Annotated in this window: 50 protein-coding genes; 19 read left to right on the top strand and 31 right to left on the bottom strand. The window is 65.1% G+C overall.

All coding sequences use genetic code 11. From position 1 onward, the window contains the following. Positions 1-433 precede the first annotated feature (433 nt). Positions 434-640, top strand: a complete 207-nt coding sequence (locus FM104_RS13295) for a hypothetical protein (RefSeq protein ID WP_029153942.1) — start codon at positions 434-436, stop codon at positions 638-640. Between the two features lie 101 nt (positions 641-741). Here the strand turns inward: FM104_RS13295 and FM104_RS13290 are convergent, their stop codons facing one another. The 3 genes from FM104_RS13290 to FM104_RS13280 form a co-directional block, all read right to left on the bottom strand. Then, entirely contained in the window at positions 742-1,062 is a 321-nt protein-coding gene (locus tag FM104_RS13290; protein ID WP_087132714.1) for a metal-sensitive transcriptional regulator, read from the bottom strand. Positions 1,063-1,083: 21 nt separating this feature from the next. Continuing rightward, positions 1,084-3,294 (bottom strand): heavy metal translocating P-type ATPase, encoded by a 2,211-nt coding sequence (locus FM104_RS13285; RefSeq protein ID WP_083428777.1) that lies wholly within the window; start codon positions 3,292-3,294, stop codon positions 1,084-1,086. A 71-nt stretch (positions 3,295-3,365) separates the two neighbouring features. Then, the gene (locus tag FM104_RS13280) at positions 3,366-3,626 is read right to left on the bottom strand and encodes a YHS domain-containing protein (RefSeq protein WP_029153945.1); all 261 of its coding nucleotides are present in this window, start codon (positions 3,624-3,626) and stop codon (positions 3,366-3,368) included. 169 nt (positions 3,627-3,795) lie between these two features. On the opposite strand from FM104_RS13280, the gene FM104_RS13275 reads away from it, so the two are divergent. The 5 genes from FM104_RS13275 (at position 3,796) to FM104_RS13250 (ending at position 7,673) form a co-directional block, all read left to right on the top strand. Further along, positions 3,796-4,239, top strand: coding sequence for a DUF6153 family protein (locus FM104_RS13275; protein ID WP_087132713.1), 444 nt, complete (start codon positions 3,796-3,798; stop codon positions 4,237-4,239). Positions 4,240-4,330: 91 nt separating this feature from the next. After that, a complete protein-coding gene (locus FM104_RS13270; RefSeq protein ID WP_036275909.1) occupies positions 4,331-4,939 on the top strand; it encodes a DUF305 domain-containing protein in 609 nt (202 codons plus the stop codon). Positions 4,940-5,083: 144 nt separating this feature from the next. Further along, positions 5,084-5,923 carry a F510_1955 family glycosylhydrolase gene (locus FM104_RS13265; protein ID WP_029153981.1) on the top strand — a complete coding sequence of 280 codons (840 nt, stop codon included), beginning with the start codon at positions 5,084-5,086 and terminating at the stop codon, positions 5,921-5,923. Positions 5,924-6,519: 596 nt separating this feature from the next. Beyond that, on the top strand, positions 6,520-6,921 hold the full coding sequence (locus FM104_RS13255) for a four-helix bundle copper-binding protein (protein ID WP_029153979.1): 402 nt from the start codon (positions 6,520-6,522) through the stop codon (positions 6,919-6,921). Between the two features lie 155 nt (positions 6,922-7,076). Further along, positions 7,077-7,673 (top strand): DUF305 domain-containing protein, encoded by a 597-nt coding sequence (locus FM104_RS13250; protein ID WP_029153978.1) that lies wholly within the window; start codon positions 7,077-7,079, stop codon positions 7,671-7,673. Positions 7,674-7,938: 265 nt separating this feature from the next. Here the strand turns inward: FM104_RS13250 and FM104_RS13245 are convergent, their stop codons facing one another. Continuing rightward, a complete protein-coding gene (locus FM104_RS13245) occupies positions 7,939-9,456 on the bottom strand; it encodes a SulP family inorganic anion transporter (RefSeq protein ID WP_087132711.1) in 1,518 nt (505 codons plus the stop codon). A 192-nt stretch (positions 9,457-9,648) separates the two neighbouring features. Here FM104_RS13245 and FM104_RS13240 point away from each other — a divergent pair, with 192 nt between their 5' ends. Next, positions 9,649-10,002 carry a MerR family transcriptional regulator gene (locus FM104_RS13240; protein WP_179206805.1) on the top strand — a complete coding sequence of 118 codons (354 nt, stop codon included), beginning with the start codon at positions 9,649-9,651 and terminating at the stop codon, positions 10,000-10,002. 450 nt (positions 10,003-10,452) lie between these two features. Here the strand turns inward: FM104_RS13240 and FM104_RS13235 are convergent, their stop codons facing one another. Next, a complete protein-coding gene (locus FM104_RS13235) occupies positions 10,453-11,259 on the bottom strand; it encodes an isoprenyl transferase (RefSeq protein WP_087132710.1) in 807 nt (268 codons plus the stop codon). Then, complete coding sequence (recO, locus tag FM104_RS13230; protein WP_087132709.1) at positions 11,256-12,053, bottom strand: DNA repair protein RecO; 798 nt, start codon at positions 12,051-12,053, stop codon at positions 11,256-11,258. The genes FM104_RS13235 and recO overlap by 4 nt, the downstream gene beginning before the upstream one ends. Before the next feature lie 72 nt (positions 12,054-12,125). Here recO and FM104_RS13225 point away from each other — a divergent pair, with 72 nt between their 5' ends. Further along, positions 12,126-12,812 carry a trimeric intracellular cation channel family protein gene (locus FM104_RS13225; protein WP_087132708.1) on the top strand — a complete coding sequence of 229 codons (687 nt, stop codon included), beginning with the start codon at positions 12,126-12,128 and terminating at the stop codon, positions 12,810-12,812. Here the strand turns inward: FM104_RS13225 and leuA are convergent. The 12 genes from leuA to lepA all read right to left on the bottom strand — a co-directional run bounded on the left by leuA (position 12,802) and on the right by lepA (position 25,804). After that, positions 12,802-14,556: a 2-isopropylmalate synthase gene (leuA, locus tag FM104_RS13220; RefSeq protein ID WP_087132707.1), complete on the bottom strand. Its 1,755-nt coding sequence runs from the start codon at positions 14,554-14,556 to the stop codon at positions 12,802-12,804. The two genes, FM104_RS13225 and leuA, sit on opposite strands and share 11 nt — an antisense overlap. Before the next feature lie 185 nt (positions 14,557-14,741). Further along, positions 14,742-15,695 (bottom strand): GTPase Era, encoded by a 954-nt coding sequence (gene era, locus FM104_RS13215; RefSeq protein ID WP_087132706.1) that lies wholly within the window; start codon positions 15,693-15,695, stop codon positions 14,742-14,744. Next, positions 15,688-16,980 carry a hemolysin family protein gene (locus FM104_RS13210; protein WP_087132705.1) on the bottom strand — a complete coding sequence of 431 codons (1,293 nt, stop codon included), beginning with the start codon at positions 16,978-16,980 and terminating at the stop codon, positions 15,688-15,690. The genes era and FM104_RS13210 overlap by 8 nt, the downstream gene beginning before the upstream one ends. Then, on the bottom strand, positions 16,977-17,435 hold the full coding sequence (ybeY, locus tag FM104_RS13205) for an rRNA maturation RNase YbeY (RefSeq protein ID WP_087132704.1): 459 nt from the start codon (positions 17,433-17,435) through the stop codon (positions 16,977-16,979). The genes FM104_RS13210 and ybeY overlap by 4 nt, the downstream gene beginning before the upstream one ends. A 76-nt stretch (positions 17,436-17,511) precedes the next feature. Continuing rightward, complete coding sequence (locus FM104_RS13200) at positions 17,512-18,537, bottom strand: PhoH family protein (protein WP_087132726.1); 1,026 nt, start codon at positions 18,535-18,537, stop codon at positions 17,512-17,514. Between the two features lie 67 nt (positions 18,538-18,604). Next, positions 18,605-18,952, bottom strand: a complete 348-nt coding sequence (locus FM104_RS13195; RefSeq protein WP_087132703.1) for an HIT domain-containing protein — start codon at positions 18,950-18,952, stop codon at positions 18,605-18,607. Between the two features lie 42 nt (positions 18,953-18,994). Continuing rightward, positions 18,995-19,723 (bottom strand): 16S rRNA (uracil(1498)-N(3))-methyltransferase, encoded by a 729-nt coding sequence (locus FM104_RS13190; RefSeq protein WP_087132702.1) that lies wholly within the window; start codon positions 19,721-19,723, stop codon positions 18,995-18,997. A gap of 33 nt (positions 19,724-19,756) precedes the next feature. Further along, positions 19,757-20,869 (bottom strand): molecular chaperone DnaJ, encoded by a 1,113-nt coding sequence (gene dnaJ / locus FM104_RS13185; protein WP_087132725.1) that lies wholly within the window; start codon positions 20,867-20,869, stop codon positions 19,757-19,759. A 43-nt stretch (positions 20,870-20,912) separates the two neighbouring features. Further along, positions 20,913-21,956 carry a heat-inducible transcriptional repressor HrcA gene (gene hrcA / locus FM104_RS13180; protein ID WP_087132701.1) on the bottom strand — a complete coding sequence of 348 codons (1,044 nt, stop codon included), beginning with the start codon at positions 21,954-21,956 and terminating at the stop codon, positions 20,913-20,915. 45 nt (positions 21,957-22,001) lie between these two features. Beyond that, positions 22,002-23,240: a radical SAM family heme chaperone HemW gene (hemW, locus tag FM104_RS13175; RefSeq protein WP_087132700.1), complete on the bottom strand. Its 1,239-nt coding sequence runs from the start codon at positions 23,238-23,240 to the stop codon at positions 22,002-22,004. Further along, positions 23,240-23,890, bottom strand: a complete 651-nt coding sequence (locus FM104_RS13170) for a DUF1990 family protein (RefSeq protein ID WP_087132699.1) — start codon at positions 23,888-23,890, stop codon at positions 23,240-23,242. Before FM104_RS13170 ends, hemW begins: the two co-directional genes overlap by 1 nt. A gap of 63 nt (positions 23,891-23,953) precedes the next feature. After that, the gene (gene lepA / locus FM104_RS13165; RefSeq protein ID WP_087132698.1) at positions 23,954-25,804 is read right to left on the bottom strand and encodes a translation elongation factor 4; all 1,851 of its coding nucleotides are present in this window, start codon (positions 25,802-25,804) and stop codon (positions 23,954-23,956) included. A 259-nt stretch (positions 25,805-26,063) separates the two neighbouring features. On the opposite strand from lepA, the gene FM104_RS13160 reads away from it, so the two are divergent. From FM104_RS13160 to FM104_RS13140, 5 genes are all read left to right on the top strand, one after another. After that, complete coding sequence (locus FM104_RS13160) at positions 26,064-27,047, top strand: ABC transporter permease (RefSeq protein WP_087132697.1); 984 nt, start codon at positions 26,064-26,066, stop codon at positions 27,045-27,047. A 2-nt stretch (positions 27,048-27,049) separates the two neighbouring features. Beyond that, complete coding sequence (locus FM104_RS13155) at positions 27,050-27,982, top strand: ABC transporter permease (protein ID WP_179206803.1); 933 nt, start codon at positions 27,050-27,052, stop codon at positions 27,980-27,982. Further along, positions 27,979-29,907: an ABC transporter ATP-binding protein gene (locus tag FM104_RS13150; RefSeq protein ID WP_087132696.1), complete on the top strand. Its 1,929-nt coding sequence runs from the start codon at positions 27,979-27,981 to the stop codon at positions 29,905-29,907. The genes FM104_RS13155 and FM104_RS13150 overlap by 4 nt, the downstream gene beginning before the upstream one ends. Before the next feature lie 157 nt (positions 29,908-30,064). Continuing rightward, a complete protein-coding gene (locus FM104_RS13145; RefSeq protein WP_087132695.1) occupies positions 30,065-31,777 on the top strand; it encodes an ABC transporter family substrate-binding protein in 1,713 nt (570 codons plus the stop codon). Between the two features lie 92 nt (positions 31,778-31,869). Beyond that, positions 31,870-32,592 carry an alpha/beta fold hydrolase gene (locus FM104_RS13140; RefSeq protein WP_087132694.1) on the top strand — a complete coding sequence of 241 codons (723 nt, stop codon included), beginning with the start codon at positions 31,870-31,872 and terminating at the stop codon, positions 32,590-32,592. On the opposite strand, the gene FM104_RS13135 is transcribed toward FM104_RS13140, so the two are convergent. Further along, positions 32,543-33,814, bottom strand: a complete 1,272-nt coding sequence (locus FM104_RS13135) for an MFS transporter (RefSeq protein ID WP_087132693.1) — start codon at positions 33,812-33,814, stop codon at positions 32,543-32,545. The genes FM104_RS13140 and FM104_RS13135 overlap by 50 nt on opposite strands. A gap of 235 nt (positions 33,815-34,049) precedes the next feature. Between FM104_RS13135 and rpsT the strand changes: the two genes are divergently transcribed. After that, positions 34,050-34,310 carry a 30S ribosomal protein S20 gene (gene rpsT / locus FM104_RS13130; protein WP_087132692.1) on the top strand — a complete coding sequence of 87 codons (261 nt, stop codon included), beginning with the start codon at positions 34,050-34,052 and terminating at the stop codon, positions 34,308-34,310. Positions 34,311-34,546: 236 nt separating this feature from the next. On the opposite strand, the gene holA is transcribed toward rpsT, so the two are convergent. Next, entirely contained in the window at positions 34,547-35,605 is a 1,059-nt protein-coding gene (gene holA / locus FM104_RS13125; protein ID WP_087132691.1) for a DNA polymerase III subunit delta, read from the bottom strand. A 28-nt stretch (positions 35,606-35,633) separates the two neighbouring features. Further along, the gene (locus tag FM104_RS13120; protein WP_256971660.1) at positions 35,634-37,244 is read right to left on the bottom strand and encodes a ComEC/Rec2 family competence protein; all 1,611 of its coding nucleotides are present in this window, start codon (positions 37,242-37,244) and stop codon (positions 35,634-35,636) included. A 52-nt stretch (positions 37,245-37,296) separates the two neighbouring features. Here FM104_RS13120 and FM104_RS16325 point away from each other — a divergent pair, with 52 nt between their 5' ends. Both FM104_RS16325 and FM104_RS13100 read left to right on the top strand, forming a co-directional pair. Next, entirely contained in the window at positions 37,297-38,805 is a 1,509-nt protein-coding gene (locus FM104_RS16325) for a recombinase family protein (RefSeq protein WP_143738415.1), read from the top strand. A gap of 50 nt (positions 38,806-38,855) precedes the next feature. Then, positions 38,856-39,485, top strand: a complete 630-nt coding sequence (locus tag FM104_RS13100; protein ID WP_087132687.1) for a hypothetical protein — start codon at positions 38,856-38,858, stop codon at positions 39,483-39,485. Here the strand turns inward: FM104_RS13100 and FM104_RS13095 are convergent. Beyond that, positions 39,450-41,183: a hypothetical protein gene (locus FM104_RS13095; RefSeq protein ID WP_087132686.1), complete on the bottom strand. Its 1,734-nt coding sequence runs from the start codon at positions 41,181-41,183 to the stop codon at positions 39,450-39,452. The two genes, FM104_RS13100 and FM104_RS13095, sit on opposite strands and share 36 nt — an antisense overlap. 329 nt (positions 41,184-41,512) lie before the next feature. Between FM104_RS13095 and FM104_RS13090 the strand changes: the two genes are divergently transcribed. Together FM104_RS13090 and FM104_RS13085 are read left to right on the top strand one after the other, a co-directional pair. After that, complete coding sequence (locus tag FM104_RS13090; protein WP_256971659.1) at positions 41,513-41,944, top strand: LexA family protein; 432 nt, start codon at positions 41,513-41,515, stop codon at positions 41,942-41,944. A 6-nt stretch (positions 41,945-41,950) separates the two neighbouring features. Then, entirely contained in the window at positions 41,951-43,225 is a 1,275-nt protein-coding gene (locus FM104_RS13085; protein WP_087132685.1) for a Y-family DNA polymerase, read from the top strand. 106 nt (positions 43,226-43,331) lie between these two features. Here FM104_RS13085 and FM104_RS13080 read toward each other — a convergent pair whose 3' ends face one another. Further along, positions 43,332-45,164 (bottom strand): DUF262 domain-containing protein, encoded by a 1,833-nt coding sequence (locus FM104_RS13080; protein WP_256971658.1) that lies wholly within the window; start codon positions 45,162-45,164, stop codon positions 43,332-43,334. Between the two features lie 128 nt (positions 45,165-45,292). Here FM104_RS13080 and FM104_RS13075 point away from each other — a divergent pair, with 128 nt between their 5' ends. Continuing rightward, entirely contained in the window at positions 45,293-45,622 is a 330-nt protein-coding gene (locus FM104_RS13075; RefSeq protein ID WP_087132683.1) for a hypothetical protein, read from the top strand. Positions 45,623-45,850: 228 nt separating this feature from the next. Here FM104_RS13075 and FM104_RS13070 read toward each other — a convergent pair whose 3' ends face one another. The 8 genes from FM104_RS13070 to FM104_RS13035 form a co-directional block, all read right to left on the bottom strand. After that, complete coding sequence (locus tag FM104_RS13070) at positions 45,851-46,102, bottom strand: helix-turn-helix domain-containing protein (RefSeq protein ID WP_087132682.1); 252 nt, start codon at positions 46,100-46,102, stop codon at positions 45,851-45,853. Positions 46,103-46,148: 46 nt separating this feature from the next. Continuing rightward, entirely contained in the window at positions 46,149-47,111 is a 963-nt protein-coding gene (locus FM104_RS13065; RefSeq protein ID WP_143738413.1) for a restriction endonuclease, read from the bottom strand. A 384-nt stretch (positions 47,112-47,495) separates the two neighbouring features. Next, entirely contained in the window at positions 47,496-47,864 is a 369-nt protein-coding gene (locus tag FM104_RS13060) for a hypothetical protein (RefSeq protein ID WP_087132680.1), read from the bottom strand. Beyond that, positions 47,861-48,151 carry a hypothetical protein gene (locus FM104_RS13055; protein WP_087132679.1) on the bottom strand — a complete coding sequence of 97 codons (291 nt, stop codon included), beginning with the start codon at positions 48,149-48,151 and terminating at the stop codon, positions 47,861-47,863. The genes FM104_RS13060 and FM104_RS13055 overlap by 4 nt, the downstream gene beginning before the upstream one ends. A 34-nt stretch (positions 48,152-48,185) precedes the next feature. Beyond that, positions 48,186-49,313, bottom strand: coding sequence for an alpha/beta hydrolase family protein (locus tag FM104_RS13050; RefSeq protein ID WP_179206801.1), 1,128 nt, complete (start codon positions 49,311-49,313; stop codon positions 48,186-48,188). An 11-nt stretch (positions 49,314-49,324) separates the two neighbouring features. Then, positions 49,325-50,263, bottom strand: a complete 939-nt coding sequence (locus FM104_RS13045) for a hypothetical protein (protein ID WP_143738411.1) — start codon at positions 50,261-50,263, stop codon at positions 49,325-49,327. Beyond that, positions 50,260-50,778, bottom strand: coding sequence for a hypothetical protein (locus FM104_RS13040; RefSeq protein WP_087132676.1), 519 nt, complete (start codon positions 50,776-50,778; stop codon positions 50,260-50,262). Before FM104_RS13040 ends, FM104_RS13045 begins: the two co-directional genes overlap by 4 nt. Then, positions 50,771-51,403: a helix-turn-helix domain-containing protein gene (locus tag FM104_RS13035; protein ID WP_087132675.1), complete on the bottom strand. Its 633-nt coding sequence runs from the start codon at positions 51,401-51,403 to the stop codon at positions 50,771-50,773. Before FM104_RS13035 ends, FM104_RS13040 begins: the two co-directional genes overlap by 8 nt. Between the last annotated feature and the right edge of the window lie 711 nt (positions 51,404-52,114).

Raw genomic sequence — 52,114 nt, 5'->3', positions numbered from 1 at the left:
TTTGTGCACACCAGTACAGATCGGGCGTTGTCCACAGTCCCCAGCACAATGCCCGAAATACTAGGGACAGCCGTGCCGACGACTTCGGACACTGACAACAGGCTGCGGCGCCTGTTGAGACGCTCCGCAACCGTAGGGTTATGAGACACGACAGCGCACACGCCTCGACCAACGCTTCGTCAGACGTGAGCCACGGTGAGAGCATGCCGTAAACGATCGTTTTCGGCTATCTAGCTCACGAATCCGGGATTCGGCTTCCAGAAACGTGCGCCGTAACGATCTTTCGGCAGGCGTATTCGGCGAGAGCCGGGGGGATTCGACCCTCGGCGTTAGCGGCCTGTCGCCTCATCGAGGGCGTCGGTCAAGTCGCTGAGCTGGGTGAGCTCGAGTAGTGGTTTCGCGGTGCCTGGACGCATGCGAGCACTCGAATGCCGTGGTCATCATCCCGGTCGACAGTGACGCGGACGAGCCCGTATGGATTGGTGGTGCCAACGTCGACGAGACGACGGCGGATGTCGTCACGTGGCTCAGTGACGACACGAACCCTGCACGTCGGCCGGCGCTCGTCGACATCCGGCAGTTCTCGCCGACCCGACTAAACCGACACGAGCTGGAAGAAGAGGTCGAGCGGGGGCGGTGACGCGTCGCATGCAGGCCGACACAGCTGGCGCGAGTACATGCGCACGAGGAATCGAACTGCTTGCGCTTCACCGGTCCGGGCACTTTCGAATCTGCCGCGAGTCAGCGAACGAGGCGGGCGATCGCCTGAGACGCTTCCCGGACCTTCTCTTCGGCGATGTCGCTGCCGGCGCGAGCTGCATCTGCCACACAGTGGCGCAGGTGGTCTTCGAGGAGCCCGACGGCAACGCTCTGCAGGGCGCTGGTCAGTGCGGAGATCTGAGTGAGGATGTCAATGCAGTACTTCTCGTCCTCGACCATGCGGTGGATGCCGCGTGATTGTCCTTCGATGCGCTTGAGGCGAGCAAGGTAGCGGGCTTTGTCCGTGATGTACCCGTGCCCTGTGTGGTTGCAGGACGTTGTAGGGACGGTGGTATCAGCCATCTGGATCTCCGGCGGTTGTGGTCAGCGGTTCAGGATGACGCGGGTCGTGGTGTCGGGGCGGAGGTCGAGTCGGCGCAGCAGTTGTGCGTTGAGGGCGACGACGATGGTGGATAGTGACATGAGGATCGCTCCGACCGACATCGGGAGCACGAATCCGATGGGGGCGAGGACGCCGGCGGCGAGAGGGACGGAGATGATGTTGTATCCGGCAGCCCACCAGAGATTCTGCTTCATCTTCCGGTACGAAGCCCGTGACAGTTCGATCACGGAGAGTACCGAGCGGGGGTCGTCGCTTGCGAGGATGACACCAGCAGAGGCGATCGCGACATCTGTGCCCGCACCGATCGCCAGCCCAACGTCGGCCTGCGCGAGGGCAGGGGCGTCGTTGACGCCGTCGCCGACCATTGCGACCTTACGGCCCTCGTTCTGGAGTTGTTGGACCTTGGCGGCCTTGTCCTCCGGGCGTACTCCGGCGAAGACGCGGTCGATGCCGAGGTCTTGGGCGACGGCCTGCGCCACGGCTTCCGCGTCGCCGGTAATCATCACCACTTGCACGTCGAGTGCGTGGAGGGCGTCGACGGCTTCCCGGGATTCCGAGCGCACCTCGTCGGCGAGTTTCAACGCGCCGACGACGCGGCCGTCCTGGATGACGTGCAGGATGATCGCGCCATCCGTCCGCCACTGATCGGCGACCGGGAGCTCGTCGGCGTTCTCCTCGGTGAGCAGGTGCGGTCCACCGACTCGGATGATCTTCCCGTCGACGGTCGCTGTGACGCCCACAGCGGGCGAGGAAGTGAAGTCGCCGTTGCGCGGGATGGTGAGCTGCTTGTCGGCGGCTGCGCGCACGATGGCCTTCGCGAGCGGGTGCTCACTATCAGTTTCTGCGGCGGCGGCCAGTGCGAGGATCTGGTCGGGGTCGGTGCCGTCGACGACGGAAATCTCGGAGACGACGGGCTCGCCCTTGGTGAGGGTGCCGGTCTTGTCGAACAGGACCGTGTCGATGGTGCGCATGCTTTCGAGCGCGAGCCGGTCTTTGACGAGAACGCCGCCCCGGGCGGCGCGTTCGGTGGCGATTGAGACGACCAGCGGGATGGCCAGGCCCAGCGCGTGCGGGCAGGCGATGACGAGGACGGTGATGGTGCGGATGACAGCCGCGTCAGGCAAGCCGACCAACGTCCAGACGATCGCGGTGATCGCCGCAGCACCCAGGGCGAACCAGAACAGCCATCCGGCGGCGGTGTCCGCGAGCCGCTGTGCGCGGGACGAGGAGCTTTGCGCTTGGGTGACGAGACGTTGGATGCCGGCGAGGGTCGTGTCGTCGCCGGTCGCGGTGATCTCGACGCGAAGCCCGGAATCGGTGGCAACGGTGCCGGCTGTGACGTGGTCGCCGCTGCCGCGTTCCACGGTGCGGGACTCGCCCGTGACCATGGACTCGTCCATCGAGGCCCGTCCGTCGACGATGCGCCCGTCGGCGGGGACGCTGCCACCCGGCCGTACGATGACGACGTCGCCGACGACGAGATCGGTCGGTGAGACCGTGACGACCTGGTCATTCTCGACGCGCTCTGCCTCATCGGGGAGAAGAGCGGCGAGTGAGTCCAGGGCGGAAGTCGTCTGGGCGAGGGAGCGCATCTCGATCCAGTGCCCGAGAAGCATGATGACGATGAGGAGGGCGAGCTCCCACCAGAAGTCGAGTTCGTGATGGAGCACGCCGAGCGTCGCGCCCCAGGAGGCGGCGAACGCGACGGTGATCGCGAGGCCAATGAGCAGCATCATGCCGGGCTTGCGAGCGCGGAGCTCGCTGACTGCACCGACGAGGAACGGCTTTCCACCCCACGCGTACATGACAGTGCCCAGCACCGGGGATACCCAGGACAGACCCGGAATATCGGGGAGGGTGTAGCCGAGGATCATCGAGAACATGCCCGACAACGCGACCGTGGGGACGGCGAGGACGAGCATGATCCAGAACAGGCGACGGAACTGCCCGACGTGGTCGCCATGGCCTGCATGACCGCCGTGTCCAGCGTGGGTGTTGTGACCGGAGGGCGCGTTGTCGCTTCCGTGGTCTCTATGACTGTGCGCGGCCGCGTCTGACTGCGGTGCATGCGCCATTGCTTGATGTCCCGCGTGCGCATCGTGGTCAGTTTCGGTCGTCACTGCGGGGGTCGACGCCGCGTGGTCGTGGTGGGCGTGGGTGTGCTCCGCGCCGTCGTTACGCGAGTGGCTCATGGGCCTATCCTCCTCGGAATTGAGAACCGTGGGGCTGACTTGTCTGGCGTGCCCCGCACCGTGAAACGGTGTCAGGCAGCAGCGGTGGCGTACTTAGCCGGGTCGGCGTCGAACGCGGGCCCGCATCCAGCGCAGCAGAAGTAGTACCGGGTGCCGTCGTAATCGCGGTACAGGCCAGCAGCTTCTGCATCCGCCTTGATGACGGTGCTGCCTACCATCACAGGACATTCGGCGAGATCTTCCGCGGGCGGGGTGAGGAGATCCTTGCGTCCTTCGGCGTCGACGGAACCGTGGCTGTTGCGGCTGCAGCAGGATCCAGTGGAGTCTGACATGTTTTGTTCCTCTTTCTCTCAAACACCGGAGTGCGGCGTCGGTATGCCTAACGATATACCCCCTGGGGGTATTCCGCACTAGGATATACATGGCGGCGCTGAAGGATCAGGGCGGGCGGCCGCATAGATCGTGGTGTTAGCATCCTGCACGGAATGGAGGAGGCCGAGTATGCACGTCGCAGTTCGTGGCGCACGTCCGCAGTTGTCGTTGCGCGCGTTGTTGATGCTCGGCGGGGCCACGCTGATGGTTATCGTCGGCTTGCTGGCGATGCACACCTTCACCTCCGAACCTGCGGGACACGGATCCGTCGGACTCACCCACTCCGCAGCCGGGGAGGAGCACGCCACCGTAGCGGCGTCAACCGTCGCGAGCGAGTCCACCGCGTGTGAGGGTGCGTGTCATGTGAACACCGGACATGGGCAGGGTCACAACGAGATGCTGATTGCGTGCGTGCTGGCGTTGCTTGCCGGTCTGCTTCTCCTCCTCCCTCCGATATTGATTCAGCGTCACCGGCTGCCCCCTCACCGTGCTGTAAGCCTGGTGAGGGGGGAAGCGATCGGGATCCTTCCCCGGGCACCCTCGCTGACGTTCCTTTCGATAAGTCGCACCTGAGTAATCGCCGCCGACCCTGATGGGTCGGATTCCTGGCGCCGTCTGGCGCCATCATTTGCGAACCCTCACACGACGTATCGAAGGAACAACCATGAATAAGAAGATTCCCGTTGCTGTCAGTACGGGTGTACTGACCCTTGCACTGGTTCTCACCGGCTGCGCTGACAACAGCACGGCACCGTCCAGCGAATCCACCTCCCCGTCTCAGTCGTCGTCGACTTCGGCAGCGAACGAGGCTGACGAGATGTTCGTCACGATGATGATCCCTCATCACGAGCAGGCGATCGAGATGGCCGACATGCTGCTAGCTAAAGACGGTGCCGACGCACGCGTGGTGGAACTTGCCGAGCAGATCAAGGCGGCGCAGGGCCCCGAGATCGACAAGATGCTCGGATGGCTCGAAGACTGGGGTGTGGAGTACGACCCCGACTCCATGGGAGGCATGGATCACGGTTCGATGGGCGGTGACGACAGCATGATGTCCGAAGAGGACATGACCATGTTGGAGAGCGCGGATGCTGTCGAGGCGAACAGCCTGTTCCTGGAGCAGATGATCGTGCACCACGAAGGTGCCGTCGACATGGCGCAGACGGCGCTTGATGATGCGCAGAACCCGGACGTCCTCGAGCTCGCGCAACAGGTGATCGACGACCAGACGGCGGAGATCGCCACGATGCAGGAACTCCTCGGCCAGCTGTAGGAATCCTCCGGGCGGGCCGGTATCCGATCGTCCCGCCCGGACCTGTCATCCGTGCTGCCCCATTGCGGCAGCAGTCAGACGTCGGCGTGCTCTTGTTGCGCGTCGTGAAGCCAGGCCCGCTTGAGGCCACTAACGGAAACCATCATGAAACGCTCACTCCTTCTCGCAACCGTCACTGTGACCGTCCTGGCGGCTGTCGCCACCGGATGCACCGCGACACCGCTCGGCAACCCGGACTCAGCTCCCCGCATCGACCACATCCACGGCATCGCCCAAGATCCCCGGGGCGATGATCTGCTGGTGGCCACGCACAACGGAATCTTCACTCTCACACCAGATGGGGATATCTCCGGCCCGATCGGCGGTCACGCCTTCGACGCCATGGGATTCACGGTCTCGGGAGACGCGCTGTTCGCCTCCGGGCATCCCGGCGAAAAGACCCCGGCCGAACTCGGATCGCCCAACCTCGGCATCATCCGCAGCGACGACTACGGGAACACTTGGTCGCCTATTGCTCTCAACGGAACCACCGACTTCCACATCCTCACCGCGGCCCCGGACGGCACCCTCTACGGCGTCCCCTCTAGCCAAGTGAACCTGCTCACCAGCACAGACGAGGGAAACAACTGGACGGAGCGTGCGTCCCTCGGCGCCGCTGATCTCGCGGTCACCGAATCCGGTTTGTACGCTGCAGCCGAAGAAGGCGTTCTCTTCAGCAGCGACGGCGGTAACACATTCACTCCAGTCGACGGAACACCTGTGCTCTACGCGCTGGAGGCTCGCACCGATGGCACTCTTCTCGGCGCAGGCACCGATGGCGTCCTGTGGACAGAGGATGAAAATGGAACCTGGCATCAGCTCGAATCCCTCCAAGGCGCCGTTCAAGCCCTCACGGTCATCGACGACCGCGTCATCCTCGTCGATGACCGGGGCATCGTTGAAGTCTCACCGGACAGCACCACTGTGCTGAGTCCCGCCCAATAACGCGGGCGCAAAGACCTGTGCCCAAGGATTCCTCGTGAAAGCGCCCAAGAACCCCTTTCGGAACCTCGTGTTGTTCGTCATCGTGGCGACGGTCGCCGTTGCTCTCCTCGCCGCTGCTAGTTTTCTCGCCATTGGAGCGATCTTCTGATGACCCCCACCGGCTCCAGATCCCCCTTCGACTCGATGCACCATCTGACGGCCGTGCACTCGTCCTCACCCGGCGCGCCTTCGCCTCGCAGTCCCGCGGAGCGGACGCATCGAAGGCTCGTGCGTCTTGGATATATGCTCTTGATCTGCGGTCCAGCCCTCGCGCTCGCGCATCTGATCAGTGATGCCCAATCGACCGACGTCGCTTGGTGGACGTACACGATCGCCAGCTTTGACATCGCCGTAATCATGGTCATTGTCGCCCTGGCTCTGATCCTTCGAGCTCCACCCAGTCACGCTGCAGAAACGGAATAATCGTCACCGCACAGTAATCGCTGCGACGATGATCTGCCGCCGAACTACCATGCCCTCCCGGGGTATTCAACGGGGTCCCCGGGAGCGAGGTGCGGTCGTAGTTTAAAGACTCCACAATGACGAGAGGAGCCACTATGACTGTCGCGGCGGAAATGCTCCGCACCTACCCGAAGGACCTTGGCCAGGCTGACCGGAAGGTGCTGGTGGAGTGTATCGAGGCGTGCGTTGAGTGCGCGCAATCATGCACCGCATGCGCCGACGCGTGCCTGAGCGAGGAAATGGTTGCCGAGCTGACGAAGTGCATCCGCACGAACGTGGACTGCGCCGACCTCTGCGAAACCACCGGACGCATCCTGTCCAGGCACACCGGGTACGACGCCAACCTCACCCGCGCAACCCTCGAAGCGTGCCGCACGGCATGCGCGAGCTGCGCCGACGAGTGCGAGAAGCACACGATGCACGAACACTGCACGGTGTGTGCTGCGGCCTGCCGGCGATGCGAAGATGCCTGCGCCGCGCTCCTCGCAACCCTCTGAATAGCCACCTCGACGGCGTCGTGCAGTTCTTCGCTACCCGCATCAATCCAGTGATGCCCGTTGACCAGGCCGAAGCAGACTAGCGAGCGCTCTTACCCCACACGTCGTCATCAATCGCGCTACCGCGCAACGAACCGAGACGACAGGTGAGGAATATGTCGAAGGACGCGCACGAAACAAATGGACGACAAGCAGGGGCGAAAAAGCACGGATCGCTGACGATGTACTTGCGATTCGCGGCGATGATTCTCACCGGCATGGTCGTGATGTATTGGACGATGTTCGCTGGAGTGTGGGAATGGGGGCACATACGCTTCAGCGAAAGCCGCGTCTTCATGGCGCTCACTATGGGCGGCGCCATGGGGCTGGTCATGCTGGCCTGGATGCTCAACATGTACAAGCACAGGAAAGCGAACATTGCGGTCATCATCGTCAGCGTTCTCCTCCTCGGAGGAGGCATCGCCCTCGACCGCAGCCAGATCACCGTCGACGACACCGCGTACATGCGCGCAATGATTCCGCATCACTCGCTCGCGATCACCCGATCCGAGCGAGCACAGCTGCAGGATGTCCGCGTCTGCGAACTTGCGGTTGAAATCAGCGAAGCGCAGCGCCGGGAGATCCTCGAAATGGACTGGCTCATCGCCGACATCGAAAGCAACGGCCTCGCGCTGACGGCCGAGGACGCGCAAGACCGACCCGTTCCAGACTTCGAACGGGCAGCCGACCGCCAGTGCTCGGACGACGGATGACGATTGGTAGCGATAATCGATCGATCATGGCTTGTGCTCCGAGAGCCTGCCGGAAACGATCGTTTCTGGCGTGGTTTCGTATTCTGCTCTGCGAGGGGTGCCGCAAACGTGCACCGGAAGCCGGTTCCGACAGACAGTTTCGGCGCGCTGGAGGACCAAGTCTCGCTCGATGCCGAGCTTGAGGTCCGAGGATCAGTGGCTCTTCAGTGGATAACGGAGAAGGAGCGGCCTTGAGGCCGCCCCTTCTCTCTGCGTGAATCGGGACTCAGTGCCCGGCGCCGAGGTTGCCGGTGAGGCGGCCGTGGAAGGCTGCTGCGGTGTCGTTGAGTCCTTCGATGGTGACGTTGGTTCCGTGGTTCTCGTACTTGGTGACGATGGCGTCGAGGGCCGCGACGGTGGAGGCATCCCAGACGTGTGAACGGCTCATGTCGATGATCACGGTGTTGGGGTCGTCGGCGTACTCGAACTGGGTGGTGAGGTCGTTGCTGGAGGCGAAGAAGAGTTCTCCGTCGACGGCGTAATGCGCTGTGGCGCCGTTGTCGCTGAGGGTGCGGGTGACACTGACGAAGTGGGCGACGCGGCGGGCGAACATGATCATCGCGGCGATGACTCCGAGGATGACTCCGACGGCGAGGTTGTGGGTCCAGACTGTGGCGATGACGGTGATGAGCATGACGGCGGTCTCGCTCTTCGGCATGCGCTTGAGCGTGCTCAGGCGGATGCTGTGCCAGTCGAAGGTCGCGATCGAGACGAGGATCATCACGGCGACGAGCGCTGCCATGGGGATGATCGCCACCACGTCACCGAGCGCGAGCACGAGGACCAGCAGGAAGACGCCGGCGAGGAACGTCGAGATCCGGGTGCGTGCACCGGAGGCTTTGACGTTGATCATCGTCTGGCCGATCATCGCGCAGCCACCCATGCCGCCGAACGCGCCGGAGAGGACGTTCGCAGCTCCCTGACCGAGGGCTTCGCGGGTCTTGCGGGAGTGGGTGTCGGTGATGTCGTCGACGAGCTTCGCGGTCATGAGCGACTCGAGCAGGCCGACCACTGCCATCGCCAGCGCGTAGGGAGCGATGATCTGCAGCGTCTCGAAGGTAAGCGGCACATTCGGAATGAACAGCGCTGGCAAGCTCTCGGGGAGTTCTCCCTGATCGCCGACGTTCGGCACGTTCCAGGCGAAGACCACGACTGCCGCGGTGAGCAGCACGATCGCGACGAGTGGTGCCGGGATCACCTTCGTGATCCGCGGTATCAGATACATCACCAGCAGGCCGACCGCGACGAGCGGGTAGACCAACCAGGGAACGCCGATGAGCTGAGGGAACTGCGAAGTGAAGATCAAGATCGCCAGGGCGTTCACGAATCCGACCATCACCGACCGCGGGATGAAGCGCATCAGCTTGGCGACACCGAGCAACGCGAGGACGATCTGGATGAGTCCGCCGAGCAGGACCGTGGCTATGAAGTAGTCCATGCCGTACTCACGAGCGACGGGCGCGATGACGAGCGCGATCGCTCCGGTGGCCGCGGTGATCATGGCGGGGCGACCACCGAGGAAGGCGATCGCGACGGCCATGATGAAGGATGAGAACAGACCGACACGGGGGTCGACGCCCGCGATGATCGAGAACGCGATCGCCTCAGGAATCAGGGCAAGTGCGACGACGAGGCCGGCGAGGACTTCCCGGGTGAGTAGGCGCGGGCTGCGCAGCGCCTGCATGACCGTGGGTTCGATGCGGTAACGCGACGCGGAGTCGCGGGTGGGGGTGACGGCAGTCATGTGCCCTCCGGGTGTTGGGCTCTCTCGTGAGAGCGCGGGAAACGAGTGGGAGCGCAGCGGTGCGCAGGCATCGGTCAGGCCGACACGGGAAGATAAGGGGAGCGGGCGTGAGAGCCGCGCCGATCTAGACTCTAACGTAACGTGAGTGTTGTGGGGAAATCAGTGGAAGACGAACACGTGACCGTCGAGACGATGCGGATCGGTGAGGTAGCCGAGCGAACGGCGCTCTCATTCCGCTCGCTTCGACACTGGGACGACGTGGGGCTCGTGCAGCCGTCCGCACGCACCGAGGGCGGGTTCCGGCTGTACACGGAGAAGGACGTCGAACGCATCCTCATCATCCGCAGGATGAAGCCGTTGGGTTACACCCTGGACGAGATGCGCGCACTCCTCGACGTTGTCGACGCCCTCACCGTCGACCCGAGCGATGTCGCGCTGCGCGCCCGGATCGACGACATTCGCGACGGCGCCGACCAGCGCCGTCAGAAGCTCACGGAGCAGCTCGCCATGGCCGACGAGTTCGTGCACCTTCTCGGCCAGCTCTAAAGAGACGGATAGGCGGGGTTCGAGACCTCGGGCCCACAGTCGATCGGCCTGCCGAAAACGATCGATTCCGGCGTTCACGCCGATGATGACGATCAAGCGCGCGACACGCCGAAGCGTGAGCCGCCGAAACCCCCCGCCGAAACCTAAGCGCGCCGAAACGCGTGTGGTACGTATTCGGCGGAGCGTCGGATAACTGCTCTCCACGTTGACTACGTCGGTCACGATCACGCCGGAAGGCCCGGAACGAACGACTCTGCCCGGCGCTTTGTGGACTTCGTCAGTTGGTCCGTGATTTCAGCTGGTCGGGGTGTCTCAAAACCTCGCTGTTGCATAACCAATGGATTATGAGACGAGTAGGGCTACGAGACACTCTCCGCCCTTGACCTTTTGGGAACTCGAGATCTGGACCGCGCCAGAATCGATCATTTCCGGTTGAAAAGGACGCGAAGGTCAGCGCGCTGCTTCCCCCGGAGCATCCACGGCGCCGCCGAAGCGGCGGTCGCGCGCGTGGTAGATCTCGATCGCGCGCCACAGCTCTTCGCGAGAGAAGTCGGGCCACAGCGTGTCCAGGAACACCATCTCGGCGTAGGCCGACTGCCAGAGCAGGAAGTTTGACGTGCGCTGCTCCCCCGAACTGCGCACGAACAGGTCGACGTCGGGCATGTCGGGCACATACAGGCGCTTGCGGATCTGCTTCTCGGTGATCGCGCTCGGCTTCATCCGCCCCGCCTTGACGTCTTCGGCGATGGCGCGCACGGCATCCACGAGCTCGACGCGCCCACCGTAGTTGACGCACATCGTCAGCGTCAGCACATCGTTGCCCTGCGTCAGCTCCTCGGCGAACTGCAGCTCTTTGATGACAGAGCCCCAGAGCCGCGGCTTGCGACCCGCCCACCGCACCCGCACGCCCCACTCATTGAGCTGGTCACGTCGGCGGTGCAGCACGTCGCGGTTGTACCCCATCAAGAACCGCACCTCTTCCGGGGAGCGCGCCCAGTTCTCCGTCGAGAATGCATACACCGACAGGTGCTTGACACCCGCCTGGATCGCTCCGGCGACCACGTCGAGCAGAACCTCTTCGCCCGCCTTGTGCCCCTCGATGCGGCTCAGGCCGCGACGATTCGCCCACCGGCCGTTGCCATCCATCACGACAGCGATGTGGTTCGGCACCGCCGGTAACTGCGGGGGGTGCACACCCGTCCAGTCCAAAGGTCGGAATGGCACCGCGTCCTTGTGCGTATACGGCTTAGGGGTCACCGTGCTCCTTCTCGCCTGGGGTCAGCAGATCGCTGGGCATCAGCAGATCGCTGCGGGTCAGAAAATCGTGACGGACTCACGACGTGCTCGAGCGAGCGGATGCCGCGTTCCAGGTGCCACTGCGCATATGCAGCGACAGTGCCGGATGCTGCCGCGGTGTCACCGTGCGGCGCCGCATCCACGGCATCCCAGTCGCCGCGCATGAGCGAACCCAGCAGCGCGAGTGCGGAGAGCGAGATGCGCGGGCTTCCCGCGGGAGCGCACGAGTCGCATACCGAGCCGCCGAGCTGCGCGCCGAAGTGCCGGTGCGGGCCCGGCGCCGCGCAGCGTGCGCAGTCATCGAGGGCCGGCGCCCAGCCGGAGAGCGCCATCACCCGCAGCAGGTAGGAATCGAGGATGCTGCGCGCAGCGTGCTCACCCCGCGAGAGCGAGCGCAGACCGCCGATGAGCAGCAGGTACTGGTTGGACGTGGCCTCGGACTCGTTCAGTCGATCGGCGGTCTCGACCATGGCGCTTGCCGCGGTGAACCGCTCGTAGTCGACGGCGATATCAGCGCCGTACGACCCCAGCGATTCCGCCTGCTGCACGATATCGAGCGTTCTCCCGCGGTACAGCTGCAGGTCGGCGACCATGAACGGCTCCAGTCGCGCACCGAACTTCGACGATGTGCGGCGCACGCCCTTGGCGACCGCCCGGATCTTGCCGTTGCGGCGCGACAGCATGGTGACGATGCGATCGGCTTCACCCAGCTTGTGAGTGCGCAGAATCACCGCTTCGTCTCGATAGGTGGCCACTTATCGATTATCCCCCGGCCCTGCGACATCCGAGCGCATGCGGCGACGGCTCCGACACGGAAGAATGACAGAGTGACCGAACCGCTCTTCATCATCCCGCTGTGGGCCGACCTGCTCGGCGTCGGACTCGGCGGCATCCAAGGCGCGATGTTCGCCTCCGGATTCCAGGGCCAGCGTCGACTCGACCTGCTCGGTGTCGCCATCATCGGCATCATGATCGGCATGGGCGGCGGCCTCATCCGCGACCTCCTGATCGGTCAGCCCCCAGCCACGCTGCAGAGCAACTGGTATCTGGTCACCGCGGTCGGCGCGGCGCTGCTCGGGATGCTGCTGGCCGGGCTGTTCAACCGCATCAACATCTTCATCGTCTCGCTCGACGCCCTGGTGATCGGCATGTTCGGCGCATTCGGCGTGAGCAAGGCGATCGCCTTCGGGATCCCCCCTGTGCCCGCTGTGTTCGTCGGCGTGTGCGCGGCGGTCGGCGGCGGTGTCCTTCGCGATATGCTGGTCGGCCTGCCCATCGCGATCATGCACGTGGGATCGCTCTATGCGGTCGCTGCCGGGGTGGGATGCACGCTGGTCGTCGTGGCTCACGCGTTCCAGCTGAACATCACCCTGGCGGCCATCATTGGAATCGTCGTGACGGCGGTCATCAGGGTGCTCGCCGTGGTCTTCGACGTGTCCCTCCCCGAGCAGCGCCGCATCTACCGCAGAAAAGTCGCGGTGGAAACGGGTGCCATCTCGATCGTCAAGCCGTGACGAGCTCGGCCGCCTTCGTGCGGATCGAGCGGTTCACGCACGAGACGATCGCCTTGAGCGATGCCGTCGAGATGTCACCGTCGATGCCCACGCCCCACAGCCGCTGATCGCCGACCTGCAGCTCGACGTAGGCTGCCGCCTGCGCGTCACCCCCGGTCGACAGCGTGTGCTCGACGTAGTCGTACAGCGAGATCTCGAAGCCGCGCTGGTGCAACACGTCGATGAAGGCCGCGATCGGTCCGTTGCCGCGGCCGGATGCTGTCGTGCGCTCCTCGTCGTCGCGCAGCACGGCGTCGAGACTGACGTCGCCAGACATGTCACTGCGGATCTCCGTGGCCAGCAGCTCGAAACGACCCCACTTGTGGTCAGTGTCATCGGCCGGCAGGTACTCGTCGTTGAAGATCTCCCAGATCTGATCGCTGGTGACCTCGCCGCCCTCGGCATCCGTCTTGGTCTGCACGACGCCCGAGAACTCGATCTGCAGCTTGCGGGGCAGATCCAGCGCGTGATCGGCCTTCAGCAGATACGCGACGCCGCCCTTGCCCGACTGCGAGTTCACACGGATGACCGCTTCGTACGAGCGGCCCAGGTCCTTCGGATCGACCGGCAGATAGGGCACGCCCCACTCGACCTCATCGATCGTGACGCCCTCTGCCTCGGCCTTGGCCGCCATCGACTCGAAGCCCTTCTTGATGGCATCCTGATGCGATCCGCTGAACGCGGTGAACACGAGGTCGCCAGCCCACGGGCTGCGCTCCGGAACCGGCAGCTGGTTGCAGTATTCCACCGTGCGCTTGATGTGATCGATGTCGCTGAAATCGATCTGCGGGTCGATGCCCTGGGTGAACATGTTGATGCCCAGTGCCACCAGGTCGACGTTGCCGGTGCGCTCGCCGTTGCCGAACAGGCAGCCTTCGATCCGGTCCGCGCCGGCCATGTAGCCGAGCTCGGATGCCGCGATCGCGGTGCCGCGGTCGTTGTGCGGATGCAGTGACAGGATCACGTTCTCACGGTGCGCCAGGTGCCGGTGCATCCATTCGATCGAGTCGGCGTAGACGTTCGGAGACGCCATCTCCACCGTCGCGGGCAGATTGATGATCACCTTGCGGTCGGGGGTCGGCTCGAGGATCTCCAGCACCTCATTGCACACGTCGACGGCGTACTCGAGTTCGGTGCCGGTGTAGCTCTCCGGCGAATACTCGTAGTAGACCTCGGTGCCGGGGATCGTTTTCTCGTACTGACGGCACAGACGTGCACCCTCGAGGGCGATCTGCTTCACCCCGTCACGATCGGAGCGGAAGACCACTTCGCGCTGCAGCACGCTGGTGGAGTTGTAGAAGTGCACGATGGCCTGCTTGGCGCCGGCGATCGACTCGTACGTGCGGGCGATCAGGTGCTCGCGCGCCTGCGTCAGCACCTGGATCGTGACATCGTCAGGGATCAGGTTCTCTTCGATCAGCTGACGCACGAAATCGAAGTCGGTCTGGCTCGCCGAGGGGAAGCCGACCTCGATCTCCTTGTAGCCCATGCCCACGAGCAAATCGAACATAACGCGCTTGCGCTCGGGCGACATCGGGTCGATCAGTGCCTGGTTGCCATCGCGGAGGTCGACCGCGCACCAGCGGGGCGCCTCGGTGATGCGGGCATCCGGCCAGGTGCGATCAGGCAGGTGGACGTTGATCTGCTCGTGGTACGGCCGGTACTTGTGGATCGGCATCGTCGACGGGCGCTGAGCGTTGTGCATGATGGGCTTCTTCTCTTCGTCAAAGTGAACGGGCCAACACAAGCGCCGCGACGAGAGGGGCCCTAGTGTGAGGACTCGTCGCGGCAGCTAAGGAGAAGCAGACCGCCGAAAGGCATGTGGTCATGCTAGCAGGACGTGAAGCATACCCAGAGCACCATGTCGCACCGGCGTCGCATCACAGATCTTCAGAATCCCAGGCGCCCCAGCTGCTTGGGATCGCGCTGCCATTCCTTGACGACTTTCACATGCAGCTTCAGGAAAACGCGGGTGCCCAGCAGCTCTTCGATTCCGGCTCGGGCTACCGCGCCGACATCGCGCAGGCGAGCGCCCTTGCGACCGATGATGATCGCCTTCTGACTGTCGCGCTCGACGACGATAGAGGCGTAGACATCAGTGAGGTCGCTGTCTTCGCGCGCAGCGATGTCGTCGATGACGACGGCGATCGAGTGCGGCAGCTCATCGCGCACGCCTTCCAGGGCGGCCTCGCGGATCATCTCGGCGATGCGGTCCTCCGTCGACTCATCTGTGACGATCCCCTCGTCGTACAGTCGCGGTCCGACCGGCATCAGACGCAGCATCTCATCCGACAGCACGTCGAGCTGCTCGCTCGTGAGCGCCGACAGCGGAATGACCGCCGCCCAGTCCTCGCGCAGCGAGTCCACCTCCATCAGGCGCTCGATGATCTGGTCCTTGTCGGCAGCATCCGTCTTCGTCACGATCGCGACCTTCTTCGCCCGCGCGTACCCGTCCAGCGATGCCGCGATGCGGCGGTCCCCCGGACCGATCTTCTCGGTCGCCGGCACGCAGAAGCCGATCACGTCGACGTCGCCGAGCACCTGCTCGACGAGGTCGTTCAGCCGCTCGCCCAGCAGCGTGCGGGGCTTGTGGATGCCAGGGGTGTCGACGATCACCAACTGACCGTCCGGACGATTCAGGATGCCGCGGATCGCGCGCCTCGTCGTCTGGGGCTTCTCGCTCGTGATGGCGATCTTCTCGCCGACGAGCGCGTTCGTCAGCGTCGACTTGCCCACATTCGGGCGCCCGACGAAGGTCACGAAGCCGCTGCGAGTGGGCCCGTCAGCCTCGCCCTGGGCAACGCCTGCAGTTTGCGGCTCGTTCCGCTCGTTCTGCTCAGTCATCCCGATCTCCTCCGTCGCGTTCCTGTTGCGTGATTTCCGGCGCTCGCTGTGCGAACACCGTGGCGATGCCTCGTCCGCGACCGCGCGATGCGCCGCCGGTGAGCACCAGGCCCTTCACCGTCGCGGTGGCGCCGGGTTGCGGGACCTGCCCGAGCGCCTTGCCGAGAAGTCCGCCGATGGAATCGACGTCCTCGTCTTCGAGTTCCAGCCCGAACAGCTCGCCCACATCCTCCAGCGACAGCCGTGAATTGACCCGGTAGCGGCCATCGCCCAGATCGACGAGATCGGCCGGCCCGCGATCGTACTCGTCCTCGATCTCGCCGACGAGCTCCTCGATGAGATCCTCCAGAGTCACCAGACCCGAGATCCCGCCATGCTCGTTGATCACCATGCACACGTGCACGGCATCGCGCTTCATCTGCTGCAGCAGGGTCTCTGCGCGCATCGATTCCGGTACGAATACGGCTGGGCGAGCTATCGGACGCACCGGTGCACCACGCCAGGCACTCTCATCACGGAAGGCGAACAGCACGAGGTCCTTCAGATAGAGCACGCCGACCACATCGTCGGCGTCGTCATCGACCACCGGCATCCGCGATACCCCGGTGCGCAGGAACAGATCCATCGCCTCGGTCGTCGTTGCGGCGGCATCCACTGTCTGCATCTCGGTGCGCGGCACCATGACGGCGCGCACGAACTGCTCGGTGAAGTCGAACACCGAGTGGATCAGGTCGCGATCGTCTTCCTCGATGAGGGCGTTGGATGCCGCTTCATCGACCATGCTCAGCAGCTGATCCTCCGAGGTGAAGCTGCTGCGGCCGGCGCCCGGGGTGACACGTTGTCCCGCTCTGACCAGCGCCTGCGCGAGAGGGCCGAGCAGAATCCGCATCGCGCGCACGGTCGGTGCCCATGCGCGGAGCATCTTCGTGGCATGCAGCCGGCCGAACGACCTGGGGCTCGCACCGACGAGCACGAAGGTGATGCCGGTCATCAGCAGCGCGGCAGCCAGCATCGCCCACCAGATGCTGGGCAGCAGCGAATCCAGCGCGACGGTCACGAGGACCGCAGACGTGGTCTCCGCCAGCACACGGATGAAAGCGACCGCGTTCACGTGCGGGTCGGGGTCGTCGGCGATCCGTTGCAGCGCCGCAGCGTTGCGGCCCTCGGAGGCCATCCCGATCAGATCTGTGCGAGAGCTCACCGAGAACGCCGCATCGACGGCAGCCATCAGGCCGCCGAACGCGACCAGCAGCACGGCGGCTGCGAGCAGGATGGCGACGGTCATCGACGGTGTTCGGCCTGCGCGAATCCCTGGATCAGCGTCTTCTGCAGTCCGAACATCTCACGCTCCTCAGCGGGTTCGGCGTGATCGAAGCCCAGCAGGTGCAGCAGTCCGTGCGTGGTGAGCAGGATCAGCTCGTCGATCAGCGGGTGCCCCGCCGTCTGCGCCTGTGCTTCCGCGACCTGCGGGCAGAGCACGATGTCGCCGAGCAGCCCGGGCGGCGTCGGGTTGTCCGGCGTGCCGGGGCGCAGCTCGTCCATCGGAAAGCTCAGCACGTCGGTCGGGCCCGGCTCGTCCATCCACTGCACGTGCAGCGACTCCATCGCACCTTCATCGACGAGGACGATCGCGACCTCGGCATCCGGGCTCACATTGAGCTGCGCGAGGTTGAAGTCGGTCAGGCGCAGCAGCACCGTCTCGTCGACGTCGATCGCTGATTCGTTGTTGATCTCGATCATGCCTGTGCTCGTTTCATCAAGAAAGGGCTCGTTTCATCAAGAGAGGGCTCGTTTCCTCAAGAGAGGCCTCGCTTCATCAAGAGAGGCCTCGCTTCGGCATCCGGTCTCGCGGATTCTGACGCTGTCCGCTGCGTCGATCCGCGCGGCTCGCGAACTGGCGGGCCTGTTCGCGTTCGAAACGCTCGGCCGTTCGCTGTTCGTCGTACTCGCTGTAGGCATCGACGATGCGGCCGACCAGCGAGTGCCGCACGACGTCGTCGCTGGTGAGTCGCGCGAAGTGGATGTCGTCGATGTCTTCGAGCACTCGGGTCACCAGCCGCAGTCCCGAAGCACCCTGCGGCAGATCGACCTGGGTGATGTCGCCGGTGACGACCATCTTCGTGCCGAACCCGAGACGCGTGAGGAACATCTTCATCTGCTCAGGAGTCGTGTTCTGCGCCTCATCGAGCACGACGAAGGAGTCATTGAGCGTGCGGCCGCGCATGTACGCGAGTGGGGCGACCTCGATCGTGCCGGTGGCCATCAGCCGCGGCACGACCTCGGGGTCCATCATCTCGTTGAGTGCGTCGTAGAGCGGGCGCAGGTACGGGTCGATCTTGTCGTTGAGTGAGCCGGGCAGAAACCCGAGCCGCTCCCCCGCCTCCACCGCCGGGCGCGTGAGAATGATGCGCTGCACCTCTTTGCGCTGCAGCGCCTGCACGGCCTTGGCCATCGCAAGGTACGTCTTGCCTGTTCCCGCCGGGCCGATGCCGAAGACGATCGTATTCTGCTCGATCGCGTCGACATACGCTTTCTGGCCTGCGGTCTTCGGACGGATCACCCGCCCGCGCGTCGACAGAATCGCCTCACCCAGCACTTCGCTGGGTCGTGGGCCGTCGTCGCGACGCAGGATGCGCGCTGAGTGCTCGACATCGCTGGGTGCCAGATCATGGCCGGAGCGGGTCATCTCGACGAGTTCGTCGATGAGCGCACGCGCATCTGCGACATCTCCCGCACTGCCGCCGAGCAGGATCTCATTGCCCCGCACCATCACCTGCACACGTGGATGCTCCTGCTCGAGCATGCGCAGCAGCCGGTCCTGCGGTCCGAGCAGATTCACCATGGCGATGCCATCGACCGAGACGCGCTCGGTGTATTCGGGTTGCGCAGGGAACTGCGGTGTCGGTTCGTCAGAAGCCAACGAGTCTGCCTTCCTCGATATTGCCCAGCACGTGCGCGTGCACGTGGAAGACGGATTGTGCGGCGGAGGCGCCGTTGTTGAAGATCAGTCGGTACTCGCCGTTCGCACGCTCGGTGGCGATCTGCTTGGACAGCGCAACCATCTCGGCGAGCAGGTCGGCATCGCCGGCTGCGAGCTCGGTGACATCGCGGAACTGCTCGGTCTTCGGAATCACGAGCACGTGCAGCGGCGCCTGCGGATTGATGTCGTTGATCGCGAAGACCCGGTCGGTCTGCGCGACGATCTCGCCGGGGATCTCCCCGTTCAGGATGCGCGTGAAGATCGAAGGTTCTGTCATGCGTGCCAGTTTAGCCGGGAAGGCCCGGCGCCCGGCGAAGAGTCACCAGCGATCGAGCATGCTCGACAGCACAGCGATCGCGGCAGGTCCAGCGGTCGAGGTGCGCAGCACCGTGTCGCCGAGACGCACCCGTTCAGCTCCGGCATCGGCGAACCGCGTGAGCTCCTCCGGGCTGATCCCACCCTCCGGACCGACCACGAGCATGATGTCGCGCTCGTCGGGTCTGATCGTGGTCAGCGGCATTTCGGCTGTGGGGTCGAGCACCAGCATCCGCTGTTCTGACGCGCGAGCGACGAGTTCGGCCGTGCTCTGCGCTTCGGCGACAGCGGGAACCCAGGCGCGGTGCGCCTGCTTTGCCGCCTCGCGCACGATCGTCGCCCATCGTTCGCGTCCCTTCGCGGCCTTCGGACCCTCCCAGCGGGAGACACTCCGCGCGGCCCGCCACGGCACGATCTCATCGACGCCCAATTCGCACGCGGCCTGCACCGCCATCTCATCGCGATCCCCCTTGGCCAATGCCTGGGCGAGCACGATCCGAGAGCCGGGAGCATCCGCCACGACGCGCTTCAGCACGCGCACGCGCACCTGCGCTGCCGACACGTCGTCGACGACCGCTTCGAGCCAGATGCCGGAGCCGTCACCGATGGTAATGGCCTCGCCCACCCGCACGCGACGCACGACAGATGCGTGCTTCGCCTCGGCGCCGGTGAGCGTGATCAGCTCACCCTCATGGGCGTCCGAGCACGTCGGCACAATGAAATGCAGGGCCATGGGCCTCCAATCGGGGGTCCGGGGTCGGGAATGTCAGTGACTGCGGAACCGATCGCGCAGCTTCGAGAACAGTCCCTGCTGGAACTGCGCCAACTGCGGTTCTGGTGCCTTCGTCTTCTTGGCGAAGTCCTCGATGAGCTTGCGCTGCGCGCCGTCGAGCCTGGTCGGGGTGAGAACCTGCACACCGACCCGCAGGTCGCCGCGCTGGCTGCCTCGCAGCGGCGTGATGCCGCGTCCGCCGATCGTCAGCACATCACCGGACTGCACGCCCGCGCGCAGCTCGAGATCGACCGTCCCATCGAGGCCCTCGATCGTGGTCGTCGTACCGAGAATGGCATCCGTCATCGACACTTCGAGCGTGGCCAGCAGGTCATCGCCCTCGCGGCTGAACACCGCGTGCGGCGCGACGTGCACCTCGACGTACAGGTCGCCATTCGGGCCACCTGCCCGCCCGACCTCGCCGGAACCCGGCAGCTGCAGGCGCAGGCCCGTCTCGACGCCGGCGGGGATATCGAGTGCGACGACGCGGCGAGAGCGCACGCGTCCCTGACCGCCGCAGGAGCCGCACGGGTAGGGAATCGTCGTTCCGTAGCCCTCACAGCTGCCGCAGGGCTGCGTCGTGACGACGTTGCCGAGCAGGCTGCGCACCTGGCGCTGTACGTGACCGCTGCCGCCGCAGACATCGCAGGTGACCGGCGACGTGCCCGGCTGGCAGCAGCTGCCCTCGCAGGTCTCGCAGAGCACGGCCGTGTCGACCTCGATGTCGCGGTGCACGCCGAAGACGACGTCGCCGAGATCGAGGTTGATGCGCACCAGGGCATCCTGGCCGCGTTCGCGTCGCGAGCGCGGCCGGGCGGATCGTCCGCCGCCGCCGGCTCCGAAGAACGTCTCGAAGATGTCGCCGAAACCGCCGAAGCCGCCGCCGTTGAAACCGCCGTTGCTGTCGCCGCCCATGTCGTAGCGCTGACGGGACTCGGTATCGCTGAGCACGTCGTACGCATGGGTCACGAGCTTGAAGCGCTCGGATGCGTCGTCGCCGGGATTCACATCCGGATGCAGCTGTCGAGCCAGCTTCCGGTATGCCTTCTTGATCTCGTCCTGCGAGGCGTCACGAGACACCCCGAGTACTTCGTAATGGTCCGCCACGATCACCTTTCTGCGTGTGCGTGCAAATCTGCAGCCGTCCGCGTCAGCGGGCGGCCTCGTCTTCTTCGAGCATCCGCGACAGGTAGCGGGCAACGGCCCGCGCTGCTGCGAGGTTGCTCGGGTAGTCCATGCGCGTCGGGCCCATGACCCCCACGCGGGCCATGCCGCCAGGAGCGGCATAGTTGCTTGTCACAATCGATGCCTCGCCCAGCCCGAACGACTCGTTCTCGGTGCCGATGCTGGTGGCCAGGCCCTGCTCGTCGGTGACCATCTCGCTCATCAGCCGAAGCAGCGTCACCTGCTCCTCGATCGCCTCCAGAAGCGGATGGATGCTGCCGCGGAAGTCCTGCTCGCGGCGCGCGAGGGTCGCCGCCCCTGCCATCACCAGGCGTTCCTGCCGGAACTCGGAGAGCTCTTCGCCGATGACGATGGACAGCGAGTCGAGAGCCGGATGCAGGCGCGCTGACGGCGAACCGGCCTCCGGTGTGCTGAGCGATTGGATGCGCTCGGTTGCATCGCTCACCGCGCGCCCGGTGATGAGCGCGGCGAGGCGTGCGCGCAGCACCGCGACATCGGCGTCATCCAGGTCGATCGGCAGCGGTGCGATGCGCTGCGACACGCCGCCCGCGTCGGTGACCAGCACGACCAGCATCCGGCTCGGAGCGAGTGCCACGAGCTCGACATGCGTGATGCTCGCCCGCGCGAAAGACGGGTACTGCGCCAACGCCACCTGGCCGGTGAGCTGGGTGAGTACGCGCACCGTGCGCGCCATGAGGTCGTCGAGGTCGTTGGGGTCTGTGAGGAAAGATTCGATGGCGCTGCGCTGCCCGCCCGAGAGTGGCCGCAGCTGCGCGAGATGGTTGACGAAGACACGATAGCCCTTGTCTGTGGGCACCCGGCCGGAGGAGGTGTGCGGAGCGACGATGAGGTCTTCGTCCTCGAGCTGAGCCATGTCGTTGCGGATCGTCGCTGCGGATACGCCGAACGCATGGCGATCGACGATCGACTTGCTGCCCACCGGCTCGTGCGTTTCGACGTAGTCCTGCACGATCGCGCGAAGAACCTGCAGCCCTCGCTCCGTGACCATCAACCCTCCTGCTGGCACTCTGATGCTTTGAGTGCCAATTCTAGTTCAGTCTGTGAGTGCCCGCACGACGGCGTCGGCGAGGAGCCGTCCGCGCAGCGTCAGACGCACGCGCTTGTCGCGCAGAGCGGATGCTGCATCCACCAGCCCGTCCGAGATGAGTTCGGCGACGCGTTCGCGCCTCCCCGCAGCGATATCGGCGATGGGCAGCCCCTCGGCGAGGCGGCTCTGCAGCAGCACCCGCTCCAGCGTCCGCGCCTCGGCATCCGGCTGCTCGCGGCCCGCAGCCGGCGACTCCCCCGCGCTCAGTCGCTGTGCGTAAGCCGCAGGATGCTTGACGTTCCACCAGCGCAGACCTGCCACATGGCTGTGCGCGCCGGGCCCGAACCCCCACCAGTCTGATCCGCGCCAGTAGGCGAGATTGTGCAGGGAGCGATGATCCTGCGGATCCGACTCCGTCACGGGGCGCGACCAGTTGCTCACCTCGTACCAGTCGAAGCCGGCCGCCGCGAGCCGCCGATCAGCCAGCTCGTACATGTCGGCCTGCAGGTCGTCGTCAGGCGCCGGCACCTCGCCGCGGCGGATCTGCCTCGCCAGCTTCGTGCCGTCTTCGATGATGAGCGCGTAGGCGGAGATGTGGTCGGGCTCGAGCGCGAGGGCGACGTCGAGCGAGGTCTCCCAATCGGCGAGCGACTCGCCCGGCGCACCATAGATCAGATCGACGCTGACGTCGAGTCCGGCATCTCTCGCCGCGCGCACTGCCGTGCTCACGTTCTCGGGTCGGTGGGTGCGATCAAGTGCTGCCAGCACATGCGGCACGGCGGACTGCATCCCGATCGAAAGCCTGTTCACGCCGGCATCCACCAGCGTGCGCACCACTTCGGGGGTGACCGTGTCGGGATTCGCTTCCACCGTCACCTCGGCGCCGTCGCGGATGCCGAAGGCGTCGACGACGGCTGCCAGCATCCGTCCGAGGTCGCCGGCCGGCAGCAGCGTCGGCGTGCCGCCACCGAAGAAGACCGTCTCGAGGGGGCGCAGCGGACCCGCTTCGGCAAGCACATCGCGGGCCAGTGCGATCTCACGGATCAGCGTGTCTGCGTACTCGTCCTGCTTCGCTCCGCGGAGCTCCGTCGACGTGTAGGTGTTGAAATCGCAGTACCCGCAGCGCACTCGACAGAACGGCACATGCAGGTAGGCCGAGAACGGCAGGGACTCATCGACGCGCAGCTCGACCGGCAATCTGCCGTCGGCGGGCGCCGGGTCTCCCAGTGGAAGGGGACCGCCCATCAGACGGGTGTCGCATACAGCGGCGAGATCGCTCGCAGGTACAGCGCGAACAGCTCGCGGCGGCGGCGGCGCACCATCCCCGGCAGCCGATACAGCAGCGACACCGGCGCGTCGAACGCACGGACGGTGAACCAGACCTGGTCGGTGTCCTCACGCCACTCGATGTCGAACGACTCTTCTCCGCTGACGACGGATCCGCCGAGTGTTCCGAGCACGAATCCGATCCGACGGCGCTCTTCGGTGACCGAGATCACGCGCAGTTCGCCGTCGGCGCGCATGCCCTTGACCCTGCCGCGCAGGGTGAGAGTCATCCCGGGTGCGACGAACGGCGTGCCCTCGGCGTCGAAGCGCTGCTCGACCTGGTTGCGGTTCGGCGCGATCGGAGCACCTTCGGCATCAAAGCTGACCCCGGTGTAGGCCGTTCCCGCATCGGGACGCACGTCTTTCAGCTCGAGCCCTGCGGCGCGCTGCGCCGTCCACGACAGCAGCGCCTCACCGGCGCGGCGGAAGCGATCCTCACCGCTGCCGATGCGCCAGGAATCCTCGGCCGGGATGCTGTGCTCCGGCGGGTACTGCATGAGGTCGGGAGCATGGGTCGCCCCGACCGCGGCATAGTCGACCGTGCCTTCTCGGAATGTCCCGCGACGCATGTTTTCCAGCCTACTCAGCCGAAGCTGGACGGAGCCTTGTGACCCGCCGCCCAACGCCGGCGCCTACTTCTTGTCTTTGCCGTCGACGTCTCCGGAGAGTGCGGCGATGAACGCCTCCTGCGGCACCTCGACGCGCCCGACCATCTTCATGCGTTTCTTGCCCTCCTTCTGCTTCTCGAGCAGTTTGCGCTTGCGGCTGATGTCACCGCCGTAGCACTTGGCGAGCACGTCCTTGCGGAGGGCGCGGATGGTCTCACGAGCGATGATCCGGGCGCCGATGGCCGCCTGGATGGGCACCTCGAAGCCCTGTCTGGGAATGAGTTTGCGCAGCCGCTCGGTCATCAATACACCGTAGGCGTAGGCCTTGTCACGGTGCACGATCGCACTGAAGGCATCGACCTTGTCGCCCTGCAGCAGCACATCGACCTTCACCAGATCGGCGGTCTGCACTCCGGCGGGCTCGTAGTCGAGCGAGGCGTAGCCCTGGGTCTTGGATTTGAGATGGTCGAAGAAGTCGAACACGATCTCGCCGAGAGGCATCAGGTAGCGCAGCTCGACGCGCTCCTCGCTGAAGTACTCCATGCCCAGCAGCGCTCCACGTCGCGACTGGCACAGCTCCATAACCGCTCCGACGTAGTCCTTGGGCAGCAGGATCGCTGTCTTGACCATGGGCTCGGCAACCGACGCGACTCGTCCGTCGGGGTACTCGCTGGGGTTCGTGACGATCACCATCTCGCCGGTGTCTGTGGTGACTTCGTAGATCACACTCGGGGCCGTGGTGATCAGGTCGAGCCCGAACTCCCGCGAGAGCCGCTCGGTGATGATCTCCAGGTGCAGCAGGCCCAGGAACCCGCAGCGGAAGCCGAAGCCGAGGGCCACGGACGTCTCGGGCTCGTACTGCAGCGAGGCGTCCGAGAGCTTCAGCTTGTCGAGCGCTTCGCGCAATTCGGCATAGTCGCTGCCATCGATCGGGTAGACCCCGGAGAACACCATGGGCTTGGGGTCGGTGTAACCGGCCAGAGCTTCGGATGCCGATCCGCGCGCGGTCGTGACGGTGTCGCCGACCTTCGACTGGCGCACATCCTTCACACCGGTGATGAGATAGCCGACCTCGCCGACGCCGAGGCCGTCGGTGGGGATCGGCTCAGGGCTGGAGACGCCGATCTCGAGGAGGTCGTGCACAGCCCTGGTCGACATCATCTGGATGCGCTCACGGGGCGACAGCGTGCCGTCGACCATGCGGACGTAGGTGACAACGCCGCGGTACGTGTCGTACACCGAGTCGAAGATCATCGCTCGGGCGGGTGCTTCTGGATCGCCCTTCGGCGCCGGGATCTGCTCGACGATGCGGTCGAGCAGGTCTTCGACGCCCTCGCCTGTCTTGCCGGATACGCGCAGCACGTCCTCCGGCTTGCCGCCGATGAGCGAGGCGAGCTCCTTGGAGAACTTCTCGGGGTCGGCCGCGGGGAGATCGATCTTGTTCAGAACCGGAATGATATGAAGGTCGTTCTCGAGCGCGAGATAGAGGTTCGCGAGTGTCTGCGCCTCGATGCCCTGGGCAGCATCCACCAGCAGAATCGCTCCTTCGCACGCCGCGAGCGACCGGGAGACCTCGTAGGTGAAGTCGACGTGCCCCGGGGTGTCGATCATGTTCAGTGCGAAGGTTTCGGTCTCCGACTGCCACGGCATCCGCACCGCCTGGCTCTTGATCGTGATGCCGCGCTCGCGCTCGATGTCCATCCGGTCGAGATACTGGGCGCGCATGTCTCGATCCGACACGACTCCGGTGATCTGCAGCATCCGGTCGGCGAGGGTCGACTTGCCGTGGTCGATGTGAGCGATGATGCAGAAATTGCGGATCTGCGTGGCGGGAGTCGCGGCGGGCGACAAGGGAGTAACAGCGCGGGGTGACATATGGTCCTTGATGCGTCCGAAGGGGTTCCTAAGAGTCTACGTTCAGGCGACCCTAATCCCCCATTCCACTTCGCCGGTGATAGTCTCCCGAAGTTGCCCTGGCGGTTGTGAGACCGAATCCCATCGCCAACAACACTCCGTCACAGTCGCCAGCGCGGCCGGTGTGCGTTATCGACGGGATGATGCTTGAATTGCTTCCCGACCCAGCGTTGCGTCGGAAGATCCCGCGCATGGCTGTAAAAGAGAAAGAATCATCACCTTGATCAAGTATCTCGTGCGCCGGACACTCGGCTGGCTGCTCATGATCGTGGTCGCGACCAATGCCACATACTTCCTGGCCTGGGCCTTCCTCGATCCGCGCAGCAACTACGTCGGCCGAAGGCCCCCACTCAGTCCAGAGCAGATCGAAGGCCTTCTCGGGCCACGAAACCTAAGTGAGAACATGCCGCTCCTCGAGCGGTGGTGGAACTGGTTCACCGGCATCCTCCTGCGCTGGGACTGGGGAGTCAGCCCCACTGGCGGCTCGGTGAACAACGAGATCTCCTACCGGATGTGGGTCAGCGCCGAGCTCGTCCTCGGGGCGACGATCATCATGACCGTGGTCGGCATCTGGATCGGCGTCTACACGGCCTCCCGCCAGTACAAACTGGGCGACCGGATCTGGCAGGCCGTCTCGATCATCACGATGAACATCAACATCATCGTCGCCGCCTTGGCCGTCGTCATCCTCGCGATCAACTTCAACAACTGGGTCGGCACCAGGGTCTTCTACGTCACCGGCTCCTCGAGCGAGGGTGTGACCGGTTTCTTCCCTGTGCTGATAGATGCGCTGCAGCACCTGGTGCTGCCGACGATCGCTCTGGTCGTCACCGGGTACGCCGGCACGCACTTCCTGCAGCGATCGCTGCTGCTCGACAACATCGGCGCCGACTACGTGCGCACCGCCCGTGCAAAGGGGCTCACCAAGCCGCAGGCCATCCGCCGCCACGCGCTGCGCACCTCGCTGATCCCCGTGGCGACCCAGGTCGCCTTCACGATCCCGGCGATCTTCACCGGCGCGATCCTGACCGAGACGATCTTCGCGTGGCAGGGCATCGGTCGCTACTTCCTGACCACCATCAACGGAAACGACGTTCACGGTGTGGTCGCCGTCGCGGCATTCGGCGCGCTGCTGACCGCCATCGGCGCCCTGCTCGCTGACATCGCCGTCGTGGTCCTCGACCCGCGAGTGAGGGTGAGCTGATAATGAGCATCGAAATGGTCGACCCCGACGTGCAGCCCCCCGTGGGCCCCGACACGACTGCGGAGCGCATCCCGGCGAAGCACCTCTCGAAGTGGACGCTGTACACCCGCCGCTTCCTGCGCAACAAGCCAGCCGTCGCCGGCATCTTCGTCTTCATCCTGCTGGTCCTGTTCTCCGTGTTGATACCGCTGTTCTGGCCGGTCGGCGTCGCCGAAATGGACTTCCTGAATCTCGCCACGGGGCCCTCGTCCGAGCATTGGTTCGGCACGAACGCCTCCGGCCAGGACACCTTCATCCAGACCGCTGTCGGCCTGCAGCGCTCGCTGATGATCGCCGTCACCGTCTCGGTCGGCGTCACCATCATCTCCGCTCTCGTCGGCACGGCTGCCGCGTACTTCGGCGGCATGGTCGAACGCACAACGCTGCTGATCATCCACTTCCTCATGGTGGTGCCGACCTTCCTCATCCTCGCGCTGGTCTCGAACAACGCCGGTGGTGATTGGCGAGTGATCTCGCTCGCGCTGATCTTCGTCGGGTGGTTCTTCCCCGCCCGGGTGATCTGGACGATGGCGCTGTCGCTGCGCGAACGCGAGTACATCGATGCCGCACGCTATATGGGTGTCCCCGGCATGCGAATCGTGCTGCGCCACCTGCTGCCGAACATCGGCTCGCTGCTCGTGATCAACTTCACCCTCGGCGTCGTCGGCGCGGTGATGACCGAGACCGGGCTGTCGTTCATCGGCTTCGGCGTGAAGATCCCCGATGTGTCCCTCGGCTCGCTGATCGGTGAGGGCGCGAGCAGCATAACCAGCGCTCCCTGGCTGTTCTATTTCCCCGCGCTCGCGCTCACCCTGTTGACCGTGTCGATGGCACTCGTCGCCGATGGCCTGCGTGACGCACTCGATCCCACTTCTGCCGCGGGAGGCCGTGCATGAGCACCGTACTTTCAGTCCGTGACCTCAAGGTCAGCTTCGCTTCGGAAGCCGGCCGCGTCGACGCTGTCCGCGGAGTCTCCTTCGACGTCGAAGCCGGCCAGACTCTCGGCATCGTCGGAGAGTCCGGCTCCGGCAAGTCGGTCACGTCGCTGGCGATCATGGGCCTGCTCGACGAGAACGCCCGGGTCACCGGGTCGATTCAGTTCGAGGGCCAGGAGCTGCTCGGCAAGTCCGACAAGCAGATGTCCATGATCCGCGGCAACGGCATGGCGATGATCTTCCAGGACCCGCTCACCTCGCTCACCCCCGTCTTCACGATCGGCGACCAGCTGGTCGAGGCTCTGACTGCTCACCGCGGACTGTCGAAGCAGGAAGCGTGGGATCGGTCGCTGGAGCTGCTCACCCTGGTCGGCATCAGCGATCCCGAGAAGCGGATGAAGTCGTTCCCGCACGAGTACTCGGGTGGAATGCGCCAGCGCGTCGTCATCGCGATCGCCATGGCGAACAACCCTCGGCTGATCATCTGCGATGAGCCCACCACGGCTCTCGATGTGACCATCCAGGCGCAGATCCTCGATCTCATCGAAAAGGCGCAGGATGAATCCGGCGCCGCGGTGATCATGATCACCCACGACATGGGTGTGGTCGCGCGTACCGCTGATGACGTGATGGTGATGTATGCAGGCAAGCCCGTCGAGCACGCCCCCGCGCATGAGCTCTTCCACAAGACGCGGATGCCGTACTCGATCGGTCTGCTCGGCGCCATCCCGCGGGTCGACAAGGTCGATAAGGAGCCGCTGATCCCGATCAAGGGCAACCCGCCGCTGCTGATCGATCTCCCCGACGCATGTCCGTTCGCTCCGCGCTGCCCTATTGCGATCGCCGCGTGCGTGCAGCGCGAGCCGGATCTGGTGGAAGTGGCAACGGGTGGCGGCGAATCGCACCTCGCGGCCTGCATCCGTGCCGATGAGATCGACGATGCGGGGCGCATCGGCGGGTTGCCCGTCTACCCGGTCGAGAAGATCCAGGAGAGCCAGTTCTCCAGCGTGCCGCGCGAGAAGCGTCCGGTGACGCTCGAAGTGCGCAACATGGTGAAGACCTTCCCACTGCTCAAGGGCGCGTTCTTCAAGCGCAAGGTCGGCGAAGTGCACGCTGTCAAGGGCATCAGCTTCGACGTCCGCGAAGGCGAGACGATGGCGATCGTCGGCGAGTCGGGCTCAGGCAAGACGACGACTCTGCTGCAGATCATGGATTTCGAGAAGCAGGAGCACGGCGACATCATCATCGCCGGCACCAGCATCAACGGTCTCCGCGACCGCAAGCTCGAGCGCGAGCTTCGCCGCGACATTCAGATCGTGTTCCAGGATCCGATGGGCGCACTCGACCCGCGCATGACGGTGGCCGACATCATCTCGGAGCCGCTGTTCGCCATCGGCACCCCGAAGAAAGAGGTGCAGCGGCGCGTACAGGAGCTGATGGACCTCGTGGGCCTCAACCCCGCCCACCGCGACCGGTTCCCTGGCGCCTTCTCCGGTGGCCAGCGCCAACGCATCGGCATCGCGCGTGCGCTGTCGACGAACCCGAAGATCGTGGTTCTGGATGAGCCCGTCTCGGCGCTGGATGTCTCGATCCAGGCCGGCGTGATCAATCTGCTCGACGAGCTGAAGGCCAAGCTCGGCTTGTCGTACCTGTTCGTCGCGCATGATCTCTCAGTGATCCGTCACATCGCCGACCGCGTCGCCGTGATGTACCTGGGCGAGTTCGTGGAGCACGGCACGGTCGATGAGGTGTTCGACAACCCGCAGCACCCGTACACACAGGCCCTGCTGTCGGCCATCCCGGTTCCTGATCCCGACATCGAGCGCACCCGCACGCGTGTCGTCTTCGATCCGGAGACGATGTCGACGAAACCGGCAACGATCTGATCACAGATTCGGCGACGATCGTCGCTTCGGTCACTGTCGAATAACGCTCTGTCACCGTCCGATAACAGTTAGCCGAGATTCACTCGTGTGACCGGCGCATGCCCGGTCATGCGAACTATCCTCCCCTTATGACACGCCGAAAGGCGAAAGGAGCACCATGAAGCAGCAGAAGCTGATGGGGGCCCTCGCGATCAGCGGGACCCTCGCACTCGTCCTTGGCGGGTGCGCCTCCAACACCGGTGACAACGGTGGCGACAACGGTGGCGACAAGAAGCCCACCGAGACCAAGGCCGCGGACTACAACCCCCAGCCGCGGGAGAACCTGAAGGAAGGCGGCGTCGCCAACTTCGGGATCAACGAGATTCCCGAGCAGATGAACTCGTTCAACGCAGACACCAGCGCTGACTCGGCGCGACTCGCTGCCTGGTACATGCCGCAGATCCTGCTGATGAAGCCGGATGGCACCCCCTACAAGCACGATGCCTACCTCGACAAGTGGGAGACCGACACGGTCGACGGCAAGACTCAGATCACCTTCACCTTCACGAAGGAAGCCACCTGGAACGACGGCACGCCGATGGACTGGACCGCCATCGACGCCACGTGGAAGGCCAACCGCTCGACCGACGAGGGCTTCGTCCCGAACGCGACCGACGGATACAAGGAGATCGAGTCGGTCAAGCAGGGCGACACTCCCAAGACCGCCATCGTCACCTTCAAGGGCGAGTTCGCCTGGCCGCAGATGCCGTTCCTCACGGGCGTCATCCACCCGGCTCTCGCCGATCCGGACACCTTCAACAAGGCGATGATCGACAACCCTCACCCCGAGTGGGGCGCCGGTCCCTACACTGTCGACGAGTTCGACGCCAACAAGGACTTCATCTCCTTCAAGCCGAACGACAAGTGGTGGGGCGACAAGCCCATGCTCGACAAGGTCACCTTCCAGGGCATGGACGCACAGGCCTCGATCAACGCCTTCAAGAACGGCGAGATCGATCAGGTCGGCGTCGGCACGAAGGACCGCCTGGCGCAGGTCGCGGACATGAAGGACATCACGATCCACCGCGCCCAGCAGACCGCGAACACGCTGCTCGAGGTCGACGCGACGAAGCCGCAGTTCGAGGACGTCAAGGTCCGCCAGGCATTCTTCATGGCGGTCGACATCGATCAGCAGAAGAAGATCGCGTGGAACGGCCTGGACTACGAGGAGGAGCCAGCGGGCTCGCTGACTCTGTTCTCGTTCCAGCCCGGCTACAGCAACTCGCTTGAGAAGGCCGGGTTCAAGTACGACGCCGACGCGGCCAAGAAGCTGCTCGATGAGGCTGGCTGGACCGAAGGCGCCGATGGCATTCGCGAGAAGGACGGCGAGAAGCTCTCGGTGACGTACCCGATCTTCAGCGACGACCCGACCCAGAAGGCGCTTGCGCAGTCGCTGCAGGCCTCGGAGAAGGCCGTCGGCATCGACGTGAAGATCGATGTGCGGCCGTCGAACAAGTTCGCCGAGGACTACACCACCAAGAACTGGGATATCGCGAGCCTGCGCTTCACGTCCTCCGATCCCTTCGGTGCGGCCTGGTTCTGCCAGCTGTACTGCCAGGACATGGGCCTGAACCTCTCCGGCGTCCAGACGCCGGAGATGGACAAGCGTATCAAGGACGAGGTCGAATCGATCAGCGACCCGGTCAAGCAGACCGAAGCCGCGATGAAGCTCGAGGTAGAGATCTTCCAGGACTGGGGCCTGATCCCGCTGTACAACGGTCCGTCCCTCTCCGCCACGAAGAAGGGTCTGGCCAACCTGACCCCCGAGCCCTACGTGGGCCTGGACCTCTTCGCTGTGCAGCCGGTCGAGAACACCGGCTGGGAGAAGTAATCCCCTGCCGGGGCGCTGAGATCATCAAAGCGTCCTGGTGAGAGCGGGGTCGGTGGTTCGTCCACCGGCCCCGCTCTTTCTATGCTGGAGGGGTGAACCCTCAGGTCGTCCTCGTGCACGGCATCCGCACCTCCGCCACCATGTGGCGCGCGCAGGTGGAGTGGCTGGCGCAGCATGACATCCCGGTGACCGCCGTCGACCTGCCCGGTCACGGCACGCGAATGGCCGAGCCGTTCACCCTGGAAGACGCGATGCGCACGATCGACACCGCAGTGCGGGATGCTGCGCGGCACGGCCCGGTGATCCTCGTCGGCCATTCGATGGGCGGCCTCCTCAGCCTGCACTACACCGGGTCCGAGGTGAAGCCGCCAGTTGCCGCGCTGATCGCGGCATCCTGCACCGCTCTCCCCCGCGGCGCCGCGCTCGCGACCTACCGCACCCTCGCAGGAGCGCTCGACCGCCTGCCCGACCGCGGTCTCTGGCTGGCGGAGCAGGTGCTCTCAGCGACGATCCCGCCGGAGACCCGAGATGACTTCGCGGCGGGCGGCTACGCACTCGATGCGCAGGCGATCGCCCTGCGCAGCCTCTCTTCGCTGGATCTGGCGGCAGCCGTCGCTCGCATCCGGATTCCGCTCTGGTTCGTGAACGGCCAGTTCGATCAGCTGCGCAGCCATGAGACGCTTTTCCGGCGCCTCGCGCCGGATGCCGAGCTCATCGTCGTGCCTCGCACCTCGCACCTGGTCACTGCGATGCGACCGCGGGTGTTCAACGCGGTGCTGCAGCTGGCTCTGGCTGTCGTGCGACAGCGGTCATGAGACCGCCGACGATCGACAGCACGGTCGCCATCAGAAACACCAACCAGAATCCGCCGACCAGCGCGACCAGCGCCGCGCCCAGCATCGGGCCGATCAGCTGACCGAGTGCGGCAGTGACATTGACGATGCCGAGGTCTCGGGCGTGATCCTGCTCGTCCGGCAGCAGATCGGTCGCGAACGCGAGCCCGACGGTGGAGAACGCGCCGTAGCCGAGCCCCATGAGGGCTGCGGCGACCATCGTCGTCTCGAAGGTGGGCGCAATGACGACGATGACGCCGGAGAGCGCCTGCACGAAGGTGGCGGCCACGGTGAGCCGGCGCCGCTTGCCCGTGCGGTCGGAGAGGATGCCGGTGAACACCGAGGCGATCACCACGAACACCGTGTAGACGACGATGAGCAGCAGCAGATTGTCGGTGGCGACGGCGCTGGATTGACCGAGGCCGTGCATCAGGAAGAACAGGAAAAGCGCCGTGCCCAGCGCATTGCCGACGTTGGTGACGAGGCGGCCTCCCAGCATCCACGAGAAGTCGCGATCGCGCAGTGACGCCAGTCGCGGACGCTGCCGGGGCGGCCGGTCGGAGGGCGTTGCGGGCGGATCGGGCAGAAGCAGAGCGGACGCTGTGCCGATGACGGCGATGACGGCTGCGAGCAGCAGATACCCGGCCAGCACTCCGAGACCGAGCAGCACCACCAGTCCGACGCCGAGCACGATGCCGACCGCCTGGCTGGAGCCGACGGCGGATGAGGCGGCTCCGCGCTGCGCCGGAGGCAGCTGGTCGGCGATGAGCGCGGTGAATGCGGCGGAGGCGACCGAGATGCCGATCGACACGCCGAGCCAGCAGGCGCCGACCGCCCATGGACCTTCGGCCATGCCGGTGAGGATGAGGAACACCGCGGCCATCCACACGCCGCCCAGCGCCCATGGCCGGCGGCGACCACGCGTGCTGCGGGAGCGGTCCGAGATCGCACCGGCCGCCGGGCCTGCAACGATTCCGGCGAGTCCGCCGATGCCGAGCACGAGGCCTGAGGAGACGACGCCGCGGATCCAGTCATCCTCGGGGGTGTTCAGCTGCAGCGGCAGAAGCAGCTGCACCGGCGTGAGCTGGATGGTCCAGATGGCCAGCCACGCCAGCGTGAACAGCGTCATCCATCCGGCACCGACTCGCCTCCTGGCGCCGATCGAGTGCGCATCGCGGACAGGGGCGGGGTTGTGGGAACTCATCGTTCTCCTCTGACGTCGTCGTCGTTCGGGTATGTTGATTCTGCACCCAGTTCCACGTTCAGCGCGACTGAATGCCGCGGAGATCGGATCTTCGTCGGTCGTTTCGCGTGATCGGGTGCCGGGCTGGTAGGATCGTCTCTGGCTTGCGTGTGGGTTTGTCCCTCACGACCGCTGTACGGCGCCCCTCTCGTGTCTGCAGCATCCCGAATATCCTCCAGACAGAAAGCGTCCACACGTGGCAAATATCAAGTCGCAGATCAAGCGCAACAAGACGAACCTGAAGGCTCAGGAGCGCAACAAGGCCGTCAAGAGCGAGCTGAAGACCGTCATCCGCAAGACGCGTGAGGCTGTCGTCGCCGGTGACAAGGAAGCTGCTGAGGCCGCCCTCGCCGCAGCATCCGTCAAGCTCGACAAGGCCGTCAGCAAGGGCGTCGTGCACAAGAACCAGGCGAAGAACCGCAAGTCGGCCATCGCCACGCAGGTCGCCGGTCTCTGACCCGAACCTTTCGCAGAAGCCCGTCCCGTTCGCGGGGCGGGCTTTCTCTTGCCTGCGGTAGACAGTCTGGGGGCCGACAAGCCACATGACGGACCGGATGCTGAAGAACGTCCGACATCTGGCGTGTCGGCCCCCAGAGTGTGTCATTGTGACGGGGCGCGGGGAGCCCGCAGCTAGGCCGCAAGTCGACAGGACGCGCGGTGAGCAGGCAGGATGCCCGGGGGCAGAACGTCGGCTCAGGCGCCGAAGGGCTCGCGGGTGGCGATCACCGTCACCATGCGCTCGAGAGCGAAGATCGGGTCGCGAGAGCCGCCCTTGACCTCAGCATCCGCCCGCGCAGTCGCCTGAATGGCCATGCCGAGCGAGCGCTCATTCCAGCCGGTCAGGTCACGCCGGGCGCGATCGACCTGCCAGTCCTTCATACCCAGTCGCTGCGCGAGCTGCCGGCTGGGCTCTCGATTGCCGGCCACGCGCGCCATGCCGCGCAGCTTCATCGCGAATGCCGCCACCATCGGCACCGGATCGGCGCCGGATGCCAGGGCATGCCGCAGTGCGATCAGCGCCTCGCCGTAGCGGCCCGCGATCGCCGTGTCGGCGACCACGAACGCCGACACTTCCACCCGGCCCCCGTAGTATTTGGTGACGATGTCGTCGGTGATGTCGCCCTCGACGTCGTTCACCAGCTGCTGACAGGCGGCAGCCAATTCGGTCAGATCATCGGCGAAGGCGGAGACCAGAGCGCGCAGCGCCGTGGGGGCGATCCGCTTCTTGGCCGCGGCGAACTCCCCCGCCGCGAAGTCGACGCGATCACTGTCGCGCTTCACCGCGGTGCACGGGATCTCGATGCCGCCGCCTGTTCCGGCCCTGATGGCGTCCAGCAGCTTCTTGCCGCGGACGCTGGCTGCGGTGTGGCGGAGAATTACCGTGGCCCCCTCCTGCGGGTGCTCGATGTACTTCAGCGCCTCTTGCAGGAAAGCGTCGGTGCACTTCTCGACCCCGGCCACGCGCACGAGCCTCGGCTCGCCGAACAGCGAGGGCGAGGTGACCGACAGCAGCGAACCGGCCTCGTAGTCGTCTGCGCGGATATCGCTGACCTCGAGCGCGGCATCTTCGGCGCGCAGGTAGTCGCGCACGCCGGCGATTGCGCGCTCTGCGAGGACTTCCTCCGGCCCGGAGACGAGGACGATCGGCGCGGGCCGCGGCTCGCGCCACGGCACCTGAGCGATCTTCGTGCCCTTCGCGGTCGTGCCCCCGCGCGCGCTGGATCCACGTGCAGAAGAGCGAGGTGCGGCCATGTGTTCAGCCTACCGGCGCACGCCGACATCACGGGGGCGGCGCTCGCTCCAGCCACACCACGATCTCGTCGTCTCGTCGGCCCAGCAGAATCAAGCCGTCTTCATCGGTGCGATAGGTGCGCGCGCCGACGGCATCCAGCAGCGACAGCGTCTCGATGCGCGGGTGTCCGTAGTCGTTGCCGGCTCCGACGCCGATCAGCGCGATCTGCGCGCGAGCGGCCTCGTACAGCGCCGGCGCTTGATCTTTGCTGCCGTGGTGCGCGACCTTGACCACCGTGTAAGGGCCGCGCAGACGCCCGCTCGCCAGGAGCTGCCGCTGCGGCACAGCCGAAAGGTCGCCGAGCAGCAGCGTGCGAGGCACCCCGCTGCCCTGCACGTCGATCACCACGCTGGCATCGTTTCCCGAGGGGAAGGCCGCCGAATCCGGTTCCGGCCAGACGACCCGCCACTCAGCATCGCCCAGCTCGCCGTGCACGCCCACCTCCCCCTGCACGAGGCGCGCACCACCGGAGACCAGTCGCTCCAGCATCCGCCTCTCGTCGTCCGATGTCACGGGCCCGTGCAGCACCGTGCCGACGCGGCCCTCCACCGCCGACGTGCCGCCCACGTGATCCAGATCGAAATGCGTGAGGACCAGCAGGTCGATGTGCGATGTCGCCGTCGCGGCAAGGCACGTCTGCATCGCCTCGGGGTCGGGCCCAGTGTCGATCAGTGCCGTGCGTCCCGCTGAACGGATCAGCACGGCGTCGCCCTGTCCGATGTCGCACGCCGCGATGGTCCAGTCCTCCGGCGTCGTCATCGCAGCCAGCGGACCGGTGAGCAGCATCCGCCCGCCCGTGAGGCCGACGGCGACGATGATCACCAGCGCCGAGCCCGCTCGCAGCCACCGTGAGCGCGGACGCACCAGCAGCACGGTCGCGGCTGTGCTCAGCACACCGACCACGGCTGCGGCGACCGGCCCCGCCACCACGGCCACCGTTGCTCCGGGGAGTCCCGCGCTCATGGTCGCCGTCACCGATATCCATGCGGCAGGCAGCCAGGCAGCCGCGGCGAACAGATCTGCGAGCGCCGGAATCGGGGCTGCGAGGCACGCGAGCAGGCCGATGACCGTGGCGATCGGTGCGGCAGGAGCGGCGATCAGGTTCGCGACCACGCCGATGATCGACTGCTGGTCGGAGAACAGCGCGACGATCGGGCCGCATACGATCTGCGCGGCCAACGGCACCGACAGCGCGAGCGCGAGCGGCTCCGGCATCCACCGGCTGAGGCCCCGCAGCAGCGGACGCGACAGCACCAGCAGCGCGCCGGTGGCGGCCGCCGACAGCGCGAAACCCGGGGTGGCCGACAGCCAGGGGTCGATCACCAGCAGAGCGCACACCGTGACCGACAGCATCGCCAGCCCCGCACTCGGACGCCCCAGCAGAATGGTCAGCATCGCCAGAGCCGCCATCACCGCCGCACGGATGACGCTCGGTTCAGGCGTCACCAGTACGACGAAAGCACCGAGCGCCAGCAGCGACAGCACGATGCGCGTGGTGCGCCCGCCGCCGGCGAGGGCGACCAGCCAGAACACCGCGGCGACGACGATCGCGCAGTTCGCCCCGTCCAACTTGACGTCAAGGGGTGAGAAATCTCCCACGCCGGGTATGTGCCTTCCAGGATGCCTCCGGTGCCCCTGAAAGGACCCTACGATGCTGGACTCCGCGACGTACAACACGATGACCAACAACCGCCCGCTTCGTGTGCTGATCCTTGCTCGAGTGTCGCATGACAGCTCGGGCGTCGGGCGGTCGGTAAACGAGCAGGTCGACGCGGGCAAGGAGTGGGTGAAGCGCGAGGGCTGGGAGCTGAAGAAGGTCATCCGCGAGACCGGGTCCGCCAGCCGATACTCGACGCGCCGGCAGCGAGCTGAATGGAACGAAGCGCTCGCATGGATCGAGTCTGGTGAGATCGACGCCCTCCTCACATGGGAGAACAGCCGGGCGACACGAGATCTGTCGGGATACACCGAGCTACGTCAGGCCTGCGCGAAGAACAAGGTGAAGTGGGGGTACGGCGGGACCCTCTACGACCTCACCCAGAGAAGCGACCGTTTCCGCACCGGCTTGGACGCCCTACTCGCTGAAGACGAAGCCGACCGGACCAGCGAGCGAGTGAAACGAGCCCACTCGGCGAACGCCCGTGCAGGGCGTCCCCATGGCAAAGCCATCTTCGGCTACCGCCGCATCTACGACTCGCAGACGAAGGCATTGCTGCGCGTCGAGCTGGACCCTGCAGAGGCCGCGTTGATCCGAGAAGCCGCCCAAAGATACCTCGACGGCGAGACCCTGTATTCGATTGCGCAGGACTGGAATGATCGCGGAATCCCAGCCCGGCGCCCCCAGCGCAAACATCATCGAGGCGGCTGGGCGTGGCGCGGAGAGACGCTCAAGCAGATGCTGGAGATGCCTGCCTATGCCGGGCTTCGCCAGTACCGCGGTGAGATCATCGGGGAGGCGATGTGGGATGCCATCATTCAGCCCGAGGCATGGCACAAGCTACAGGCGCTCCTCCATGCACCAGAACGCAAGCGAGCCGATGTGTGGAAGATCCGCTACCTGCTAACGGGAGTCGCTCGATGCGGGTACGACGGATGCGTCGGCAATGTCCGGGTCTCACGAAACTCCTCAAAGACGGCCGCGGGCCTCACGCACTACCAGAACTACATCTGCGAGTACGGGCCTCACTGCTCGATGAACATGAAGTTCCTTGACGCAATCGTCACAGAGCACATACTCGAGCGCATGAGTCGCCCCGACTTCCTCGAATCGCTCCATCACGTTGAGGACGACCAGTCCGATCAACGACGCGACCTCATGCGCACGATTGCCGAGCATCGCGCGTGGCTGGACAGTGTCCGCGAACGCGCGGCACAGGAGCGCAACCTAGAGCTCCTCTTCGATCAGGAGCGCCGCGTCAAGCCGCTGATTGACGAAGCAACGAAGAAGCTCAATCGGCTGTCCACAGTTAGCCCGCACGTGACGACTCTTGCTCAGGCTCCTGACGTTCGCGAGGCATGGGAAGGGCTTGCGATCACCAGCAAGCGGGAGATCGTACGTTCCCTTCTGGAAGTTCAGATGTTCCCAGCTCCACGCCGCGGCGCCAAGGGCATCGGGCAGGCAATCGAGCGGACGAAGATCACCTGGAAGCACACTCTATGACGGACGCCTAGGATTGACGGACGCACTCGACGCGGGCGGATGGTGGAGTCATGGGCAAACACGGACTGCTGGCGAAAGAGATCGGCTCGGCGTTCGGGCTGAATCCGCGCCAGGCCAACTTCCTCCTTCAGCGCATGGGCATCCTTCAAGGCGAGCCGGGCGCCTGGTTTTTTACGGAGAAGGGCGCAGAGTACGCGACTGAGGTGACGCGCGACAACGGACATGGAGGCTGGGCGGAGAAGACGTGGCCCAACTTCTTTTACGACCCGCGCATCCTCGACGAGGTGACGCCCGACCTCATCGAAGAGGCGAGGGACGCAGAGGCCTCTCGTCGCGCGCAGCTGGCGCTCGAGCGCGCACAGAGCGAGGGGGCAGATGCGAGGCGTCATCCCTCCGAGGAGAAGCAGGCGAAACAGGATCCCGCGACTGAGTGGGCGAAGGTTTTCATCGGTGTCGGTGTTCTCGGCTACGTCGCGGGGGTGATCGTCGTGAACACGTGCCGCCCAGCATTCAAGCGCCTGGTGAACGGGGTGGCGGCGCCACGGATCGAGGCGGCGAGGAGCCGCCTCACGCGCTCGGCGAGGGGTCGCGAGAAAGCAGAGCGAGCAGGAGAACACGATCGACGAGATCGAGTAGCTCAAAGCTCAGGGCTGGAAGTCGTCGTGCAGGACGACCCGTGACAGCTCGATCGATCCGTTGGGGTGCTGCCAGTAGTGCAGGCGCCGCGCCGACGCGACGTTGATTTCGATGGATGCTCTCCAACATGTCGCGCCGTCCGCGCGACTCACGTAGGGCGAGTTACCGGCTTCTCCCGTACGCAAACGATGAAGTTGACGGCCGGTGATCTCGGAGGCACGTCCGGTGACGACGTCAACGATGGCGCGGAGCGCCTTCTCCAGCTGGCCGGCGTCGAGCGGAGTCAGACTCGGTACGAAGTCGGTTCCGATCGTGTACTCGCGCAGAGGGTGGTTGGTCTTGTCGGGTGCGGTCGACCGCCCGGCCCAGGTACTGAGTACCTCGAAGCGGAGCCAGGCGTCGCCGCTCGGCCATGATGCGCGATCAGTTCTCCGGCTTTCGGTCGGTGTCGCGCGCTGCGCACGGGCCTCGCGCAGCTCCACTCGGAGGCCGGCGATGATCGTGTCCCGTTCGCGTCGCACGTCGCGTTCCTGATGAAGCGCAGACGTGAGCCCGGCGACCTCGTCGCGGAGCCGGTCGATCGTCTCAAGATCGGTACCAGCTCGAAGTTCGCGACTCAGGCGCGCGAACGCGCCACGGAGCCCGCTCAGCTCGTCGCGGATGTCGTTGAGCGCGGCGGTCGGCGAAGGATGATCGTGCAACGTCGAGGGGGAACCCGCCGCCAGCGTCGATACGGGCGACGCGGGCACGTCGATGGTGTATCCCGCAGGCGGGGCAGGCATGCTTTCAGCCGGCGTCGCCGGCACCCTTGTGAGAGCCGGGTCGGCGACCCCATCGACCCCCTCTCGCAACCAGGGTGAGCCACCGCTCAGGAGCGACAGAGGCGGCACCAGCGCAACCTCCGGGTCCACTCCGACGAGGGAGAGGCCCAGCGACCTGCCGGAGCGCGTCACACGAGCACGGACGGTCTGGCCGACTCGCACAATGTCGGAGACCTGTACGTCGGCATTCTCGCCATCGTCGATCCCGGGGATGACGTCACGTCGGCGCAGATCGATCCCCGAGGTGTCAGAGGGGTGCAGCACGAGCTTCGTTCGGGCGGGGGTGACCTTCACGACGCGCGCAAGCGTGACCGCACCATCGGCGAAGCGGGAGTAGTCGACCTCGCTCACTTCCGGTGCGAGATCCCGGTCGAGAAGCCACCCTTCGACGGGCTCACCGACAGCGAGCGCATCCGACAAAGACACGCTCGGAGGGAGATGATCGGCGACCACGCTCACGAGCTCACCGTTATCCAACTTGGCGATGTTCCCCGTGCCGCCGGAGACGCGCTCAACGATCGCGCGTACCCATTCCCGCCGGCTGACCGGCTGAGGGCTGGGAAAGAAAGTCACCTGGGCGAGGGCATCTTCGATGAGGTCGTCGCTTGTGTGCCGGTCGGGGAATCGGAGGATGGATCGCTGCCAGTCGGGGTCCGTGCCGAAGTCCACTGGGTATGAACGGGCGGCGCCAGAGTGCACACTGGTCTTCTCAGGGAGCGCGTCCTCGAGAGCGAATGTCACAAGCCCATGGGCGATCGTCACGACATCGGCATCGCTGCCCGCCTCGCGCTCAACGTGCGACGGATCGAAAAGGAACTTCCCTTGGGCGTCCGTGCTGATCAACACCAGCGGCTTCTTGCGGGGACCGAGGATCTCAGCCGCAATCGCTGTCGCCTCATCGATGGTGTCTACGTGTCGCATGTCTCACATTGTGCCCGGAGTGGCGGACACTTCCCGGCAGAAAGGCTCACAGTGCTTCGTGACACGGTCGTCGTCGACCAGACGGCCCGTCTAAGCGACGAACCACAGGCTTCAGCGCGTCGCGGGGCTGAATACCGGGCAGGGCAGTCGTCGTTGCTGGGAGCACAGCGTCGCGCGAGGTCGTTGGGCCTTTCTCGATCCACACCCTCTATGAAACGACCACTGGCTGATCCATGGACGGCACGCGCGAGGATCGGGACTATTTTCTAATATCACGACTCAGGCGCATACTGGACTATCGTTCCGATGTTCCAGCGAGAGGGGTCGACATGGCCACGATCGAACTGGTTCGCCGCGTCGACACATCCAAACCGATGCTCCTGCGCTCAGCGCCGATCGCCATCCCGGCCGGGTTTCCCTCACCCGCGCAGGACTACTACGAGGGTCCGATCGATCTGAACGCACAGCTGATCGACGACCCGGACGCCACGTTCATCGCGCGCGTGTCCGGGGACTCGATGATCGGCGTCGGCATCTTTGACGGAGACGAGGTGCTGGTCTCCCGGGCGAGGAAACCCAGAGACGGGGACATCGTGGTCGCGGTGATCGACGGTGAGTTGACACTGAAGAGGCTGCTCGTGACTCCGCGCGGCATCCATCTGCACTCGGAGAACCCGGCCTATCCCGACATCCTCGTGCCCGAACTGTCCGACTTCACCATCTGGGGGACGGCGACCGTCGGCTTCCGGCACCTGTTGTGAGTTCGTGTGCTGGCCCACGTCGATGTGAATTCAGCGTACGCAAGTTGGGAGCGTGTGTTCCGCCCCGATCTTGAGGGGGTACCTCTCGTCGTGCTGTCCAACAACGATGGCATGGTCGTCGCGGCGAGCCGCGAGGCGAAGGCACTCGGCCTCGACCTCGGGGAGCCGTGGTTCAAGCTGCGGCCGCACGCAGAGAGACTCGGCGTTCGCGCGGTGTCGAGCAACTATGAGCTGTACGGGGACATGTCCGCACGCACTATGCGAGTCCTGGAGCGGTTCGCGAGCGAGGTCGACATCTACAGCATCGATGAGGCCTTCCTCACGATCGACCGACGCACGTCGGCGGACTGCGAGGCGATGACCGACCTGGGGCGCACGGTCCGCTCGGAGGTCCGGCGACTCATCGGCGTGCCCGTTTGCGTCGGCATCGCCCCCAACCGCACGTTGAGCAAGCTGGCGAACCGCTGTGCCAAGAAGCTCGATGTGTTCGGCGGGGTCTGCGTCTGGCCAGCGACCAGACCCGAGTGGCGTGAGCAACTGATGCGCAGCCTCCCCGTCTCCGAAGTCTGGGGCATCGCGTCGCGCCTTGAGCGGCGACTGCGCGCCCTCGGGATCGAGACGATCTGGGACCTCGCGACGGCGGATCCGACGTTCATCCGGAAGCAGTTCAACGTCACCGTCATGCGAACGGCCCTGGAGCTGCGCGGCGTCGCGTGCATCGGCCCGGAGGAAGATCGGACAGGCAAGAAGGATCAGTTGATCGTCAGCCGTTCATTCAGTGAGAAGGTGACGACGGTGAACGGCATCCGCCAGGCACTCAGCATCTACGCCCAGCAGATGGCGTCGCGCCTTACCCGCCACCATCAGGTCGGCAAGACTCTTGTGGCCTTCGCCGGCACGGCTCACTTCGCGGAGCAGAAGCACTACCCGCAGGTGAAGGTCCGATTGCCCTTCCCGACAGCAGATCCCGTCGAGCTCACAAGGGCTGCTCACCAGCTACTCCCCCACATCCAGGACGGCAGCCGGTACGCCAGGGCGGGGCTCATGATGGCGGATCTCCTGCCTGCTGGCCTGCACCTGCCGCTGGAGCCCTTCCAAGCCCCGCACGAGGACGCCGGGATCGCCGGCATCATCGACAGCGTGCAGAAGAAGGCCGGCAAGGAGGCGCTCGGGCTCGGGTGGGGCGGGATGCGTCCGGGGCCGTCGTGGCAGATGAAGCGCGAGATGCTCACCAAGCGCGCGACCACCCACTGGGACGAACTCGTGACGGTGCGCGCCTGAGTATCAGGAGTCGAGACCGTGCCGCCCAGTTCAGGTGCCGCAAACTTCGATTCGACGTTCGAGGCAGTCTTCCGGATGTACGGGATCGTAAGCTGCCCGCGGCGCATCAGTCGTCGAGGTCTCCTTCTCCCATCTCGGTGTCGATGTCGTTCGGCAGGGCCGCGAACGAGGATGCCCCGCCTTGCGTCTGGAGCTTGTCCTTGATTCGAGCGATGAGCGCGTCGCGCCGCGCATCGTAGAAGGCGAGGAAGTCGTCGACGTCGTGCGGTAGAGCGTTCGGTAGCGCGTTGGATTTGAGGAATGCTGCGTATTCGTCGGCACCTGGATAGTGGCCGACGATCCATGTGTCCGGTGCGACATCGGACTTGCCGATGTTCTCCGGCCCGGGCAGCAGCTCCAGGTTCGGGAGAAGATCTCGTTTGCTGACGAGTTCGTCGATGGCGTCGTCGCTCAGTCGACGGGTTCCGTCCGAGTTCTTCAGCCCTCTCAGCGCCCGCTGATCGAGTTGAGCCTTCGGGAAGATGTGGTCGACATGGAATTGCATGCGTGTATCGACGTGGTCGAACAGCGTGGCCAAGACGGCCCATGTGCGGCCGCCGCCGTAGGCGAGTCCGAGGATGTCCTCGATGAGGGCGTCGTTGACGTCGAGCGACTTGCCTCGACGTGCCATCGTTCGCTCGATCGCAGCAAGAGGGAATGAGCTCTCGCCCTCCAGCCGGATGATCTCCCGCAGGTCGCGCAAGAGGGTGTCGAGGCCTGATCCCCATACTCCTCGGGCGATGAGAGAGCGCAGCACCCATGATCGCAGTGCAGCGCGGTCCTCGCGGTCGTGCTTCTTGTCTGACACGCGGTACGTCGGCGGGAGGCCGCGGCGATGCACGTAGTAGGCGACCGGGATGAGCACGCTGTCCGCCGTCAAGGTTCCGCCGGAGAGACCGAAGTCGGCGAGCAGCTCGGCGGCGATGCGCAGCGATGTGCTGATCTCGTCCCACTTGGACTCGAGCTTCGCCATGTTGACTGTCGTGAAGTTCTTGACCTTGAAGCCGACGTCTCCGACATCGGCGAGCACGAGGCCCGATTTCAGCACCGTGTCCTGAGAAAAGTCGAAACCTTGACCGGTGGTGTTCAACGCGTCAACCAGCTCGTGGACAGCAGCTCGCGCGTCTTTCTCCTTCCATTGCGCTGTTGCGATCGACATCAAGAGATCGCTGTAAGAGAGGACCGTGCCTCCCGAGTTGACGCGAACGAAGATGTCGAGGACCCGCTCGATGTCCTGGTCCGTCTCCTCATAGAAGTGGAGACTCTGGTTGTGGTGCACCTCCTGCCACAGGAGACTGATCATCTCCACGGCTTTGGCGTTGTTGCCGACTCCGTACTTGACAGGAATCTGCGCCATCTGGAACGCCTCGCCCGCGTCAAAGATGTCGCTGACCGGGAACCACTTCTTGGTATCGTCGTCGACGGCCTGGTCGAGCTGCTCCTTCGTGAGGAAAGCCAGGTGATACTTCAGCCCGGCCTCGTTCTCTGGCGCTTCACCCAGGAGGTTCAGGCACAGCCGCCTCTCGGGGTACGACCACGCCTTGTTCGCCCAAGCACGCGGGTTTCGGTACGCATAGGTTCCGCGAAGGCCGATGTTCAGCGAAGTGAGGCGCTGCTGGCCATCGAGCACCGCGGTCACCTCCCGGTCTGTCGGGATATCGACGACCGGGTTGTGCTTCTTGTCGTAGCCGCTGTAGTCCCTCATGAATCCGTAAAATTTGAAGGCGCCTACCGTCTCCGGGAGTACCTTCCACGAGAGGAAGCTCCCGACAGGGTAACCGCGAAGCACCGAATCGAAGATCTTGATCACCTGCGATGGCTTCCACACGTATTCACGCTGGATCGCGGGGAGGATCAGCTCGTTCTTCTGGATCAGCTTCAGCGCCGTCGCAATGGTCATCGGTTCTTTGTGGCCCACGCTTGAACCCTACCGACCTGTGACGACCCTCAACAGCATCCAGGGTGCCGAGCAAACAGGGCATGGCGGATCAGACCGAACCCGAGTGGGACATGTCCTAATGTGGGGCTATGAGCACAGGGTTCGCATTCCATGACGTTCAGCCCGTCATCGACGAGGACGCGGACGGTCTACCCATCGTGGCTGTCTACCCGGCTGGTGCGGCGTACCCGGTTACGAGTATCGATGGCGGATGGGTCACCGTACAGCTACCGTCTATCTCAGGGCACATGGAATCCGCGTTCCCCGAATCTGTCGGTACGCTCACCGATACCACATCTCCCGCGGCTGCGACGCTCGTACCCTATCGAGAGGCGGCAGAGCACTACCCCGATCTCATCGGCCCGGAAGACCTCGAAGACTACGAAGCGGCCGCAGCAGCGATCGCACAATGGCGATAGTCGAATCGGCTCTCGCGCTCGTTGAGCCCGCGGAAGCGATCTAACCCAGTCGGCCTCGGACTCGTGTTCGCCACGCAACGGGGGTCTCTTCGGAGTCAAAGCCCTCATGAAAACGCGTGATTTCACGACTTCAGGCTCTCCCCCAGCTGAGCCGGCCGGAGGGAACTCTAGGACCGCTTTGAGCGCGCCTGCTGTTCTGGGCCGTGCGGGCCAAAACATGCCTTCATCTCAACGATCACGCCCGAACATGTCGGAGACGACGCCGTCCAGCAACTCACCGGGATCGACTTTCAACGCCTCGGCAATGCGCACGAGGGATTGCAAGCTCATCAGAGCGCGACCTGACTCGTAACTGCGGATATTCGACGAATCGATGCGGCTCCCGACCGCGAGCTCATCGACGGTCATCGAAAGGGCGGTGCGGGCTGCTGTGATGCGCGAGCCGATGTGCGCGGCCGCGGCGGATGGGGTGCGTGGCATAGTCTCATGGTACTGGTACCAGGGCGATCGGAATGACGTCGTCCAATCATTCCTCAAACCCGAACGCGGCGGGGAACCCTTCGGTCGCCGCGACCCTCCCCCTCAAGTTGAGGCCGGTTAGTGAGCCATTCTCTGCGTTGTAGTGGATGAGGGCGATACCCGCCGTCTCAGCGAACTCGAGCCCTCCCTTAGAGACCACTCCGCTGGTGAACAGGACGGCGCCCTTCCCGCGATGCGTCGCGGTGCCGAAGAGATCGCGGATCTGTGCGACGGGCACCGCCGCTGCCGGGTGGAGGTTCTTCACTTGCGCGACAACATGTCTGCTGTCTACGTCGACTCCACCGTCTCCGCTGTACTGCGTGACGATCGCGTCCCTGACGCCGAGATGCCGCATCCAGTCCGCGGCCAGCCGTTCCGCCCCCTGATGATTCACTCCATACGGCTGCGACGCCGGCGCTGGCGGTCGCATCGCACGCATCTGCTCATGCTGGAGGATGAGCGCGCGCTCCCGCTGGCGATCCGCGGCCTTGAGCGCCTGGCGCCTGCGTCGGCGCTCACTGAACGTCAGAGTCTCCGAGTGCACTGTTCCGTCGTTCAGCTTTACCGAGGCGCTCCCGATAAGTGCAGGCGCGTACGCCTCCAAGTACTTCAGCACTGCAGGCTCAGCACGACGCTGAAGGTATCCGAGCCCCGGGTCGACTTCCCCACGGGCGATCGCCTGAACACGCCACCAGATCGCCCACTGCATCTCCCGCGACGCTGTCTGCATGAGCGCCAAAAGGTACGGTCCACCCGACGCTGCCTGCGCATCCGTCACCTCAACGCCCGCGGGCAGGCCAAGACGACGTTGCAGGTAAGCAATTGTGCGCTTGTTCAGGGCGTCGTTGATCGACTCCGCGAAAAGTGGCAGAACCTGTCGGATGTCACCATCCACGACCGGGTAAGAAGCGCCCCAGCGGGCCCCAGTTTCAATCGCCCACTGCTGGTCAGAAGGTTCGAGTTCAGTCACAGGATCAGTGTGGCAGGGAGCACCCACACGAACACCAGCCCGGATACCCAGGGCATGAGTCTCCCGCAAGCATCACGAGCGAGCTGTGACAGACAATTGGCCCTGACGCAGACCACATACCTCGAGCTCAGCGCTCGAGCGCAACCGATCCCGATCCCGATCCCGATCCATGAGAACAGGCGAGACGAGCAGCGATGCAAACGGCCCGGAGTCGGTGCTGGCAACGGCCACCTGTTCGGCTGCACAACGTCAGCACCGCGTCGGAGGCCATTCCGGAGGCTCGGCCGGGCGTACCTCAAGTGTTCAGTTGGATTCTGGTCAAGACTCCGCGTCCTGGCTCCCCTTCCAAACGGAGGTGCCTGTCTCCGCCCCGTAGCGCCCGTTTCAACGAGCGTTCGACCGTTTCCTGGGCCGAGCCCTCCGGTCGTAGTCGTCTCGTTCCTGGATCGCGCTTGTCTGCTCCTCGCGTGGGGAGCGCCGGCGGAGCGCGCGCACGGCGCAGAAGGCGAGGAAGACGACGGCCAACGCCCACCCCCACACCATGAGATAGGCCAGCAACCCGACCAGTGCCGTCAGGGAAGCAGCGAGCATGATCATCCAGGCGCCGAGTCCTGGACCGGTGTCGGAAGCGATGCCTTCCAGCCAGATCACTGTCGGCGCTGCGGCCATAGCGGTTGCGGGTGCCATTGCCGTGAAGATCGCGATCCCGGTGAGGACAGTCATCATCCGAGGGGTCAGGACTGGCAGCTTCATGCCGCGTGCTCCCGATGAGCGTGAAGACGGATCATCAGGATCGTCGCTTCCATGAACGAATCAGTGACCGGGGCGAGCCCGCGTGATTCTGCCCATGGCGATGGAAGCCCGATCTGCCATCGCTCGAGCTCTCCAGCCCACAGGTCCGCGTTACCGCCGGATTCGATGAACGCCGAAAGGATGCGGTTGTGAACCGGACACTCCGGATGCGGATAGGCGACGAGGTCACCTGGCTCACCGAGGTCGCTGCCGGTCAAGCACATGCCGTTGCAGTTCATGCTGGTCACATACCCGGCGCTCCCTGCAACCGGCGGTCGGACTTCAGGCGACGAGCACCCGGGTCAGCCACGTGCTGACGGCCAGGGTGACTCCCTCCGGATCCTCGTTGTATTCGCGCGTGTGCGGCGCGCGACGTGTCTCGTGCAGCTCGACGAGCGGTGCGCCTGCCTCGACGAACCTCCTCGTCGCGCTGATCGGGATCGTCAGATCGCCGACCGAGTGGATGACGAGCGTCGGGACGTGCACCCTCCGTGGCCTGGTCCAGTCCAGTTCGGCGAAGTCGACCGGCCGGCGCAGGCCGGTGAGCCATGACGTCAGCGGCGACCGCAGGACGCCCGCGATGAAAGCCGAGGCTGCGGCGGGAAGAGGGATGCCCATGCGTTCCGCACTGGTGCGCATGGTGGCGATCCAGTCAGTTGCGGGCGAGACGAAGACGTTGCCGATGATCAGGTCCCGGTACGCGCTGCGCTCCTCGATCAGGAGCGAGATGGCCGCTCCCATGGACCATCCGGCCATGATGATCCGCGTGGCGCCGTGCCGGGCAGCGTACGCCAGGGCGGCGTCGACGTCTTCCCATTCATCGAGGCCGAGGCGCGTCGTACCTGCCGGGGTGGCCGGCCCTTGCCCGTCGCCGCGGTATGAGACGACGAGATGCGTCGCTGCTCCCGCGGTCGGGAGCATCGCTTCGACCATCCTGAGGACGTTGTTACGGTCCGCTTGGAATCCGTGGACGTGCAGCACCCACAGGTCGTTGCCATCGGGTCCGAACTGCCACGCCGGAGCGGGTCCCGCCGGAGTCTCGATGATGACGTCGCTGTAGGGTCCGACCTCGTCGGGAATCGCGTGGATGTCGCCGTCGAAGGCTCCGGACACCGCGCTCCGTATGTCGCCGTGTTCAGCCTCTAGGGTCCGCACGACCGCACGTCCATCATCGCTGACGATGCCTCCGACGCGTGCGTGCCCCGTCGGTGTGCGAAGGCCGTACGTCCCGGGGTAGCGGGTGAGCGGAGTGGACTTGAGCGTGATCGTGTCGTCGGTGAATCCGAGGATCTTCGTGCTCTCGGGCCAGTTCCATGCGACGAGCATCCGCCCCATGTAGGACGCCGCTGCAGCGGTGAGGACGACGGCGCCGGCTGCGGCCGCACCGGCGACGATCAGAGCGTTGGTCAATGCAGTCCCTCTCAACTCGTGGTGATGTCGTGTACCTGCGGGAAGGTGCGCTCGACCCATCGTGCGACCTTGTCGAGCGTGCGTTGCTCCTCGACCGTCGGCCGAATGGCGCCGAGGATTCGTAGGTCCTCGATCTGGACCATGAGGTCGTACGCCACGAACGGCAGCGGGCGGTCATCCTCATCGATGGTGAAGGACCGGCTGGTGAGGATGTCCTGGAGCGCGGCGACGCGGCGTCGGAGGATGAGCTGTCGGATGGCGCGTTGAGCGGCGAATGCGACCAGCCCGAGGGCAAGTGCGACGACTCCGGGATAGAAGAGGATGTCGAAGCCGATGTACATCCAGACGATGGGTGTGCGACCTAGCGAGAGCGCATGGTCCAGGATGATCGCCGTACTCCAAAGGACGCAGCCAGCGATGACCAGTGCGGCTCCGATACGGAACACCCAGTGCGCCGGCGCATCGCGCCCGTGCAGGCGGATGAGGAGTCGGGCACAGATGCCGGCGACGGCGGCCATGTAGAGCACGCCGCAGACGATGGCGGCGAGGTCATCGACGTGCGCGTCGATGAAGAACAACTCAGTGCCTTCCCGATTCGGGATCAGGAAGAACGGGATGGTGAACGCGAGGCAGCTCAGCAGCGGGATCCAGAGTCGGAGTTTCGGCCGCTCGCTGCTGGTGATGTCGGTACCGGCGGCCTCTGCGAGCCCCCAGAATGCGAACACGACAAGCCAGGACTGCACGAGGAAGATGATGTTCTCCCCGCCCATCCACGCGTCGAGCGTCTGGATCGGAATGATCGGCCCGCGAGTCATGAAGGCCGGCACTGCGATGAGCGTTGCGAACCATGCGGGTCGTGCCGTCGGGACTCGAATCGCTGTGGGGATTCGGGCGATCACCGCGACGACGAGGATCAGCAGGATCGGGAGGTACAGTTGGTCCATCGTCATCCGAACACCTCTTCGTCTCCTTCGTAGCGCGGGCGGAGCAGCCGGCGGCCGATCAGCGAGGCGACGGCCTCCGCTTCGCTCTCGTGCACGTCGTTGCGGTACAGCGCTGGCAGGTTCGCCTCCGAGATCAGGACGCGCCCACGGACCTCTCCCCCGCCCGCGGCGTAGCGAGACATCTGCGGGTCGTTCGTCAGCGCCGTGCACGCCGGGTGCCCGAACACGATGTGCCCGAACTCGTGGAACAGGCCGCGTGCGCGATAGTAGGCAGGGTCGTGGCGGCGGAGAAGGATGAGCGAGCGGTCCTTGAACTCGATCCACAGCGCGGTGGTGGTCACGAGAACGGGGTCGTCGACTTCCTCGACGGTGATCGTCTTTCCTGTGGCCGCAGAGACCTTGCTGGTGAGCTCGGGGATCCCCCGGACGTCGGACAGGCCATAGTGCTCGAGGCGCTCCTGCGCGCGCGCCACGATCTCCGCATCAGTGCGCCACGGGCGCCGACCGTCCCATTCAGCCACCGGTACCGCCCGTCTCACCGTGCTGCCGGATGATGCGAGTGATCGCCTGGAGTTCCTCCGGCGAGAGCTGGCCCAGGGATCGTGCTGCGACGTTCAAGACGCCGCTTTCGGTCAAGGCGGTTCGCAGGTCGATCTGCGCTTCGATGCGCTCCGCCATCTCGAGGTCTCCAAGGTCAAGGAGGTAGCCCACAGGCGCCCCGAAATGTGCGGCTATCGCGTTCAGCGTCGCGGGGTCTGATTGGGCCTTGCCGCCGGCGAGCACCGACTTGAGCAGTTCTTCGACCTCTGTTCCCGTCTCGTTGATCGCATGCGACTGCAGAAACCGGATGCGCCGGGCGAACTCATCCGCTCCCCCATGCGCGGAGGCAAGTTGGCTCGACGCTTGTGTCGCGGCGGCAGGATCCTCGCCGAGCAGCTGCGAAACGCTGACGCCGAGAGCGGGCGCGACCAGCCTCAGATCTTCGATGTTCCACCGCCGGTGGTTGTTCATCTTCAGGCTGATGGTCGCTCGGTTGATCCCGGACTTCCTTGCGAGTTCGGCCAGGCTTCGCAACCGCGCGCGGACCATCAGCAGCTCGATTCGCTCGCTGATGGCTCGGTTCTCACCCAGGTCTTCTATCCCCATAGCCGCCATCATATCCGCAACGAAGCGCTACAAGCCGCAACGAATCGTTGCATTTTTCGATCGAGTCTGTTTACCGTAGTCGAGAGCAGTGACACGGAGGGGACGTTGATCGTGAACGTCAGGAACAATGACACCGCACCAGTTACGGAAGATGCCGACTCGCCAAGGGGCAGCTCGTCGGCTGGGCCGACGGAACCGACGGGGCAACCACGACAGACTCTCTGCGCGCAGATGGCAGAGCTCAGCAAGCGTCATCGACTCGCGCGGAAGACGCTGCTCGAGCTGAGATCCGCGGGGCACCCAGCGGGTACGAGGGATATCATCCGTGCGGTGTTCCGCGCGTGTGGCATCACGTTGAGCCGGATGGATGTCACGGGCGAACTCCTCACCCACCGTCCTCGACGTCAGGCAGCTCGCTCTGCGTCCTAGTCGGTCCGACCTACCAGGATCAACTGGTACCCGTGGCGGAAGCGGCCTTACTTGTCCACCGTGCACGTTTCAGGGCGAGCTATCGCCTCGAGAAACGTCCAAGTACCACAGCGTCATCACCGAGCGTAGAGGTCCACCTGAACTTAGCGGCGGATCGGCTTGTGCTGAAGCGGGCCCGGCCACGGGTCATCGTTAGTTCTTCGCCCCGCACAGGCGGCATGTGACGTAGCCCTCTTCGTTGTCGCCGTCCTCCCACGGCGATGTGTAGTCAGCGCCAGCGAG

Origin of the sequence: Microbacterium esteraromaticum (assembly GCF_900163815.1) — a bacterium.
GTDB classification, from domain to species: domain Bacteria; phylum Actinomycetota; class Actinomycetes; order Actinomycetales; family Microbacteriaceae; genus Microbacterium; species Microbacterium esteraromaticum_B.
The sequence above is the reverse complement of the archived record's forward strand: the minus strand, read 5'-3'. Positions and strand labels throughout refer to the sequence as shown.

Excerpts from the sequence above, each read along its gene's own strand:
- FM104_RS13290 (WP_087132714.1), bottom strand. The coding sequence starts at position 1,062 with ATGGCTGATACCACCGTCCCTACAACGTCCTGCAACCACACAGGGCAC.
- FM104_RS13285 (WP_083428777.1), bottom strand. The coding sequence starts at position 3,294 with ATGAGCCACTCGCGTAACGACGGCGCGGAGCACACCCACGCCCACCAC.
- FM104_RS13280 (WP_029153945.1), bottom strand. The coding sequence starts at position 3,626 with ATGTCAGACTCCACTGGATCCTGCTGCAGCCGCAACAGCCACGGTTCC.
- FM104_RS13275 (WP_087132713.1), top strand. The coding sequence starts at position 3,796 with ATGCACGTCGCAGTTCGTGGCGCACGTCCGCAGTTGTCGTTGCGCGCG.
- FM104_RS13270 (WP_036275909.1), top strand. The coding sequence starts at position 4,331 with ATGAATAAGAAGATTCCCGTTGCTGTCAGTACGGGTGTACTGACCCTT.
- FM104_RS13265 (WP_029153981.1), top strand. The coding sequence starts at position 5,084 with ATGAAACGCTCACTCCTTCTCGCAACCGTCACTGTGACCGTCCTGGCG.
- FM104_RS13255 (WP_029153979.1), top strand. The coding sequence starts at position 6,520 with ATGACTGTCGCGGCGGAAATGCTCCGCACCTACCCGAAGGACCTTGGC.
- FM104_RS13250 (WP_029153978.1), top strand. The coding sequence starts at position 7,077 with ATGTCGAAGGACGCGCACGAAACAAATGGACGACAAGCAGGGGCGAAA.
- FM104_RS13245 (WP_087132711.1), bottom strand. The coding sequence starts at position 9,456 with ATGACTGCCGTCACCCCCACCCGCGACTCCGCGTCGCGTTACCGCATC.
- FM104_RS13240 (WP_179206805.1), top strand. The coding sequence starts at position 9,649 with ATGCGGATCGGTGAGGTAGCCGAGCGAACGGCGCTCTCATTCCGCTCG.
- leuA (WP_087132707.1), bottom strand. The coding sequence starts at position 14,556 with ATGCACAACGCTCAGCGCCCGTCGACGATGCCGATCCACAAGTACCGG.
- era (WP_087132706.1), bottom strand. The coding sequence starts at position 15,695 with ATGACTGAGCAGAACGAGCGGAACGAGCCGCAAACTGCAGGCGTTGCC.
- FM104_RS13210 (WP_087132705.1), bottom strand. The coding sequence starts at position 16,980 with ATGACCGTCGCCATCCTGCTCGCAGCCGCCGTGCTGCTGGTCGCGTTC.
- ybeY (WP_087132704.1), bottom strand. The coding sequence starts at position 17,435 with ATGATCGAGATCAACAACGAATCAGCGATCGACGTCGACGAGACGGTG.
- FM104_RS13200 (WP_087132726.1), bottom strand. The coding sequence starts at position 18,537 with ATGGTGAATCTGCTCGGACCGCAGGACCGGCTGCTGCGCATGCTCGAG.
- FM104_RS13195 (WP_087132703.1), bottom strand. The coding sequence starts at position 18,952 with ATGACAGAACCTTCGATCTTCACGCGCATCCTGAACGGGGAGATCCCC.
- FM104_RS13190 (WP_087132702.1), bottom strand. The coding sequence starts at position 19,723 with ATGGCCCTGCATTTCATTGTGCCGACGTGCTCGGACGCCCATGAGGGT.
- hrcA (WP_087132701.1), bottom strand. The coding sequence starts at position 21,956 with ATGGTCACGGAGCGAGGGCTGCAGGTTCTTCGCGCGATCGTGCAGGAC.
- hemW (WP_087132700.1), bottom strand. The coding sequence starts at position 23,240 with ATGGGCGGTCCCCTTCCACTGGGAGACCCGGCGCCCGCCGACGGCAGA.
- FM104_RS13170 (WP_087132699.1), bottom strand. The coding sequence starts at position 23,890 with ATGCGTCGCGGGACATTCCGAGAAGGCACGGTCGACTATGCCGCGGTC.
- lepA (WP_087132698.1), bottom strand. The coding sequence starts at position 25,804 with ATGTCACCCCGCGCTGTTACTCCCTTGTCGCCCGCCGCGACTCCCGCC.
- FM104_RS13155 (WP_179206803.1), top strand. The coding sequence starts at position 27,050 with ATGAGCATCGAAATGGTCGACCCCGACGTGCAGCCCCCCGTGGGCCCC.
- FM104_RS13150 (WP_087132696.1), top strand. The coding sequence starts at position 27,979 with ATGAGCACCGTACTTTCAGTCCGTGACCTCAAGGTCAGCTTCGCTTCG.
- FM104_RS13145 (WP_087132695.1), top strand. The coding sequence starts at position 30,065 with ATGAAGCAGCAGAAGCTGATGGGGGCCCTCGCGATCAGCGGGACCCTC.
- FM104_RS13135 (WP_087132693.1), bottom strand. The coding sequence starts at position 33,814 with ATGAGTTCCCACAACCCCGCCCCTGTCCGCGATGCGCACTCGATCGGC.
- holA (WP_087132691.1), bottom strand. The coding sequence starts at position 35,605 with ATGGCCGCACCTCGCTCTTCTGCACGTGGATCCAGCGCGCGCGGGGGC.
- FM104_RS16325 (WP_143738415.1), top strand. The coding sequence starts at position 37,297 with ATGCTGGACTCCGCGACGTACAACACGATGACCAACAACCGCCCGCTT.
- FM104_RS13100 (WP_087132687.1), top strand. The coding sequence starts at position 38,856 with ATGGGCAAACACGGACTGCTGGCGAAAGAGATCGGCTCGGCGTTCGGG.
- FM104_RS13095 (WP_087132686.1), bottom strand. The coding sequence starts at position 41,183 with ATGCGACACGTAGACACCATCGATGAGGCGACAGCGATTGCGGCTGAG.
- FM104_RS13090 (WP_256971659.1), top strand. The coding sequence starts at position 41,513 with ATGGCCACGATCGAACTGGTTCGCCGCGTCGACACATCCAAACCGATG.
- FM104_RS13080 (WP_256971658.1), bottom strand. The coding sequence starts at position 45,164 with ATGACCATTGCGACGGCGCTGAAGCTGATCCAGAAGAACGAGCTGATC.
- FM104_RS13075 (WP_087132683.1), top strand. The coding sequence starts at position 45,293 with ATGAGCACAGGGTTCGCATTCCATGACGTTCAGCCCGTCATCGACGAG.
- FM104_RS13070 (WP_087132682.1), bottom strand. The coding sequence starts at position 46,102 with ATGCCACGCACCCCATCCGCCGCGGCCGCGCACATCGGCTCGCGCATC.
- FM104_RS13060 (WP_087132680.1), bottom strand. The coding sequence starts at position 47,864 with ATGAAGCTGCCAGTCCTGACCCCTCGGATGATGACTGTCCTCACCGGG.
- FM104_RS13045 (WP_143738411.1), bottom strand. The coding sequence starts at position 50,263 with ATGACGATGGACCAACTGTACCTCCCGATCCTGCTGATCCTCGTCGTC.
- FM104_RS13035 (WP_087132675.1), bottom strand. The coding sequence starts at position 51,403 with ATGGGGATAGAAGACCTGGGTGAGAACCGAGCCATCAGCGAGCGAATC.